This window comes from Chitinophaga agri (assembly GCF_010093065.1).
GTDB lineage: Bacteria > Bacteroidota > Bacteroidia > Chitinophagales > Chitinophagaceae > Chitinophaga > Chitinophaga agri.
The window spans coordinates 5017418-5075088 of the sequence record NZ_CP048113.1; the positions used below are offsets into that span (position 1 = coordinate 5017418).

Sequence of the window (57671 nt, forward strand, 5' to 3'; positions counted from 1 at the left end):
TAAAGTACCGGAGGAACTGTTTCTGGTTTTCACGGCCCATCTTGGCGCTCGCTATACCTTCTATCCATCCCTGAAGTCCTACACGGTTGCCCGTAAATATATAGTTGAGCCAGTTGCGTAACAGCTCATGATAGTCATCATCTGAGTGCTGCAGCATATACAGGGCCTCCCTGTAATTGCCGGAAGCAATGGTCGCAGCCTGTCGTGCTTTGGCTGCCGGTATCTTGGCCCGGTTCACCAGCGCGTCCACGATCACTTCCTTCGGGAGCGGATTCACTTTGATAAGATGTGTACGGGAGAGGATGGTGGCCAGTATCTGTTCCTGATTTTCCGCGATCAGCAGAAAAATGGTGTTAGCTGGCGGTTCCTCTATCAGCTTCAGGAGCCTGTTACCTTCGTTGCCGAGGTATTCAGGCATCCACATCAGCAGTATCTTATAAGTGCTTTCGAAGCTCTTCAGACTCAGTTTGCGGATGATGTCCTGGCATTCCATCGCCGTGATATTTCCCTGTTTGTTCTCAGCACCTATGAACTGTAACCAGTCATATGCATTCCCATAGGGATGCGTATCTACAAACTCGCGCCATTCAGACGCATAGTCAGAGCTGATCGGTTTATCGCCCGGTTTACGGGGGATGACCGGATAAGAGAAGTGAATATCAGGGTGAATGTACTTACCTGCTTTTACACATGCCAGACATTGCCCGCAGGCGCCATCAGGCTGTTTGTTCTCGCAGACCAGGTATTGCGCAAATGCAAGTCCCAGCGGTAATCCTCCGGTTCCCTCAGGTGCCAGTATAATATTAGCGTGACTGAGCCGGTTATTCTCCGTGGACCTGATTAACTGTTGTTGTATCCCTTCCTGACCTATGACATTCGAAAAAAGCATGGGCGCAAATTAGTATTTCTTTTCTATCGCGGCCGTTACTTCAGGGGAAAGCGGTTGTGTTTTAGGTGAGAATACGGCCACCAGATTACCTTTTTCATCCAGCAGGTATTTCTGAAAATTCCATTGTACTTCAGCTGGTTCGAAATGTTTGGCTTTACTTTCTGTGGCCAGCCATTTATAGATCGGGTGAATGTCGTCACCTTTTACGGAGATCTTTGCCGCCATCGGGAAGGTTACCGCATATTTCTTGGAGCAGAACTCTTTAATCTCTGCATTGGAGCCTGGTTCCTGCTGACCGAAGTTGTTGGCCGGGAAACCGATGATCACCAGGTTCTTTTCGTATTTCTTATAGAGTTTTTCTAATTCAGCGTACTGAGGGGTATTACCGCACATAGAAGCAGTGTTCACGATCAGGATCTTCTTTCCTTTGTAATCAGAGAAGTTGATCTTACCTCCATCTACAGATTCAACCTTGAAATCATATATAGCGCCTCCTTTCATAAATAAGAGCATTGATATTAATAGTGTCTTCAGCATCATCATATAAATAAATTTAATTGTAGTGTGATTATAAATGTGTGAGCAGATAAAATTAAGTAAAATATTGTATATAAGGTGTTAATGATAGACGGCAGCCCGTTTCTTTCAATGGCGGGAGTAAGCCAGTGTGCAAACACTTACACGGGCGCCTGCATTTATCAGCAACCGGCTGCAGGCTTCAATGGTCGCGCCGGTGGTGATCACATCATCTACCAGTAGTACATGCCTGTCTTTCAGGTCTGTGTCGTGCTGCAGCGAAAAGCTTGCGGATACATTTTCCCAGCGTAACAGCCTGCCCTTACTTGTTTGGGAAGAGGAGTGGTGATTACGGGTAAGGACATCGAATACAGGTTGCCGGGTAACGGCGTTAATGCCGCTGGCTAATACGGCCGCCTGATTATAACCACGTTGCCGCATTTTGGAAGGATGTATAGGTACAGGTACTACACAGTCGGTTTCGTATAGCCAATGGCTTTGCTGTAACGCAAGTCCCATCTGCCTTCCCAGATGCGCAGCAATATCTTCCCGTTGTTTGTATTTGAACTGATAAATGAGTTGTTGCAGGAGAGATCCTTTCCGGTAGTAACAGGTGGCCGTGGCATGTGCGACGGGCGTTCTTCCCATAAAGATCTTTTCCACCGGATTACCGGTAATATGCTGAAAGCCGGTAAAAGGCAATCGCCTGTGGCAACGCAGGCAAAGGATAGCTTCTGTTTGGGTTAACTCCATACTGCAACCTTCACAGGTATGCGGAAAGAACAAATGGAGTAGTGAGGATAACAGGCTTTTCATTATGATATGGATCAGGTTTACCCTGAAAATAATGAAAAGCCTGCATCCTGAAAATTAAAACAGTCCGCGGTAGACTTCATCTACTCTTCCTACCGGCACGACTTCTATATTAAACTTACTGATGTCCGTACCTTTCTTATTGTAGCGGCTGATGAATATCTTTTCAAAGCCCAGTTTCTCCGCTTCCGCCACACGTTGTTCTATTCGGTTCACAGCGCGGATCTCACCACTCAGGCCAACTTCCCCTGCGAAGCAAATTTTACTGCTGATCGGAATGTCTTCATAAGAGGAGAGAAGAGAACATAAAACAGCCAGGTCAATAGAAGGGTCTTCTACGCGTATACCACCGGCAATGTTCAGGAAGACATCTTTCACACCGAAGTGGAAGCCACCCCGTTTTTCCAGTACGGCGAGCAGCAGTTGCAATCTGCGCAGGTCAAACCCGGTAGCTGTACGTTGCGGTGTACCGTAAACGGATTGAGTAACGAGCGCCTGTACTTCCACCAGCATAGGGCGCAGTCCTTCTATTGTGGCAGCAATGGCCACACCACTCAGCTGATCTTCACGTTGTGAGATGAGTATTTCGGAAGGATTGGTGACCTGTCTTAAACCACCGCCTGTCATTTCATAAATACCCAGTTCCGCCGTAGAGCCGAAGCGGTTTTTAATGGTACGGAGGATGCGGTAAGCGTAGTGCTGATCGCCTTCAAACTGGAGAACAGTGTCAACCATATGTTCCAGTATTTTCGGACCGGCGATGGAGCCATCTTTGGTAATATGACCGATCAGGAATACAGGCGTGTGACTTTCTTTAGCAAAGCGTTGCAGTTCAGCAGTAGTTTCTCTGATCTGTGATACGCTGCCAGGTGCAGATTCAATAAAAGGAGATTGCAGCGTCTGAATAGAGTCAACGATAACGAGTTGCGGACGTAGTTTTTTTATCTCCTGGAAGATGGTCTGGGTAGATGTTTCAGTAAGGAGATAGAACAGGTCATTTTTTACCTGTAATCTGTCTGCCCGCATTTTTATCTGCTGAGCACTTTCTTCTCCACTTATATATAATGTAGTGATGTCTTTCAGTTGCAATGCATTCTGCAGGAAGAGCGTACTCTTACCGATACCGGGTTCACCACCTACGAGTACGAGAGAGCCGGGTACTATACCGCCACCTAATACACGGTTCAGTTCTACATCAGGTGTCAGTAATCGTTCTTCAGCAGTGGTACTGACTTCAGAGAGATTCACGATATTATCTGATCTGCCGTTTTCTTTCTCAGGTTGCCAGTTTGTATTACGTAGAGGGATATCTTTTTGTACTTTCTCTTCGACGAATGTATTCCATTGACCACAACTTGGACATTTACCAGCCCACTTGGCTGATTCATATCCACAATTCTGACAGAAGAAGGCAGTTTTAATTTTCATGCAACAAATTTAAAACGGAAATATCCGGTCTGGTGAAAACAAAAATAAAAACGGATGTAAAGATGATGTATAAAATCGTTGTTATAAAAGTGAAGTGTACAAAATGGATGTATTCAAAAAATGAGAAAATAAAAAGGATGAGTCAGTGAATTAAAAATGGAAGAAATGGATGTGTGAAACGTTAAAATTTTGTGGAAGTGATAGGTGTATAAAAACGGGTAAAAAAGAAAAGAGCCAACAGAAATTTCTGCTGACTCTTTCTACTTACTAACCCATTAAATTCACGTCTAAATTACTAAATGGCTACAGAATAAAAAAGTTTATTTAATTGATGTGAATAACTTTTGACGACTTTTCATAATGTGACAGATCTGCCACCATAGCACGTTTCAGCCGGCAAAGGCATCCAATTATACTTTCATTAAAAGGGCGTAAAAGGTTGATAAATAGGAATGATGCCGTCATAATTTATATATGAAAAACGGGTCATAAAAACATTAATTATATCTGTCATATCGGCGTATTTGAGGCATTAAATCTATGGCGAGCGACATATTGACAGTGTTAAATTTCCTCTTTGTCAGGTACAAGGAAGGTTATACCGGGCTAATTCTTAAGGAAATCCTAAATCCGGTTTTAAGGGGGTGTTTGGATGGTAATTTGATGAATAGTTACCAGTAATTTTGTACTGATTAAAACTACAATTCAATTATGACACCTGGTTTTTTTATCATATCACTCATTTTCTTAGGGATCAGCCTGTTAGTAAGCTGGCGACTGAAGAGTAAGTTTTCGGAATATAGTGCGATACCGACCGCATCCGGCCTGACCGGTAAGCAAATTGCGGAGAAGATGTTGAAAGACAATGGTATATATGATGTACAGGTGGTTTCGGTGGACGGATTTCTGTCCGATCACTATGACCCGGGCAATAAGACGGTAAATCTGAGTCCGGAAGTCTACTCCGGTGCCAATGTGGCTGCCGCAGCTGTAGCGGCCCATGAATGCGGACACGCAGTGCAGCATGCCAGGTCTTATCAGTGGCTGAATTTGCGCTCTAAGCTGGTTCCTGCCGTACAGTTCAGTTCGAACCTGGTGCAGTGGGTGCTAATCGGCGGTATTTTACTGATCAAGGTATTCCCGACCCTGTTGCTGGCGGGTGTGATCCTTTTCGCCGTAACCACCATATTTTCCCTGGTAACATTACCTGTTGAGTTTGATGCTTCCCGTAGGGCGCTTGCCTGGTTGGATAATACCAATCTTATGCGTAAGGAAGAACATGACAAAGCAAAAGATGCTTTGTGGTGGGCAGCAATGACTTATGTAGTGGCGGCGATTTCGTCTGTAGTGACTTTATTGCACTACCTGATGATCTATATGGGTGCAAGGAGCAGAGACTAAACATAATCATCTGTTAATCAATATGGAAGGTCGGAAAGTTTATTTTCCGGCCTTTTTTATGCCAACATGGCGTTGCATTTTCCGGGGTTTATCTGCTTTATTAGCTATTAATAAATATTAGTGAGGTAAGCTTTCACCTACGTTTCTCCTACGTCTTAAAACGTAGGAGAAACGTAGGTGAAAGCTTACCTGGAACTATACGATACTAAGGGTAAGCAGGTAAACGTGATTGCACCTGGGTGGAGGTAGGGGCTTTTTTAGTGGGAGTGGGGTAAGGATATAGGTGGAGGTATTGACTTATTGTATAAAGTACATATGCGTTATACGTTGATTTATAGTTTAAATTTCGTCCCTGCTAAATATCGGCGTCAGGTGTTAATAACTCTTAGTCAAAAATTTTATTGAAAATCAATTAATTGTAAAGGTGTTGTTCAAAAAAGAACCCAAATTGTATTGTTATTTGAAATAAGAGATTTAGCTTTGCACTCCCAATTTGTTTGGGATTATTATATCAAGACGTAGACACTTTATTATAATATAATATAATGAATACTTTAAGCTTCAAGACTAAATCGGCCAACGACGCTACAGTTACGCGTGAGTGGCACATTGTAGACGCCACTAACCTGACTTTAGGAAGGATGAGCGCGAAGATTGCGGCAATCTTAAGAGGCAAGAACAAGCCTTACTACACTCCTCACACTGATTGTGGTGATTTTATCATCGTTATCAATGCTGAGAAAATTCAGTTTACCGGTAATAAATGGAATGACAAAGAATATCTGACTTACTCTGGTTACCCAGGAGGTCAGAAAGGTGAAATAGCTAAAGACCTGGTTCGTCGCAGACCAGAACTGATCATAGAAAGGGCTGTAAAAGGTATGCTGCCTAAGAATCGCCTGGGTCGTGCTATGTACAAAAAACTGTTTGTATACGCAGGTGCTCAGCATCCTCATGCTGCACAGAAACCGAAAACTTTAACTTTCTAATTTTTCTCTGATACATGGAAAAGCAAAAAAACACTATAGGTCGTCGTAAAGAAGCCGTTGCCCGTGTTTATATCAGCAAGGGTACTGGTAACATTGTAGTAAACGACAAAGACTATAAAGAATACTTCACACTGGTTTACCTGCAGAATCAGGTGGAACTGTCCCTGAAGACTATCGACGCTACAGACAAATTTGATATAAAGGTAAATGCTGCTGGTGGTGGCATCAAAGGTCAGGCAGAGGCTATTAAGCTGGGTATCGCTCGTGCACTGTGCGAAGTGAATATCGAATACCGTCCGGCGCTGAAAGCTGCTGGTCTCCTGAAACGTGATCCAAGAGGCGTTGAACGTAAGAAACCAGGTAAAGCTAAAGCTAGAAGAAGCTTCCAGTTCTCTAAACGCTAATCGTGATGAATGCGTGCTACTATATGTGCTACGCAGATTATTAACATTGACCTTTTATAACAGAGCATAATAACATGGAAAATAATACCTCATTACAGCAGCAGTTACTGGAGGCAGGTGTACACTTCGGTCACCTGAAGAAAAAATGGAACCCGAAGATGCTGCCTTACATCTTCGCAGAAAAGAAAGGTATTCACATCATAGATCTGAATAAAACCGTTGATGGTTTACAGGAAGCAGCAGCTGCCCTGAAATCTATCGCAAAGAGCGGTAAAAAGATCATGTTCGTAGCTACTAAAAAGCAGGCGAAAGAAATCGTAGCTGAAGCGGCAAAACGCGTTAACATGCCTTACGTAACCGAAAGATGGTTAGGTGGTATGCTGACTAACTTCACTACTATCCGTAAGAGCGTTAAGAAGATGCAGAGCATCGAGAAAATGCTGACTGACGGTACTTTCGACAGCGTAACTAAGAAAGAGCGTCTGACTTTAACACGTGATAAAGAGAAAATGGAGAAAGTTCTGGGCGGTATCGCTCAGCTGGCTCGTGTTCCTGCTGCACTGTTCCTGGTTGATATCAGCCACGAGCATATCGCACTGGCAGAAGCTCGTCGCCTGGGTATCTCTACTTTCGGTATGGTAGATACAAACTCCGATCCTACTAAAGTAGATTTCGCAGTTCCTGCTAACGATGACGCTACTAAATCAATCGCTATCATCACCAACTATATCGCTGCAGCAATCGCAGAAGGTCTGGCTGAGAGAGCAAATGAGAAAACTGACGACGTAGTTGAAGAAGAAGAAGAAGATAACAAAGCCCTGAAGTTTGAACTCGAAGGCGGTGAAGACCGTGAAAGAGGCCGCAGACAAGGTGGTGGCGCCGGTCGTGGCCAGGGTGGCCAAGGCGGCGGTGGCAACCGTCCTGGTGGTCAGGGTGGCAACCGTCCAGGCGGTGGTGGTAACCGTCCAGGTGGCGGTGGCAACCGTCCAGGTGGTGGTGGTAACCGTCCAGGTGGCGGTGGCGGCGGACAGCGTCGTCCTGCTGGTTCCGGCGGTCCTAAACCAGGTGGCAACAGATAATCTCCGTTGGAAACAACATAAAGCAATTGCGAATCGTGGAACAGCCTTATTGCTCCATGGTTCGCAATTGGGCGTTAATACTTGATAAAGAATAAACATTAATCTATAATAAACTCATTATAAGTTATGGCAGCAACAATTACAGCAGCTGATGTTAACAAACTGCGTCAGCAAACTGGTGCAGGTATGATGGATTGCAGAAAAGCATTGGTTGAAAGTGATGGTGATTTCGAACAGGCAGTTGACTACCTGCGTAAGAAAGGACAGAAAGTAGCAGCCCTGCGTTCTGACCGTGAAACCAAAGAAGGTGTGATCATCGCTAAAACTAACGCAGACGGTACTTCCGGCGTAGTAGTAGCCCTGGGTTGTGAAACTGACTTCGTTGCTAAAAACGAAGACTTCGTGAAATTCGCACAGTCTATCGTTGACCTGGCACTGAGCAGCGGCGCTAACACCCTGGAAGAACTGGGTGCAGCTACCCTGGATGGTGCTACTGTTAACGATAAAGTTAACGATCAGGTTGCTAAGATCGGTGAGAAGATCACCCTGGCTAAATTTGAAAAGATCTCTGCAGCTTCTGTAACTGCCTATATCCACGGTAACTTCCGTATGGGTGTACTGGTAGGCTTCTCTGCACCTGTTGCTGAAGAAGTAGGTAAAGATATCGCTATGCAGATCGCGGCAATGAACCCAATCGCAGTTGACGCTGATGGCGTTTCTCCTGAGCTGATCGCCCGTGAGAAAGCTATCGCTATCGAGCAGATCGCTGCTGAAGGTAAAACCGGCGATATGGCTGAGAAGATCGCTATCGGTAAAGTGAACAAATTCTTCAAAGAAAATACACTGTTACCTCAGGCTTTCGTAAAAGACAACAACAAAACTGTTGCTGATTACCTGAAATCAGTAAGCGCTGATCTGAAAGTAACAGGATTCACAAGAATCGCATTAGGGTAATCTTATTACCTGCAAAAAAGGGAGAGAATCACAATTCTCTCCTTTTTTTTGCACTTTACAGAGAGAATGCATTGAGCCGGCAGGAACCGGCAGCCCGGCTATTTAATAACTAGTCTCCTGTTAATGACAGAGCTGCCTGTCAGGCCTTCAATACCCCGTTCGGCATTTTTTTATATATTCGGGGACTGTAAACTATTTACTAACTAACATTTTCATATCATTTTTCATAAGTCATGTTGCCAAAGTATAAGCGTATCTTACTCAAGTTGAGCGGTGAATCCCTGATGGGAGAAGGTAATTATGGTATAGATCACAGGGTGATCACGCAGTATGCGTACGATATCAAAGCTGTGACCGACCTGGGTGTTCAGGTAGCCGTAGTAATCGGAGGTGGTAACATTTACCGTGGTATGAACGAAGCTGAGACCGGTATTGAAAGAGCCCAGGGTGACTATATGGGTATGCTGGCGACAGTGATCAACGGTATGGCCATGCAGAGCGGTCTGGAGAAAGTTGGTTTATATACCCGCCTTCAGTCTGCTATTAAAATGGAACAGATCGCAGAACCTTACATCCGCCGCCGCGCTATCCGTCACCTGGAAAAAGGTCGTGTAGTGATCTTTGGAGCAGGTACTGGTAACCCTTATTTCACGACAGATACCGCTGCTTCCCTGCGCGCTATCGAAATACAGGCCGATGTGATCCTGAAAGGTACCCGTGTGGATGGTATTTATACTGCAGATCCTGAGAAAGATCCTACCGCTACCCGCTACGAATCTATCACTTTTACAGAGGTGTATCAGAAATCCCTGAATGTGATGGATATGACCGCATTCACACTTTGCCAGGAGAATAAACTGCCTATTATCGTATTTGATATGAATAAGGGTGGTAACCTGATGCAGGTGATCATGGGTAAGAATGTAGGTACGCTGGTAAAAGGATAAGCAGCTTTGTACCCGGAATGCAGTGAAGGAAGGAACGTGAAGGGGGGCAGGAAGGAAACAACTAACTAAGACAGCTTTTTCTATTCATATTGTCAGGAATCAGGGTTAAATACAGTGAGTGAGTAGTCATTCGCTGTATTTAATCCCTGATTCCTGATTTTTATTTCAGGAGCTTTTTAATGTCTTTGTAAGGCACAAATAAGGTCACCTGACCCATTGCATAAGGTCCGATCTCATAGGGGGTATAGCTGAAGGCAATACCTTTATCAGTCAGCAGGAAATTGTCATTAGGGGTGATCTCTTTTACAAGCAGCATATCTCCCAGGATCTTTCCTTCCTCCACTTTGTACACTTTACGGAAAGCCTTGGCCAGCTCAGGGATCAGTGCTTCTTTATATTCCGGTTTCAGAATGTCCTCCGGCTTTATGACCTTCTTCTTCTCGAGGTCCAGTACCTGATAGTGTGCCGCGTAATTACCATGTGCACCACCTGTGAATTCATAGGTGAAATATTCCAGCACCAGGTAAGGGTACTGATTCCATACTATCTTCATATCCGCATCCGCGCCCCAGCTGGCAGCAGGCGGAATGCCCTCTGATGTATCCAGGTCTCTCGCACTGACCTTGTAGGTGATCAGGAAAGAGTCAATATCCCTTTTCAGGAATTTCACCGGATCTTTGATAGCACGTCCACCGGTAATATTACTTCTTACAAAGTCAGCAGTCTCCTCATCGTTGCCGGCAGCGGGCCAAATGATGCTATTGGAAGCCTGTCCGACAGGGGTATTCGGATTGCCTGGTAAAAGCTGAACAGAATCGCTGGCAAACAGTACATCGAACGCAACGGCATTTTCAAGGCTTGATTTGAGCTCAAAATCATAAGAGGTACCCTTACCCCTCCATTTACCTTTAAAGCCTCCCAGGCTATCCAGTTTGCCCGAAAACAGCCTTTCTTCATCTCTGTCCGTGTTCTCGTACAAAAACACCTTCTCACCTTCAGGAGAGCCCCATACCATAATTGGCTCACCGATCTTATCATAAGTGTAGTAACCACGGAATATCCAGGGGCCGGCTTTTATCAGGTCCATGGTAACAGGTTCCTCACCGATCTTTCCTTTCAGATGCAGGTAATAATAAGGCGTATTAGTAGGATTGGCAACCTTTGCCTGTTGTGCGGGCTGTTTGGTTTTCGTACCGCAGGCCGCCAGCATAACACAGGTGATAGCGAATAATAGTATGGTTCTCATGCGATAAAATTAATAAATATTTGATTCGGTGAACAGGAGGTCATTTGAGATGCTGATAACGATCATGCGCCCGTGCCCGGTAGTTGCCTTGTTTTATAAGTATCTTTGTATCAGATAAAAAACCGGACCATGTTGAATAAAGAAGTAGCAGATCTGCGTAAGGACTATCGTCTTGCCTCACTTGATGAGCAGGATGTGGCGCAGGATCCCTTAGATCAGTTTGAACGCTGGTGGAAAGATGCCACCTCCGGAGAACTGGATGAACCAAATGCAATGACCCTGGCAACCAGCACCCCTGACGGATTTCCATCCGCACGTATCGTGCTGCTGAAGAGTTTTGATGAAGAGGGATTCACTTTCTTTACAAACTATGAAAGTCAGAAGGCGCGGGACATGGCCGCTAATCCCAATGTATCTCTGTTATTCTTCTGGCGCGAGCTGGAGAGACAGGTGCGTATATACGGAACTGTTAGTAAAACGTCTCCTGAGATCAGTGATGAATACTATAAAAGCAGACCATTGGGTAGCCGTGTAGGTGCGATAGCATCTCCGCAGAGCCGTGTGATCCCGGGTCGTAGTTTTCTGGAAGAGAACGTAAGAATGGTGGCAGAAAGATATGTACTGGAAGATCCGGAACGTCCGGCATACTGGGGCGGCTATGTGGTAAAGCCTGTTAAGATTGAATTCTGGCAGGGACGCAGCAGCCGTTTGCACGACAGGATACTGTATACGCTGGAAAACGGAAAATGGCTGATCGACAGATTAGCACCGTGAGAAATTAGGAATTAAGAATTAGGAATTAGGAATTTCAGCTGCGACAAATTCGTTTCGTCTGAATTAAGTCAGGAAAATAACAGCAGGGGTTTATTCCTGCGGCTCAATTCCTAATTCTTAACTCCTAATTCCTAATTAAGACTAAGCCTTTGCTTTAGCTTTAGCAGCAGCAGCTTTCTTTGGTTTTGCAGGTCTAGCCTTGCCGAAAGAACCGTTAGAAATCTTGCCTTTTTTGGTTTTGATATCACCTCTACCCATTGTAAACAGTTTGAAGTTTATAGTTTGATGTTTGTTCAACCGAGGATTACTCCCCGCTAATTAGGCCGCAAATTACGGAATAGCAGGGGTTAAATGCAAAAAAAAAGCAAGAAACAGTGCTGTTCCTTGCTTGAATAAGTTAAGCTAACAGATTAAAGCTTGTCGGACAGAGCCTTACCAGCTTTGAATTTAGCCACTTTCTTAGCTTTGATCTTGATGATCTGGCCAGTCTGTGGGTTTCTACCGTTACGAGCAGCACGTTTAGAAACAGAGAAAGTACCGAAACCTACTAAGGTTACTTTACCACCTTTTTTCAGGGTATCAGCAACAGCTTTAGTGAAAGAATCCAGCGCTTCGTTAGCTTGGGTTTTAGTGATACCGGCATCTTTAGCCAGTTTGTCGATTAATTCGGCTTTGTTCATAGCTAGTAAGATTTAACTAGTGAATAAAATGTTTGATGTGAGCAAATATAGCGCGTTTTATCAGATTACCAAATTTTTTGAATCTTTTTTAACTAAAAAATCATCGGCTGAAAACGCCTACTGGTAACGGTTACAGCAGATTGACACTTGTCAGGGCATCAACAGGATTGATACCTTAAATTGATGAAAACCGCTATGACAGCCCATTTGCTGTAGTATTTACTATAAACGCATCTACGGTCCAAGTATTGTACCAAAGTCTGAATCCCGTATGATCAGTGGATTTCCTGTGGATAAGTTTAACAACTATACTACCTGCATTACAGAGTTAAAAGCGACAAACTGATTGCCAAACAGATCATAGCTTGTCTGACGCAGTTTTGGCGCATGTTCCGCCAGGAAAGTCTGATAGTTTTCCAGTGTGTCTGTAAAGTACTGAGCTGAGTAAGTTGGACCATCTTCGTCATCCTGCTCAAGTAGCCTGCAGATGCGGTAATCATGGAAAAGTCCTGTTGCCATTATCGCAGGTATATGCTCTTCTTTCATCCATTGTAGCCACCTTTCGTTGATGAAGTGTGTTACTTTCGTCGTTACGTTATAAATAACCATGTGGGAAATGTCTTTACGATTCTAGTTGCAGATACACCGGACAGTGGTCTGAATGCTTTACTTCCTGCCAGATCTGAGCGTCTTTCAGCCTTGTTTGCAGTGGTGTTGTAACGCTGATATAATCGATACGCCAGCCCTTGTTGTTGTTCCTCGCATTTGCGCGGAAGCTCCACCAGCTGTATTGATGCGGTTCCGGATGGTAATGACGGAAGGTATCAATAAAGCCGTTCTCATATAGCTTATCCATCCAGGCCCGCTCCTGTGGCAGGAATCCCGAGGAATTCTTATTACCCACCGGATCATGAATATCCATAGGCTTGTGGCATATATTATAGTCACCACACACAACCAGGTTAGGGCGTGTAGCTCTCAATGCTTCCAGATAGCCATAAAACTCGTCCAGCCACTGGTATTTATAAGTCTGTCTTTCATCGCCACTGGTACCAGAAGGGATGTAGGTATTGATCAGTGTAATATCGCCGAAATCCAGGCGTATTACGCGTCCTTCTGCATCGCTCTGCATGAAGCCGTTACCATACTGCACGTTATCAGGTTTGATCTTCGTCAGTACAGCTACGCCACTATAGCCTTTTTTCTGTGCAGGATACCAGTAATGCTCATAGCCAAGCCCGTCAAACTGCTGGTAGTCTACATTGTCTTTATGCGCCTTGATCTCCTGCAGGCATATGATGTCGGCAGGATCTGTTTTCAGCCATTCGGTAAAACCTTTAGTCATGGCGGAGCGCAGCCCGTTTACATTATAGGAAACAATTCTCATCGTGTGGTCTGTCAGTAATCCCTGAAATGGGGAAAAGAGGTGATAAAAAAAGCCGGCAGTCCTCAGCGCTACCGGCTCTATCGAAATGATTACATATCGTATTCAAGTACGGGTCGAAGCCATTTTTCGGCTTCTTCTACCGACCATCCCTTACGTGCCGCATAGTCTTCTACCTGGTCTTTTTCGATCTTACCCAGGCCGAAGTATTTGGCTTCAGGATTCGCAAAGTACCAGCCGCTAACGCTGGATGCCGGATACATTGCGAGGGATTCTGTAAGTATAATACCTGTATTGGCAGTAGCCTCCAGCATATCAAACAGCTTGTATTTCTCGGTATGTTCAGGACAGGCAGGATAACCAGGCGCCGGACGGATACCTGCATATTCCTCACGGATCAGCTGATCATTGTCCAGCTGCTCATTGCTGTCATATCCCCAGAATTCTTTTCTCACGCGTTTATGCATGAGTTCTGCGAATGCCTCTACCAGTCTGTCTGCAAGGGCTTTCAGCATAATGCTGCTATAGTCGTCCAGTTCTTCCTTGAACTTCTCCAGCCACTTTTCAATATCGCCACCAGTCGTCACTGCAAATGCACCCATATAATCCTGTATACCTGATTCTACCGGTGCAATGAAGTCGGCCAGTGAGAAGTTAGGTTGTCCGGGCGCTTTTTTCAGCTGCTGACGAAGGCATTCCAGGCGGATAGTGCCCTGGCCCGGAGTAGGCGACTCTACCGAGATCGTATCATCAGCTGTTCTGACAGCCGGGAATAAGCCGATCACGCCATTAGCGGTCAGCCATTTTTCTTCCACAATACGCTTCAGCATTACCTTTGCATCTTCATACAAACGGGTAGCTTCTACTCCCACAATCTCATCTGTAAGGATCTGCGGGAATTTACCATGCAGTTCCCATGAAATGAAGAATGGCTGCCAGTCAATATATTCAGCTATCTCAGCCAGATCGTAGTTATGGAATGTCTTTACGCCCAGTTCTTTAGGAACTACTGGTTTATAGTTACTCCAGTCTGTGATCGCTTTATGCTTGCGGGCCTCTTCGATCGGAAGATATTGTTTAACCGGTTTTTTATTCCGGAAATTCTCATTCAGTTTCTGGTATTCCAGCTTCACATCGTCCAGGAAAGTCTTTTTCATGGCTTTACTCAGCAGGCTGCTGGTCACCGTTACACTACGGGAAGCATCCAGAACGTGAATGACGCCGTGTTCGTATTCCGGGGCGATTTTAACCGCTGTATGTGTACGGGAAGTAGTTGCACCGCCAATGATCAGCGGTACTTCGAAATTTTGACGTTTCATTTCCCTGGCGACATGCACCATTTCATCCAGGCTTGGAGTAATCAGGCCACTCAGACCAATGATGTCTACCTGTTCCTGACGGGCGGTCTGCAAGATCTTCTCGGCAGGTACCATTACACCCATGTCTATGATGTCATAGCCATTACAGCCGAGCACCACGCCCACAATGTTCTTACCGATGTCATGCACATCGCCTTTTACGGTCGCCAGCAGTATTTTACCTGCCGATTTCACTACACCACCGTTCAGTTCCACCATTCTTTGTTTTTCCTCTTCAATAAAGGGTGTCAGTACAGCTACTGATTTCTTCATTACGCGGGCACTTTTTACTACCTGCGGGAGGAACATCTTGCCACTGCCGAAGAGGTCACCTACTATGTTCATACCAGCCATCAGGGGGCCTTCGATCACGTCGAGCGGACGTGGATATTTCTGTCGCGCTTCTTCAGTATCAGCGTCGATATAGTCGGTAATACCGTTCACCAGCGCATGGCTCAGTCGTTCTTCTACTGTACCCTGGCGCCAGGTCTCATCTTTTTCGATCACCTTGCCTTTACTTTTCACCGTTTCCGCATAGGCGATCAGGCGCTCTGTTGCATCTGGTCTCCGGTTCAGGATCGCATCATCACACAGCTCACGCAATGTAGGCTCTATTTCATCATAGATCTGTAGCATACCTGCATTGACGATCCCCATGTTCATACCCTCCTTAATGGCGTGATAGAGGAATGCAGAGTGCATGGCTTCTCTTACAACGTCATTACCACGGAAGGAGAAGGAGATGTTACTTACCCCACCGCTGACACTGGTCAGGGGCATCAGTTCTTTAATGCGACGGGTAGCGTTGATGAAATCTACCGCATAGTTGTTGTGTTCTTCAATACCCGTAGCGATCGCAAAGATGTTTGGATCGAAGATGATATCCTGTGGATCAAAGCCTACCTGTTCCGTAAGGATCTTGTAGGAACGGTGACAGAAGGATACTTTCTTTTCTTCTGTATCAGCCTGACCATTTTCATCAAACGCCATTACGACTACGGCAGCACCAAAGGCTTTACAGATCTTTGCCTGTTCAATGAACTTGGCTTCGCCTTCCTTCAGACTGATAGAGTTTACAATACATTTACCCTGCAGGCATTTCAGGCCAGCTTCGATGATAGAGAACTTACTGGAGTCGATCATCACCGGAATCTTGGAGATATCGGGTTCTGATGCGAGCAGGTTGAGGAAGGTGGTCATGGCCTTTTCTCCATCGAGGAGGGCGTCGTCCATGTTCACATCTAGTACCTGCGCACCGTTTTCTACCTGTTGACGGGCTACTGAAAGGGCTTCTTCATAGAGACCTTCTCTGATCAGTCGCGCAAATTTCTTCGAGCCGGTTACGTTGGTACGTTCACCGACGTTAATGAAATTTGTCTCCGGTCTTACTACCAGTGGTTCCAGGCCGCTCAGGCGGAGGAAAGGTTGTATGGTACGGACAGTTGGAGCCTCTGTTTGTAATGTATCTGTTGAAGTGATTGTATCGCTCATTTGTGTTGCTGTAGTAAAAATTGTAGGAATACCCCGGTTAAATGTTACGCCAGATCAGCTGCCAGTGCTGGCAAACGCCTTGGAGACATTGTTTTTACATGTTCTGCAATGTGACGGATATGGTCTGGCGTAGTACCGCAACAGCCACCTACGATGTTCACAAAGCCTTCTTTTGCGAAGTCTTCGATGATATGGGCCGTCTGATCAGGTGTTTCGTCATATTCACCGAACGCGTTAGGCAGCCCGGCGTTGGGATAACAGCTTACATTGCACGCTGCGATCTGAGACAGTTCTTCGATATAAGGACGCATCTGGTTGCCTCCCAGTGCGCAGTTAAGACCTACTGAGAAGGGTTTCGCGTGCATGACAGAAATGTAGAAGGCTTCCAGGGTCTGGCCACTCAGTGTTCTGCCTGAAGCATCGGTAATAGTACCGGATATCATTACCGGCAGTTCCGGTTGGGCGATATCTCCAAAGTATTTTTTGATAGCAAATATGGCTGCTTTACTGTTCAGCGTATCAAAGATCGTCTCGATCAGCAGAATGTCTACGCCCCCTTCATGTAGCCCTTTCACCTGTTCGTAGTAGGCCGCTACTACTTCATCAAAGGAAACAGAGCGGAAGCCCGGATTGTTTACGTCAGGGGAGAGGGACAGTGTTTTATTCAACGGACCAATAGCACCGGCTACAAACCTTGGTTTGTCCGGATTCTTAGCTGTATACTCCTGTGCTGCTTTTTTGGCAATACCTGCGGATGCGATATTCATTTCAAACGCCAGTGACTGCATGTCGTAATCAGCCATGGCAATGGTGGTCGCACTGAAAGTATTGGTTTCGATGATATCGGCACCAGCTTCCAGGTATTCTTTGTGTATAGCTTCTATGATCTGAGGTTGTGTAATACTAAGCAGGTCATTATTGCCTTTTACATCGAGGTGGTAGTCCTTAAAACGTTCGCCCCTGTAGTCGGCTTCTTCCAGTTTATAGCGCTGGATCATGGTCCCCATCGCACCGTCAATAATCAGAATGCGCTCAGCCGCACATTGGGATAATGATTTCATAATTGTAATACGTTTATTAGTTACGGTTTAATAATATCCGTGGGTCGAACAATAAACAAATCTACCCGCGGAAACTAATAAACAAATGTACTTAATAATTACCTTATAAAATAAGGCTCCACGGGCATGACAGCCGTCTGACACTACTCCGGGGCGCCTGTTTATGCGCGTGATCCGGCATTTTATACCAATTTAAAACCATCCGGGGAAGCTTTGCAGCCATGGGACAGGGTTTCAAGGGTGTTTGAGGGATGGTTTTAATTGAAACAGGAGAAAAAATTTGTTTGGAGTTTATAAGTCTACTATATTTGTAGGGTAATAGGGAGCGACGCTTCTACAATGAGAATTACGATGCAAAAAGAGGTTCAACAATCATTAGGGCACGTTATAACCCTGAACATGCTTCATCAAAACAACAGTTGTCATCACCAGCGCTGTTGTTGCTAACCGGTAGCATACCACCATTAGCCGTTTAGTTTTAACCTGCATAAAATCATTATTGATATGAGTATTGCTGAGCATGTACACAGCCTGCAGCAGCATCTGGCGCAGTATGGACTGTACCCGGTGCCTGCGGATGGCGACCGTGGAGAAGCAGAGGTATTTAAGATCTGCTTTTTAAATAAGTATGAAATGCAACGCTGGCAGGCGCTGAGAGAAAGTGAAGCGCAAACTGCAAGTATTGGTGCATCTGCATTGATCAATAAAAACGAATGAACATCAGGCGGAAGCCTATGTATATACCAGACGGGGCGCGGAAGTATGGAGGTTTACCTGCTGAGGTCCGCCTGAGAAAACCAAACCAACCAGTACTTTTTTTCATAACGTGGAATTACAGGTTAAACACACACGGGTGTTGTTCAGCACTCGTAACTTTTAAAATAAAACGCTTAACATGGAACGGAAGACCATTCTATGTTAAGCGTTTTGTTTATCTGGCAGTTACTGGCTTATTTCTGCACGTAACTTTCCAGTGGCAGCCTGTTTGAAATAGATCTTGCCAGTGTCATCTCATCTGCATATTCCAGCTCTCCGCCAAAGGCGATACCACGTGCGATCGTAGTGATCTTAACCGGGAATTCCTTTAACTTCTTTGATAGATAATAGATGGTTGTGTCACCTTCTATTGTAGGACTGAGCGCCATGATGATCTCTTCTACTCCCTGTTGCTGTACTCGTTCTACCAGTGAATAAATATTCAGCTGGTCCGGTCCGACGCCATCAATAGGGGAGATGATCCCGCCCAATACATGATACACGCCATTGAACTGTTGCGTGTTCTCGATCGCCATCACATCCCGGATGTTCTCTACCACACACACCAGCGCCTTATTACGGGAGGGGCTGCTACATATACTGCATACCTCCTGGTCAGAAACGTTGTGGCATACTTTACAGAACTTGATCTGTTCCCGCATACGGGTCACGACGTCACCGAACAGTTTTACCTGCGCCGGGTCCTGCTTCAGGAGGTGCAATACCAGGCGTAACGCTGTTTTCTTGCCTATACCCGGCAGCCGCGCAAATTCATTAACTGCATTTTCTATCAGTGCGGAGGAAAATATCATACTGTAAAATTAACTCAATTGCGAATGATGCATTACGATTTGTTCATCCGGTGGGCCGGTATCGTAACGGTACTAAAAGCTGGCCTGGATCTTTACGCCCCAGTTGGCTTTTATATTTTCCTTTTTCGGCATACTGATCACCCGTTCCGGTTGCTTCTTGGGCGTGCCATAGTAAACGCCACGGTCCCATTTACCGTTGTTATTATCATCCAGTAATATCCATACTTCGTATTCTCCGGGGGTAATACGCTTTTGCACCCAGGAGTTACGTACGATCTTACCGGAGTACTTCACTTCTTTGTTTACAACGAGCTGTGCGACATAATGCATTGTATCACTGATCGCAGCCTTGGCGCTATCACTGAGGGTGAGTGTCAGCATGGCTTTTCCATAGTCAGATTCCTTCTTGGCGGCGAAATTGATCGTATCCGCTTTGGTCGGTTGTAAGCCGGTGGTATCTGCTACAGCTTCTTTAGGGATGATCAGCCGGTAGGGCTTACCTTCTTTCCAGTCATAGTGCACCAGCAGCTTGGTGCGGGTAGAATCGAAAGAAGTGGTAAAGGTGACTGGCGTGAACAGGGTATCCTGTGTGAGGCTGAATGCCGTACTATCCAGTGTTTTAATAGGTGCACTGAATGTAATCAGCAAAGGCTGACCCAGTTCCTGTTTATTATCTGTCAGATCAGGTGATATATTCAGATAGCGCTTTTTCTTCTTGTCTTTCTCTTTGTCCTTCTCCTTCTTCTCGGCATCCTCTTCAGCTACCGGTTGCTCTTCCGGAGCAAATTCATCAGGCTTCCTGAGTGTACTGTCCTGCTCTGTAAACAGCAGCATGGTGATATTACTCAGGTTCTTATCTGTCAGATGCAGCAAACTGTCACTGAAGGCGATCATCTCTTTGGGTTGGGTATACTGAAGATCTCTGTCTTCTTCTTTCAGCGCAAAGAGTTTATAGTCACCGGGAGCCATATTTCTGAACCAGAAAGCGCCATTTCCTTTGGAACGGGCAAAGTATACTGGTTTCTCCTTAGAGACAACAGAGTCGGTGTTATTGCGGTAGATCATGACAGAGACGTTGCTGTCCGGTTTACCTGTCTGTGCATCTATGATAAAACCCCGTACCTGGAGGGAATCCAGATAGTCGCCGGTGGAAATGACATATTGAAAATCCTGTATGGGATTATTCTCGTTGTTATCACGGATGGCATCACCAAAATTGAATGTGTAGGTTGTATTTTCCTGTAGCGTGTCCTTGATCTCCATGGTCACCGTCCTCAGTTTAAAGGTGACTGAAGGGGTACGTTTGAGGGTCGGAGACACGATCAGTTTCTCGAATACGTTGTCTACCTGCACAAACTCATTGAAAGTGAAGTACACTTTCTTACTCTTGAAATGAAGTGTGGAATCCGCGGGACTGATATCTACCAGCCTGGGCGCCAACGTGTCCTTCGGGCCGCCACTTGGAGGTACGATATTGGCACAGCCAGGAAACAGAAATATACAGGCGCTTATCACTATCAGCCAGTTAGCCCAGCAACGGAAATTATGAGTCATCATTTGAGTGTATTATTCCAAAAACCGGTTCCAAAGATCAAACTCCCATCAGTAATATCCAAATCTGCCGATAATAGGCCATTTCCGGCGGACGGCCAGGGCATTCTCAACTATCAGGCAGGGGGTGCTGCAGCCGGTCGGGCAGGTAGCTGATATCTGCCTCATCTGCATCACTGATGTCGTGCAGGGTTACATATAGCTTGTTCTCCTTTACAAAATTGCACCAGACACAGTCCTTTTTACCGCAACCGGTATAAAACTCCCTGTTCTGGATCCTGGTCCAGGCAGATACGATCTGGTCGGTTACCAGGTGTACGTCCTGGGGGGAGATCACCACTTTCTCCCGGTGATAATGCTTTTGCTTATTCGGTTCAATGAAGTCGAACTCTGTACTGACCACCTGCCAGTTCTTCTGCTGGTAGTTATCCAGGAGTATCTTATAGAAAACGGCCTGTCGCCAGTAGTCGCCTCCATGAGGATGCTGCTGGTCGGGACGCACGAATTTCTGGTATTCTTTGATGGTTTTTTCATAATCGCCGGTCTTGTAATCAACGACATTGACCAGGTTACCGTCAAATTCAAGTTTGTCGATCTTGCCTTTTAGAGGAACACCGCTGACCACTACATTACGAATATTTCTTTCTACGCTAACCACCTTATTCCAGTGTGGTAGCCATTTATCGTAGTAATGATCAAGAATCTCCCTACCATATTCCAGTCTTCTTGACAGGGACTCGCGGGTGAAGCTCTCCCTGTTACGCAGCATACTCCAGGTAAAATCCCTGATGAATGCTTCTTTGGATGGGAACTCATATCGTCCGCTGTCCTGCATTTTCTGAAAGAGTTTTTCCAGTGCATAGTGTACAGCAGATCCGAACGCTGTCGCTTCTGAACGGCCGGAGGGCACCCGGACGAGGTTTTTATAGTAGAAGCCCAGGGGGCAGTCCAGGTAGTTATTGAGTGCAGTTACACTCATGGTAAAACCAGCCAGGAGATTGTCAATGAAAGAAGCATCATCAGCAGCTATCTGTGGTGCTATGCCCCGGGTGTATTGCAATGATTCGAACCTGAATAACACTTCTGCCGGAATGGTCACCTTTTCTACTGTCAGCGGGTGCTGGTCCAGTATTTCAGTAATAAACAGACTAGGCTCCAGCGGTTTGCCATCTGTTTTATATTCAGGATAACTGATATAGAGGAATTGCTCTGCACGGGTCATGGCCACGTAGAACAGGCGCCGCAACTCCTGTTCATCAGTACTGGTGACGGTTGTGGTAAAGAGTGTATCAGGATAGGAGAAGCCGGTATTCCCCCTGGTATTTTCTTCCCAAAGATGTGCATTTGCGCCGGCAATGAACACATATTCAAACTCCAGTCCCTTAGCCCCATGGGCGGTCAGCAGGTTGATACCGGTCTCTTTACCTGAGATGTGTACAACCGGGATGATAATCCCACTATGCTCCATGAGTCGGACGGTATCCATAAAAGGCACCAGTGCCAGGTCTGGATTACGGTGCGTTTCTTCTTTGACAAAATCAAAGAGGGCCTGCAGGACCTTCATAAGCCAGGCCTTTTCAGGCGAGTGCATCACATGAGAGAGGATGCCGCATTCATTGATAATAGCTGCAAACAACTGTTGCAGGGGAAGATTATGAGCGTCTTTGATCAGCTTCTCCATGGTGTTGGAGAAGTCGGCCAGCGCCTGTTCAGGTGCTGGTGTGAACAGTGTCAGGTGTCTTGTCTGTGCCCATTCCTGCAGGTACTGCCGCATGGAAGATTTTTCCCTGTACCCTTTTTCCGCTGCGCGGATACTGATCTTAGCTATTTCTATGGCCGGAATGTCGTAAAAGTCATAGTGCAGTATGGAGAACAGGAGCTCGTCACCACTATAGGGTGTATCGATCTCCCTGGCAATGTAACGTAGTATAGTCAATACCTTACGGGCAAAGGGGATATCAAAGAGATTCAGGCTGCGTTTAGAGTAAAAAGGCAGTTGCTGCAGCCGGCAGTAGTGTACCAGTTCTTCCCCATATTTGTTTTCCCGGTAGATCACGGCAATGCTACCAGGTTTTACCCCACTATCCAGTAAGCCAGCGATATGTTGTGTAATACCGGCCATTTCATCACGCGGAGTATGATACCGCCTGATGACCGGGTAGGAAGGCGCCAGGTCGGTCCCTTTCACCGCAATCAGCTTTTTATTAAGGCCGTCAAGCTGATTGACCAGGCGTGATTTGCCATTATGGGCAATCAGTGACATGGCTACATCCAGAACGGGTTGTACGGAACGATAGTTATATGTTAGTACGATAGTATGTAACTGGCTGGCAAAGGTTTCGGCAAACAGTGCCATGTTCTCAATACTGGCGCCCTGGAAGCGGTAGATGGACTGATCATCATCACCCACTACGAAAATATTGGGGTTTTGCTGGTCACCAGTGAGCAGTTGCACAAGTTTGTTCTGTATGCCACTGGTATCCTGGTATTCATCAACAAGGATGTACTGGTATTTTTCCCGGTAGTCGGCCAGCAGATCCGGATGGTCTTCGAAAGCGCTGGTCACCCAGTTGATCATGTCATCAAAGTCATAACGGTTTGCAGCGAGCATTAACTCCGTATATACAGGAAACTGTTCGACAGCAGCCTGTAGCCGCACCATTTTTTCTTTTTCCCGGGCGATCTTATCCAGGCGGAGGTCTCCTTTGGAGTAAACACCAGCGGCCTTTTTGGCCATGAAGTCATCCCGAAAGGGCAGACTTTCCATGTAGCTGACGATAGCTGCCTTGACATACTCCACCGTCCAGCCCTCCTTTTTCATGGAGGAAAAAAGATGGGCCAGGTTTTGCATGTCATAGTATACATCGCCTCTGTAGCGTTTGAGCGGATTGTCTTTTGTGAAACCGTCAATCAGTTTTTTCAGCAGCTGTACTTTCTCCAGTTCTGAGACAGGGTCCAGCTTATGTTTGTCAAACAGGCCGAGATTATCCTGAATGACTTCATGGCAGAACGAATGGAAGGTATGAATATTGACACGGTAGGCATCAGGGCCGAGGAAGCTGGTGAGGCGTTTACGCATGGCAATGGTACCAGCATCGGTATACGTCAGGCAGAGAATGTGCTGCGGATGATAGCTGGTATCCTGCAGGATCTTTCCGATACGGGAGGCCAGTATCTGGGTTTTGCCCGTGCCAGGGCCGGCAATGACCATAACGGGGCCTTCGGTCTGGTCAACGGCCTGACGCTGCTGCCTGTTCAGGCGGGCATATATTTCCCTGAAATGATGTTGGTACTGATCTCTGGACATGACTATATTTGAAGCCGGCTTACCGGGTCGCACAAAACACAATATGAAGTTATGGCAAAAATCTATCGTTTACAGTATGAACAGGTATTAAATACCAGCATGGAAGAGGCCTGGACTTTCTTTTCCAGGGCAGAGAACCTCGAGAAGATCACACCGGCATACATGCGGTTTGACGTGACGTCTCCGGCTACAAATAAACCGGTATATGCAGGGCAGGTGATTACGTATATTATCCGTCCGGTACTGAGTATTCCCGTACGCTGGATGACGGAGATCACACACGTGGTGGAAGGGAAATACTTTATTGATGAGCAGCGGGACGGTCCGTACCGGTTATGGCATCATCAGCATCATTTTGAGGAGGTGCCGGGTGGCGTGAAGATGACAGATATTGTGCATTACTCAATGCCACTGGGTATATTAGGTAAGCTGGCCCATGCGCTCTTCGTGCAGCGGCAGCTGCGGGACATCTTCCGCTTCAGGAAAGAGGCGGTGGAGCGTTTATTCGAGAAGCGGTCATAGCAAGAATATGTTATAACAAGAAATTGACGTTTAATGATTAATAGTTTATCTTAGTTTTCTCTTAAACCTATAACATTTGCAGCAGGCAGCCGTCCACATAGACGATTATCTCATTACCGAACGCCTCATTGCCGGAGATCACCATGCGCAGGAATGGGTTTACGACCATTACAGTCCGGCGTTGTATAGCATTATTTTGCAGGTAGTGGGAGATACCCATAAGGCGGAGGATGTACTGACAAGACTGTTCGTTCAGATATTCAAGACTATTCGGACATACCGTGATTCCGGGAACACCACATTATTCGGATGGATGATGCGCATAGCGCGCGAAATGGCTGTATTAGAGGCCGTTGATACCAATGACAGTGATATGGGCAATGAAGTTGTAAAGGCAGATGGCAGCCTAATACAACGGTTTTCCAACAGATTACCCGCACAGGGGAGAACTATTTTTCATTTATGTTACTATAAGGGTTTACCAAAAGAGGCTGTTGCTCGTATATTAGGTATACAAACAGAAGAAGTGACCACCCAGCTAAGGGAGATCATGGTACAATTCAGAAAATTTTTAGGGGAATAATTGGATCTTAATCATTACATACAAAGCGGGATCATCGAAAGTTACGTACTCGGGATCGCCACGGCCAGTGAAATGGAAGAGCTGCAGCATATGCGCCGGCTTTATCCGTTACTGAATGCCGAAATTATGGCGGTGGAAAGACGTATCGAGAGAACAGCACTTGCAGAAGCAGTGTCGCCATCCCCCTATCTGAAAGAACGTATTTTCCAGCGCATTAACTGGCGGGATGATGTCCCTCCACCACCAGGAGGCGATCAGTCAAGATATACGTTTATCAACATCCAGTCAAAGGACGGGCAGCATATCACTGTGCATAAATGGTGGCGTCTGTTCTTTATTGTGACCTTTATACTCTCCAAGGTGTGTCTTTTCTTTGCGATCTATTTCTTCCTGAAATATCAACAGGCGCAGGAGCAAAAACAAGCCGAAGCATTGCGTACTGCAGGGCAGGTAGTGACGCCAAAATAATCCGATATTTGTGGTAACAAAGGTATATATACCTAACGTTGTTAAAATAAGCCGCTCATTATCAATCAGATGGGTGTTCAGGAGAGGCGTGTCGTGATTTTAATTTGGAAATGAATTAGGTTATTTTGACATTTGAAAGCTGAATGCAGCCGACACGTTTCACCTGGGAATAAGATTAACCGTTACCATTATCTAATAAGTTTTGCCTTTTGGATCTTCACGATTACATAGAAAGTGGCGTTATTGAAAGTTATCTGCTTGGACTCGCTTCAACTGAAGAAGTGCAGTTATTAGACCGTATGCGCAGTCTTTATCCTGAGCTGAATACAGAGATCGCCGCTACTGAGTATAAGCTGCAAAAGCTGATGCAGGAGGAGGGCGTTACGCCACCAGCAAAAGTGTGGAATAAGATAGCTGAAAGAATTGCGCCGCATAACCGGGAGGGATACTACTCGCGGACAGGTAAGCAGCAGGGTGGTGCGGACCCTTTGACGTATGTGTTACAGCCCCGTAACAATACTATTACCGTAAGCATCTGGTGGCGTTGTGGTTTTATTGCATTAGTCGTGATCGTAATGGCACTGCTGGCCAGTAGTATTTATTTTTATCAGCAGTTCCGTAATATGGAAGAGAGGCTCATGCGTTTATATCCTGCGGCGGTAGAACAACGATCTCCGGCCCATCAATAAGCGATTTGGTACGTTTCTTGTTTTTTCCCACCTTGCGTCCCGTAATGCCTTGCATTACTGACAATTTAAACATCAAAATATTTAGACATGAAACACCTTACACTAGCAGTATTATGCCTGGTAGCATCTGTATTTGCCATATCCTGTAAAACGCAGTCTGGCGCCGCAACAACCACAGAACAGAGCGCCAGTGAAGGCTCCGTGAAAGGCAACTGGGTTATAACTGATATTACATTTGACGGTATTCCAAGAGGCTCTAAAATAACTGTGTTTGATGAAGCATCGGTTAACTGCTTCAAAGGCAGCCAGTGGGTATTGCCATCCAACAACAATGGTTCCTACACCCTGTCTTCTACTGAAGATGGCTGTAATACTGCTACACAGGCTATCGTATGGTCTATCTACAAACAGGGTGGTGCTAACAGCTTCCAGTTCAAAAAGGTTGGATCAGGCGTTAAGGCAAAGAATGTGACTGAAGGTTACCGTGTAGATGTTGCTTCCCTGACCAATACCACGATGGTATGGAGAGCAGCAGTTAGCTTCGAAGGTAAGACTGGTTATATTGTATATACCCTGCAACGTTCCTAGTACGTAGCTGGTTATACGCTCTTATAAAGAAACGCTTAACAGATTACATAACGCATCGTTGTGTAGCCTGTTAAGCGTTTTTATTTCGTATGGTGATCAGCTATCGAAGTTACCATCCGTTTCCCCTGCCTGTTCCCCCGCATGCTGCCTGGCATAACGCATGAATAACTGAGCAAGTTTATCCTGCTGCCCCTGGAGATAGATGAAGTGGAACTTCCTGACGAGCCGGAAATTCTTCACCGGCAATATTTTAAATTCACCTGCTTCCAGTTCCCTTTTCACCGCCTGTAATGAGATGAATGCAGCACAGGGCGCATGATGCAGGTATGACTTGATACTTTCCGTACTGCCCATATACATGGCGATCTGCAGGTCCGTCAATTTCAGTTTCAGTCTTTTCAGTTCATCAGTGATCACCTCAAGCGTACCGGAACCCTGTTCACGCATCAGCAGCGGAATGGACTTCAGTTCATTCGCCCCCAGCGGCCCCTCTCCATAGTCATATTTCACATTGCCGATCAGTGCGATTTCATCTTTTGCAAACTCCACATACTTCAGCACCGGGTTTTTGGAACGTCCTTCTATAAGCCCCAGCTGGATTGTTTTATCCAGTAATGCCTGTTCCATCTGTTCTGTGTTGCCGGAAATGAGGGATGCAGTTACTTCCGGATAACGCTGATTGAAGCGGGCAAGAACGGGAGGAATAAAGTACTGCGCAATGGTTGTGCTGGCACCGAGGGAGAGCAATCCACCCTGTTCATGTTTGAGCTGATTGATCTCATATTCCAGGTGACGATAGCTGGTGAAGATATCATCTGCATGTTTGAGCATGATCTGCCCGGCACGGGTGATCTTGATCTTGTTGCCGATACGCTCAAAAAGGGCCATGCCGAGCTGTTGCTCTAATTCATGAATATGTTTGGTCACGGCCGGTTGGGAAATGAACAGTTCTTCTGCGGCCTTTGTGAAGCTAAGCCGTCTGGCCACTGTGTAAAATACTTTTAACCTGAAATCCAACATTGGCTAAATGTACGAAGAAAAAAAGCGGTTATCCTACCAGGGTAAGATAACCGCTTTTGAAAAATGTATAGTCGCTGACTATGACTTTTGTTCTGCCGGAGTTTTTTCTTTATTGTCTTTGAAACGCTTGTCAGGAGTGCCGTCCTTCTTGCGCGGACCTTCTGGCTTAGCGTCTTTGTTGTCTTTGTTTTCCTTGTTGTCTTTGAAACGTTTGTCAGGGGTACCATCTTTTTTCACCGGACCCTGTGGTTGTTGTTTACCATCTTTGTTTTCCTGATTTTCCCTGAAGCGTTTATCTGGAGTACCATCTTTTTTCATTGGTCTGCCAGTGCTATCTATAGCTGGCTTGTGTGCTTTCTGACCTGGTTTCTCCGCCCTGTGCTCTGCCTTTTGTTTTTCGGGAGTGCTGGTGGCAGGTTGCTGTGCAACTGCGATGGTAGCACCCATTAAGAATGCTAATACACCTGTAACAATCTTTTTCATCTTACATGTTTGGTTAGGTATTAGACTTAGAGATGAAAGAAATGTTTAATGAGTGGACGTAGGAAGTAATAATATTTATTTCAATGTATTAACGTAGTGATTTGCAAGTTCTTGAAACGTAGTTTCCGCAAGAGATTGCGTATTGCTACGCTTGACAATACCTCTTTCGTGGTAGTACCTTTGTATCACCTGACAAAGTATAGTTAACCTCAAAAGTTTGGTAACCCCATCACTTTATTTGATGGTTAAAGAGTGTGAATGTTGAGGAAACGCACAATTCGATTGTCTGACGAACATAAAAACCCCCTTTATTGATTCTGAGTCATCCTGTTAACCTTGAATTAAAAAGGCCCCGCGTAATGCGAGGCCTTTTCCTTTTTAGTTATTTGTGTCTACCCACATCCCATTCTCTTTGATCAGCGTGATGAGTTCATCCACAGCGACTTCACTATTGAGGCCCCGTTTCACCACTTCTTTACCTCTGTAGAGTGTGATCTTGCCAACACCACTGCCCACATATCCGAAGTCGGCATCAGCCATTTCTCCGGGACCATTCACAATACAACCCATGATAGCGATCTTAACGCCTTTCAGGTGATTGGTAACAGCTCTGATCTTGGCGGTCGTTTCCTGCAGGTCAAATAGTGTGCGGCCGCAGGACGGGCAGGAAATATATTCAGTCTTCGAGATACGGGTACGGGTGGCCTGTAAGATCCCGAAGGCGATATTGTTTAATAAAGCATGTCCGGGCGTATTTGCGCCGGTCGTTTCACTGATCAGCCACAGGCCATCTCCAAATCCGTCCAGCAGCAATGCACCTGTTTCTGTCGCATAGTGTATCAGGTGTTCATCGGCGCTATTGGCTTCAGCCATACATCTCAGTATGACCGGTTGTTGGATCTGACGTTCCAGCAAGGTGATGAAGGTGCGTCTTACTTCCGGCATGGCGTGCGTATTGGACGCATGCAGGCATAATACAATAGTATGGTCAGTCGCCATCTGGAGCAGTAATGCTTCCGGCAGTGCAATACCTGTGTTATGCTCTATGAAATTGATGACAGGGGATCTGTCAGTCGCCATCAGGTATTCTTCCGCAGAGAACAGCGGCATATATTTTCCCTTGTCAGCTGCATCTTTCCAGATCGTGTGTGGTACGATCACTTTGAGGGTACCTGGTAAAGCGAAAGTGAGCAGTTCACGGGAGAAGATATAATCGGCTGCCGCATCTGCAATATTCCATTTGTCAGTTTCCTCATTGTAACTATAACCAACAGGCAGCAGGTGTGCTGGTGTAATGCCTGTTTCAGTACCGAAATCAGCAATGACAACAGGGACCTGTTTCCCTCCTATATTATTTACTGCAATACTTTCCCGGCGTTTGTATTCGAAAGGTGAATAGGGCACCTGGGTCACGGCAGGAATGGGCTCGTGTGCTGAACGGGTATTATACCGTTTCACCAGGTCGCGGCATACGGGCAGTTCGAACTCCGGATCTTCGGTGAGTGATACGCGTACAGTATCACCGATACCATCTTCCAGCAGGGTACCAATGCCGACGGCTGATTTGATACGACCATCTTCACCATCACCTGCTTCTGTTACACCGAGGTGCAGCGGATAGCAATGACCCAGCTGATCCTGCATGGTGTGCACCAGCAGGCGGTAAGCCTGTACCATTACCTGTGGATTGCTGGATTTCATGCTCAGCACGATGTTCCTGAAGTGCAGGTCTTCCGCTATACGGAGAAATTCCATGGCACTTTCCACCATTCCCATCGGCGTATCGCCGTAGCGGCTCATGATACGATCGCTCAGGGATCCATGGTTTGTACCGATGCGCATGGCAGTGCCATGCTCCTGGCAAATTTTAACCAGTGGCGTAAACTGTTTGCGGATACGGTCTATTTCTTCCTCGTATTCGCTGTCTGTATATGTAAGTGTTTCGAATTTCTTCTTATCAACGTAGTTACCCGGGTTGATACGCACCTTTTCTACGATACGGGCAGCAATTTCAGCTGCATTAGGCGTGAAATGGATATCTGCTACCAGCGGAGTGGTATATCCTCTTTTGCGCAGCTCATTACGGATAGGTAGCAGGTTTTCTGCTTCCTTTTTGCTGGGGGCTGTGATACGTACCAGCTCGGCACCCGCTTCAATACAACGGATCGCCTGTTCCACAGTACCGATGGTATTCATGGTATCGGTGGTGGTCATGGTCTGAATACGTATCGGATTATTATTTCCGATCAGCAGGTCTCCAACCTTAACTTCCAAAGTGGCCAGCCTCTTATATTCTGTCAGTGAATTAGTATATAGCTGCATAAAAACAAGTCCAAATATGTAACAAAGGTAATGAACTGCTACTATTACCAGTCCTTATCTACAGGAACGACCTGGCCTTTGGCCTTCTTCATTTTGTCCTGCAGTTTATTTTCTTCCTGTCCCAAAGCCTGCAATAAGCGTTCCGCTTCCTGTTTGCTCATCTTGCTTGGCTGTGGTTCCGGTTTTTGGTCCTGTTCTTCTTTATTCTTGTTTTTATTCTCTTTGTCCTTGTTCGGATCCTGCTTATTCTGCTGCTGATCCTTATTTTGCTGGTCCTTATTTTGCTGGTCCTGCTGCTTTTTATCTTTATTCTTGTCCTTGTCTTTGTTATCCTTTTTGTCTTTATTGTCTCCGCCGCCGCCCTGCTGTTTCTTCAGCATAGCCTGCGCATAGGCCAGGTTGTAACGGGCCTGTTCGTCGGACGGGTTCAGTTTAAGCGCCTCTTTGTACGCCTTGATGCTTTCTTCCCATTTTTTACTTTCCATGAAGGTATTGCCGATATTATAGCTGGCGTCGGCCTTGCCCTCACGGGTAGGCGCTATTTTGAAGCTGTTGGCATACTGGGAGCGGGCATCGTCGTAGCGTTTCTGCTCATAAAGGGAGTTGCCGAGGTTGTAGCGTCCTTCGACGGACTGCTGGTTTACCTCCAGTGCCTTTTTATAATTGGCTTCCGCATCGGTGTACTGTTTGGCTTTATACAGTTCATTCCCCTTACGGATAAATTTATTGCCTGTCTGAGCGAAGGTGTCCTGGCAGCAGCAAAGGATAAGCCCCGCCATCAATGCCTGGTATGTGAATGTTAGTTTCGTCATGGTTTTTCTGTAGCGGTAACAACAACATCCGCGCGTTTGCGGCGTCTGATTTCAGGAATGAAAAATTCAGCTACAAGCAGTAACAGGCTTATTGCCAGGAAATACTGATAATAGCTGTTGTAGTCCGTAAAGATGTTTTCTCCAAATTCTTTCTGCTCCATGCTATCGATCTTCTGCGTCAGAGAATTGACCACTTCTTCTGTATTATTATCCAGGTGTTCATAGATGCCTTTGCCGGCAGCGGCGATAGACTTCAAGGCATCTTCATTGAGTTTGGAAATAACGATATTACCTTCTTTATCCTTTTTATTGGTACCTGTTTCCGGATCGGGAAGGGGAGAACCGGTAGGGGAACCAATACCGATAGTGTTGATGACAACGCCATCTTCAAAAGCTGCCCGGGCATTGGAGACAGCAGCTTCGTCATGGTCTTCACCATCGGAGATAATGATAAGCGACTTGTGTTTCCTCTCTTTCTTGTTAAAGCCTTCATTGGCCACCTTAATAGCCTGACCAATAGCGGTACCCTGGGTAGGGATCATTTCTGGCCCTACGGTAGTGAGGTACATTTTGGCGGCTGAGTAGTCAATGGTTAGCGGCATTTGCAGGTAGGCATTACCAGCGAAGACAACAAGACCAACTCGGTCGTTATCCAGCTTATCGACCAGTTTGGAAATGAGTTGTTTTGCCCTGGTGAGACGGTCTGGTTTCACATCACCCGCGAGCATACTTTTACTTACGTCGAGCGCGATGATGACGTCTACTCCCTTACGGGTGATCTTTTCCATGCGGCTTCCTTTCTGAATATTGGCAAGTCCTATCACACCGAAGAGGAATGCGAGGAATACCAGGAGGAACCTGAAGGTAAAACGGCGGCGGGAATAGCCGGTAAAGAGTTTCTCTACAAGTACTGGGTCGCCGAGTTTACGAACGGAACGTCGTTTCCACCAGGATATACTGAGGAATGCGAGTTGCAAAACCAGCAGTAATACCAGTGCCCATAAATATTCGCTGTGTTGAAAACGTAACATCATTCAATAAAGATTTCTGCTGCCGGTTTGATCGAAACCCGGCCATAGGGTTCAAATATAATTTTTTTAGTACGTTTTACAGTATTTAGGAATAGGGATTTGGGTTTTTTTTAACGCATATGCTACCAATCAGCTTCTAATCATTGATAAGTGTTACTCGCTTATAGAATGAGGTGTTATGGCTGGTGCAGGTATGACTGGCTGCAATGTCATGATGTTACCCTAAGGGAGCATAGAGAAAAGCATCAGGCTGTTGAATTGACCTATACCTGACACATGAGCTGGAAGTAGTCTGTTAATTGACAAAAGCAAATACTTGTCTTGACTCCTGGTTTATAATGGCTTTATTTAATTGACGGTGTCATATTAATGATATGGCATAAAAAAGACCATAGTTGCGCAGTGGTCTGTTCAACTATGGTCCTGTTAACTGGAGACTGACAATCCGTTGTACGGTTATCATCCGCGTTACCTGATAGGTTGTTATCAGTTTACCTGAAGGTAAGTCATTGATTGACAATGGCATCTATTTCATTCCCTTGAAGTAGCCTGCATCTGTCAGGATATTTCTGAGAATGTTCATACGCACGGTGCGCATGTCGATATCTTTATTTTCTGTTTCCAGGTTGAGGGCGAAGAAGGTAGGGTGGCCGTTTTCTTCGATCCAGCCAACGATCCAGCCGATTGCTTTTTTGCCAGCGAAGCCCATACCGGTTTTGTAGCTCAGTTCATATTCAGGCTTTTTTTCCATCAGCATGATCTGACGAACGTTCTGCATGGTCAGTTTATGGAAAGGCAGCTGATCAAAATATAATTTCTTGACGAAGCCCAGTTCTTCATCCGGAGAGATCTGCAGGGAGTTGTCCAGCCAGAAGGTATCGATCTTGCTGATCTTCATGTTACCGTACTTGATAGAGTCCAGCCATTTCTGCATCACAGGTTGGGTAATGCGGCGGGCTACTTCCTGGAAGTAGGGAACAGATGATACGCGGAAGGCCTGTTGCATGCTAAGGTCATGGTTCCATTCAGGATTTTCTCGGGTAACGCCATCCCAGGGAATAACGGTAGCGCTATCTTTCAGGACACCTGTTTCAAGGCCTACCAGGGAATTGAAGATCTTAAAGGTAGAAGCGGGGAGGAAGCGTTGCTGAGCACGTTCTACATTATATACTTTAAAGGTACCCTGGCTGTTGTTGAACAGCATGAAGCAACCTTCCACCTTATATTCGGCGAAGTATTTTTCCCAGCTTTTTTCGTTTTCAACATTATTCGGTGAGCAGGCATTCGCCAAAAAGGCGATCAGCAGCAGTATCCAGCCAGACTGTTTCATTATGCATTCTTGTTTAGTGGTGCAAAAGTAGATATTTAGTACTACAGGACGAAATGACAAGAGGATGCCAGCTGGCATCCTCCTGCATATCATATATAAAACATGTTATTTTATTACCCCGAGTTCCTTACCTACTTTAGTGAAAGCAGTAATGGCCTTGTCAAGGTGTTCCTGTTCGTGGGCAGCGCTCAACTGAACACGGATACGGGCCTGACCTTTCGGAACGACCGGGAAGAAGAAGCCAATTACGTAAATACCTTCTTTCAGCAGTTTGTCAGCAAATTGCTGGCTGAGCACCGCATCATACAGCATTACCGGAACGATCGGGTGGTCGCCCGGTTTGATATCGAAACCTGCTTCTGTCATTTTGGAACGGAAGTAACGGGTATTATACTCCAGTTTATCGCGCAGGGTAGTGGTAGCGCTCAGCATATCCAGTACGGAGATGGAAGCCCCTACGATGCTTGGTGCAACGGAGTTGGAGAACAGGTAAGGACGGCTACGCTGACGCAGCATGTCAATGATCTCTTTTTTACCACTGGTGAAACCGCCGGAGGCACCACCCAGGGCTTTACCCAGGGTACCAGTAATGATATCAATACGGCCCATTACGTTGCGGTATTCGTGGGTACCACGGCCGGTTTTGCCTAAGAAGCCGGAAGAGTGGCTTTCATCGATCATGACGATAGCGTCATATTTATCGGCCAGGTCACAGATCTTGTCCAGCTGGGCGATCGTACCGTCCATGCTGAATGATCCGTCTGTAACGATGATGCGGCTGCGCAGATGTGCGGACTCCTGGAGTTTAATTTCCAGGTCGGCCATATTATTATGCTCATAACGGTAGCGCTGTGCTTTACAGAGGCGCACACCGTCAATGATAGAGGCATGGTTCAGGGCGTCAGAGATGATTGCATCTTCTTCGCCGAAAAGAGGTTCGAATACGCCACCGTTTGCGTCGAAAGCGGCCGCATACAGGATGGTATCTTCTGTACCCAGGAAGGTGGCGATCTTCTGTTCCAGTTCACGGTGAATATCCTGTGTACCGCAGATGAAGCGTACGCTACTCATACCATATCCGTGGGTATCAATGGCATCTTTGGCCGCTTTTACCACATCAGGGTGGCTGGAAAGGCCCAGGTAGTTGTTCGCACAGAAGTTAACAACGGTATTACCGCCTACCTGTATTTCGGCGCCCTGTTCAGAAGTGATCACTCTTTCATTCTTAAAAAGTCCGGCGGAGCGTATTTCATCCAGTTCTTTTTGGATACGGGCAATGAATTTCTGGTTCATAAGTAGCAGATTTTTGTAACCTGGTCAAAGTTATAGGATTAAATGTATTACGAATCCCGCAGCTATGCCGGCATTTGTCATGGGTTACCAAAAAGTTTGACGAGGGTGTAACATTTGGGGACTGCTCTGCGTCATAGTAATGTCTGCGCCCTGGTCCCGTTTGTAGAGCCAGTGATGACGGGGGACCGGACAATGGCTGAATTTCCGCGCTACTGAAAAGGATGGCTGAGGCTATGCGGGAACTCACTGTCCGGGAGCGCGGGGCGTGTAGAACTGTAACGTACAGGTAAATAATGGGTTGGAACTGAGTAGCAGGATCGCGCATATAAAGTAATTGTCGGACATTAGCACTAAAATCCCGCAACACCCGGATGACGGAAAAGGAGTATAATCAATGCGTGAATCTGTACGCGGACAATCTCTTCCGGTTTATTGTTAAAAATTTAGACCATACTGAGGACGCTAGAGATGTGGTACAGAATGCGTTTGAAATATTGTGGAAGCACTGTAAAGATGTGCCTTTTGAGAAAGGTAAGTCATACCTTTTTACTGTGGCATACCACAATATGATAGACCATGTCCGTAAAGTGAAGCGAATTACGCTGGTGGATGAGTTTAAAGAAGAGACCAAGATTTCTGAACAAAGGATCCACGACGCAAGGAAAGTATTGGAAAAAGCATTGGACCGGCTGACTGATGTCCAGCGTTCCTTGATATTATTGAAAGATTACGAAGGATACAGTTATGAGGAGATAGGAGAGATCATGCAACTGAACCCGTCACAGGTAAAGGTTTATCTGCACAGGGCCAGGTTACATCTGAAACAGTACCTTATTAAGATGGAGAACGTGATCTAGAGAAGATCAGGGGAAACAAGTAATATTGCATTTTAATTATATGTCTTGATTTGGCAGTAAATATCAACATATCAAACTATGAGGAATTCCTGCTCAGCGCCATTGATGGTGAACTGACAGGAGAGGAGATGGTGGCACTTACCGTTTTCATGGACGAACATCCGGAAATACGTAGGGAAATGGAGCTGTTGGAGTCAACCAGGTTACAGCCAGATATGGATGTGAAGTTTGATGCGAAAGATATATTGTACCGTAAAGAAGATACCTTATCCGCGGACAATTACGAACGCTTCCTGCTCGATTATGTTGATAATGAATTAAATGCATCGGATAAAGCTGCGCTGGAAGTATTGGTCCGCCAGCATCCGCATATACAGAAGGAATTAAAACTTTTACAGGCCAGCCGGTTAATGCCCGATCTCTCTGTAACATTTGGAGATAAAACATCGCTGTACAGGAAGGAACGCACAAGGGTACGTCCATTGTGGTGGTGGAGTGCAGCGGCCGCAGTAGTAGCCGGTCTTTCATTCTGGCTTATTCCGGCCCAACGCACCGCTGAACCCGTACAGGTAGCCGTGAATCAGGGCACGGCTACCAATCGCGCAACACCTGCTCCGCAGGCAACCGTTCCGGCAACACCTGCTCCGGTGACGCTGCCATCAGTGGCAGATACAGACGTACCAGCGGTAGCCAGTCAGTCACAGGTCTCCGAAAAAACAGTACGGACACCTGTATCCAGGCCATCTGTTACACCAGCTGGGAACAATGGTCAGTCAGATGCTGCTGCCCTGGCCCGCAACAATGCTGACAGGACCGTAACCCGCCCGGCTTCGGTTACAAACGAATCTAAACAGGAAGAATCTGCTAATACTATACCTGATAACAGGGCCATCGCGCTGTCTAAGCTCCCACAACCGGTATCTACATCCGGTGAAGTGGTGCAACAGCTGCAGCAAAAGACTGATCAACAGGAAAGGATCCTGGCAGAAAATGCGGCTGCAATGACTGATAAGTCAGCCACAATGGCCAGTACGACGAAAGTGAACACTACAATGGCCACTTCCGGCGCCAGTACAGTTGCCGCCCCTGCCAATGTTAAAGGTGAACTGGTCGTAGCGGTGACCATGAACGGCGACAGCAAACTACTGAACGGGGTCGCTAACGTAGCCAGGTTCCTGTCCCGTAAAAAGAAATAATCAGAAAGAATGAATTTTTTTGATATGAAGTGTAAATGTTTACGCTATTTATTGTTACTGCTTATTGTAAGTGTTGGTGTACAAGCCCAGACGCCCGACAGCCTTGTTGAGACATTCCAGATAAAGGGAATGATCATCATGAAAGGAAAAGATGCAAAAGGCAAGCGCATCTTCAGGGTTTACAACGATACCGCTTACGCGCGAGAGCGATTAAAGAAGAACCTGCAAACCAGGTGGTTCGTAGTAGATGTTGGCTTCAACAACTACATCGACCGTAGCGATTACAGCGGAGCCGTAGCATTATCCTATTATGCAGCCCCTAACGGAATATCAGATAGTTATTCTAAATCCTATACCTATTCCGCAGCAGGCCTGAATACACTGGCGCCACGGGGGGGAAGCGCACCACTTACACCTTCGGAGTTCAAGCTGATTACCGGAAAGTCAATCAATGTTAACATTTGGCTGTTCCAGCAAAGGATGAACATCTACAAACACAAAGTGAATCTGATCTACGCCCTGGGAGTTGAAATGAACAACTACCGTTTTGCAAGAAATATCACTTATGTACCCGGATATCCGACTGAGATTATGCGGGATAATGTGAATTTCTCCAAGAACAAGCTGTTCGCCGAATACCTGAGCGTACCATTGATGCTGAACTTCAACAGTAACCCTGCCCGTCCGTCCAGAGCCTTTAAAATGGGTATGGGCGTAATGGGAGGTTATCTTGTGAAGGCACGTACCAAACAAATCAGTCGCGAAAGAGGGAAAGAGAAGAAAGTAGATGAGTTCAACCTGAATAAATGGAAATTAAGCCTTACTGGAGATATCGGGTATGGACCTCTCAAACTTTATGGTAATTTTGCGCTGACTCCGTTACATGATTATGGCCTGGAGCAGTATCCTTTCTCAATCGGGATACGTTTCAATAGCTTTTAACATTTTTTGGGGGATCAAAATCTTAGATGTATGCGTTCTTTTATTGCCTTTCTGGCCTGTACCGGATTTATTGTCTGGGCTCATTCATGTGACAAGAGAATTGTGGGGGTGAAGATCTATGCTAATAAATCGGGAGAGGACTTATTTAATGACGATCGTTATTCGTCCAATGACATGCTGTACAGACACCCTTACCTGTTTGCTAATGCACAGCAACCTGTAGCCCTGGATGCCCTGTTTGTTGATGTTCCGTACGAACATTCCCTGTATTTGTACTCACAAAGATAGGCCACTGCTCATCTTTAAGTTCCATTTAACATTACGCCCGGGGCACATCCGGACATTACCATTATATTTGGTAATGTTTATTTTATTTTCAAAAACCAATTCATGAACCTCATTAAAAAAGCAATCTGTCTATTGCTGCTAGCCTGTTCTATGTCTACAATGGCGGGCGCACAACAAAAGAAGTACGAATGGAAAGAGGGCACATCGGGAGGATATACTTACAAGTATATCGTAAATGATCCTATGAAGGCTCGCTTCTACACACTGAAAAACGGTCTTACTGTCATCCTTTCAGAAAACAAAAAAGACCCACGTATCCAGACCCTGATCGGTACACGCGCGGGTAGTAACAATGATCCGGCTGACCATACTGGGCTGGCGCATTACCTGGAACACCTGTTGTTCAAAGGTACCCAGCAGTACGGTTCCCTGGACTGGTCTAAGGAAAAACCTTACCTGGACCAGATCGAAGGCTTGTATGATACTTATAATCATACCACCGACGCCGGTGCCCGCAAAGCTGTCTATCACAAAATTGACAGCGTTTCAGGTCTGGCTGCAAAGTATGCCATCGCCAACGAGTACGACAAAATGATGTCAGGTATGGGTGCCCAGGGTACCAATGCACATACCTGGGTGGAAGAAACTATTTACGAAGAAGATATCCCTTCTAACGTTGTGGACAAATTCCTGGCTGTACAGGCAGAAAGATTTAAAGACCCGGTATTCCGCCTGTTCCATACAGAGCTGGAAGCGGTGTACGAAGAAAAGAACAGAGGTCTGGACAACGACGGCCGTAAATCTTACGAGCTGATGTTATCGTCCCTGTTCCCTACGCATAACTATGGTCAGCAAAGCACCATCGGCACAGTAGAGCACCTGAAAAATCCGAATCTGAAAGTGATCCGCGATTTCTATAACGCCTATTATGTGCCAGGTAACATGGCGATCGTCATGGCTGGTGATCTGGATGCTGACCAGGTTATCAAACAGATAGACAAAGCCTTCTCTTACATGCAGCCTAAGCCGGTAAAGGAGTATAAAGCGCCGGTGGAGAAACCGATGACTGCTCCTATTGTAAAAGAAGTATTTGGTCCTGATGCAGAGAACGTGATGATCGCGTTCCGTATGCCAGGTGCACTGGATGTGAAATCCACTGTATTACTGTCAGTGATCTCTGAAGTACTGAGTAACGGTAAAGCCGGTTTACTTGACCTTAATATCAATAAGCAGCAGAAAGTCCTGAAATCCGGTGCAAGCGTACTAGGGTGGAAAGACTACTCTGTATTTATGCTGAGCGGCAACGCCAAACAGGGACAGACACTGGAAGAAGTAAAAGATCTGCTACTCGGTCAGCTGGAAATCCTGAAGAAAGGTGAGTTTGACGAATCAATGGTGAAGGCTATTGTGAACAATGCTAAACTGGCTGAACTGACTGGCCTGGAAAGCAACAGCACACGTGCTAACGCTCTGATGGACGGCTTCATCAAGCACAGGGGAAAGAACTGGCAGACAGATGTCTCTTTCGTGGATGACATGGGTAAGGTGACCAAACAGCAGATTGTAGATTTTGCCAATAAATACCTAAATAACAACTATGTACTGCTGTACAAACGTAAAGGTGAAGACAAGAATATCCAGAAAGTAGAGAAACCTGCCATCACGCCTGTAGAGGTAAACCGTGAAGCCCAGTCTGCTTTCCTGAAACAGGTGAATGAAATGCCTGCTACCGGTATCAAGCCGCTGTGGCTGGACTATGATAAAGATATCCAGAAAGGTAAACTGGGTAATGCAGACGTGCTGTATGTGCAAAACAAAGACAATGGTCTTTTCCGTTTGTACTACCGTTTTGAAATGGGTAGCTGGAACAATAAACTGTATCCACTGGCAGCACAGTATCTGCAGTTCCTGGGAACTGACAAGTATACCACTGAGCAGATCAGTAAGGAGTTTTACAACATTGCCTGTAACTTTAACTTGTCAACAGGTACCGATGCGACCACTATCACGATCAGTGGTCTGCAGGAAAACTTTGATAAAGCGGTGGCACTGTTTGAGCACCTGCTGAAAAACTGCCAGCCAAATGAACAGGCACTCGCTGCGCTGAAAGGCCGTATCGGTAAGAGCCGTTCTGATGCTAAGCTGAATAAAGGTAACATCCTGAAAGGGCTGGCAAGCTTCGCTATGTACGGTGACAAGAATCCGTTTAATAATCAGCTGAGCCAGGGCGATCTCGATGGGGTGACTGCACAACAGCTGGTGGACATTTTGCATGATCTGCCTACCTATCAGCATACAGTGATCTACTATGGCCCGCAAACACTGGACGCTGCTATCGCTGATATCAGCAAGCAACACCAGGTGCCGGCATCTCCAAAAGCAATACCTGCTGCTGTGAAATTTGAAAAGATCTCTCAGGATAAAAACCGGGTACTGTTCACCAATTATGACATGGTACAGTCAGAAGTGAACTGGATCAGGAATGCGGGCACCTATAATGCAGAGAACACTGCACTGGTAAGCGTGTTCAACGGTTACTTCGGTGGCAACATGGGTTCTATCGTATTCCAGACTATCCGTGAGTCTAAAGCACTGGCTTATTCTACCTATGCATATTATGCAGCGCCTGAAAAGAAAGACGGTCGCTATTCTGTAGTAGCATACGTGGGCAGCCAGGCCGATAAAATGAACGATGCTGTGAACGGTATGAATGAGCTGCTGAATGATATGCCTCGTTCTGACAAAGGATTTCAAACAGCAAAACAGAGTCTGAAACAGGATATCGAAACTGAGCGTATTACGCAGGACGGTATCATTTTCAGTTATCTGGCAGCGAAGAAACTGGGACTGGATACTGACTACCGTAAAACGGTATACGCACAGATCGACGGTATCACCTACGATAATGTGAAACAGTTCCACGATCAGAACATTGCTAACAAGCCATATACATACTGTATCCTGGCTTCTGAAAAGAAAGTAAATGCTGACGATCTGAAGAAGTATGGCGACGTAAAAGTTGTTACACTGGAAGAGATTTTCGGTTACTAATGTTATAGCGGTTCAGCCGTCATAAAAAGAACCATCCGGGGTCCATTCAGCGCTCATCTGAATGGAAATTCCGGATGGTTCTTTATTTTTGCGGTCTAAATTTTTAGTGGCTGCAATAATGAATTGACAGTCAACGTTAACTAATCTGGAAAATCCCTGTGACAATGAATCGCTATTGCTTGTTGATGCTCCTGGTGCTGACTGTGACCGTATCAGGATTTACTTTTAAGAACGGTGACGAAGACCATTTATATACCGTTAAAATACACCCGGGGGATATTGATCCGAACAAGGTATTTCTGCTGATAGATAAGAGCGATTACCGGATGTATTTGTACGAAGATGTAAAGTTGAGAAAGATCTATAAAGTGGTCTTTGGCAATCCCGATCAGTCCGACAAACGTCAGGAGGGAGATCGTCTGACTCCTGAAGGTACTTTCCATATACTTAGTAAAAGATTAGATAAGTCCTGGAACCGTTTTATGTTGCTGGACTATCCCAATGAAGATTCCTGGAATAAATTCTATGATCTGCAGGACGCTGGTAAGTTGCCTAAAACAGCAACGCCTGGTGGCGGTATTGGTATCCATGGCGTGGAGTGGAATTCCGGTATCAGGGATAACTATGTTGAAGGTCGTATTAACTGGACATTGGGCTGTATCAGTATGAAGAACAACGATGTCAGTGAACTTTATGAAATTATCAAAGTAGGAACGCCTGTTGTGATAAGGAAATAATATTGGCTGTTATCGCAGCACACACACCCCTGTATTGCACATTGCAGTGCGCATATTTACCTTTATTGTAAGAAACGCATTTGAAGATCTTACATGCTATTCATGATTAAACACAGTGCCACTATAGTCTTTAACCCGGAGCATTGTAGTGATGGCAGGCAATAGTCTGTTATCATGAACTATCATAAAGGCGGGTATTGGTCTTGTGAAGCACACTTCATTCGGGTGGAGTGTGCTTTTTTTTGCTTGTTACTGAAGGAATGACTTTACAGCAGCCTTCCATTTTTCACCTTCATTTCTGCAGAATGACTGATGTCCTGATCGCTCAAAAGTGACCAGGCGTTTCTGACTGGTACCCAGTTGACGGAAAACAGTTTTAGTCTCCTGCTGTGTTACACGGTTATCATGTTTTCCCCAGCACATCAAAGCCGGCATCTTAATCTGTTTTCCATAATCTGCCGGATTATGACTGAATCCCCAGAAACCATTTTCGATACCTCCCCAGAAAGTCAGGATTTCAGATAGTGGAGACCCTGGCAGATGTACAGCACGCATCCTGCTTTTTACAGCGTCTGTCAGTGTTGCAAAAGGACATTCGAGTATCACTTTATCTGGTTGCAGATGATAGGTAGGAACTGCACGAAGAATAGCGGCCGCCCCCATGCTGACGCCCCAGAGGATAATGTGTTTTTCATCTTTTTGCTGTACGAAGTTGTAGGCCAGCAGGACATCTTCCGCTTCTTTGTAACCAACAGTGCAAACATTCCCCTCGCTATTGCCGTGTGCGCGGAAATCCATTAGCAATGTATTATAGCCCAGTTGGCGGAAATAGGCTGCCTCGGGAATAGGGCCGTCTTTGCCGCCGTTGTAACCATGGAACAGGATAACAGTACCCTTCGCATTCGCGAGGGGCATCCACCAGCCTTCAAGTTGGAGTCCATTGGATGTTTGCAGATGGATCGTTTCGTAGGGAACTTCAGGTTTATTACTGATCGTTGATTTAGAAAGCCGTACACCAAACAGTACCATCTTCGCTTTTTCTCCAGCGTTCATTTGTTCCGGGCGTTGGTGTTTATTATGAAATGTACCCGCGTCATAAAAGTGAGTGAATTTCCAGGCATGGAAGGCCGCTACAATATTCAGCAATAGGAAGAGTACAAGGATAATGCGAAGGGCGCGTTTGAGAAACTTCATGTAGTAAAAGTAAATAAAAAGCGGATGCTCCTAAAGGACATCCGCTTTTGTTATTTATGAGCAGTGCGATTAGTTGTAGCCTGCGTTTTGTGTCATGTTTGGATAGTTATTAAGATAGTTGGCGGGGATGGGCATCAGGTTATGATGATCTTTGTATCCTTTGCTACCCAGCACCTCTTTGGCCTGATTAGTCAGTACAAGGAATGCATAACGGAAACCTTCACGATATAATTCCTCTTTGTATAGCGTGCCGAGTTCAGCTATCGCTTCATCCATGTTCTTTGGATAAATAGCTGCTTTTTTGCTACGTGCACGAATAGCATTGATAACACTGGTAGAACCGTCAAGGTCATTCATCATTACCTTGCCATAACCACTTAACAGCAATGTTTCTGTGTAGCGGATTATCGGGCAGAAATTGACTTTGTTATTACCACGAACAAAATATGTTTTAAACGGCTCGTATAAATTTCTTGAAATGTTCCATATCACCTCACTATTAGCAGGGGAGTCAAATATGGCAGCGGGATCAGCCAGGGAGAAGCCTTTCGAACTGATGACAGCATTAGTATGCTCGATCAGTGCCTCTATGTCACTTTCCTGAAATGCCAGTCGTGCGAGTAACATATGTGCAGTATAACTAGTGATCTGCCATTGCTTTTCTGATGAATTTACAGCAGGAAGTGCGGGCAATGCATCGGTGAGTTCTTTTTTGATGTAGGCTCTGGTGTCCTGCAGTGATTTACGCGTTAGATCCGGATTGACAATTCTGCCATCAATGGTGGGGATACCACCAAAATACGTTTGGAGGGTCAGGTAGATATACGCACGTAAAGCTTTGATCTGGGCAGTTGTCTCCGGATATTTAACCTGCATTCTGTCAAGGCTGATCTGCAGTGTATTCAGGCGCGTGATATTGTAATACGATGATACCCAAACATTACTGATCTGGCTATTATAAGCATTAAAAGTAAAGTTGTCGAGCTCGCACCAGTCAGGCAGATTGCTACAGTCAGCATCGTCACTTAGCATGCCATCCAGTATATTAATTATTTGGGTGACTGAATTAATATTTGTGGCTGTATATGACAGTTCGGATTCTATTTCAGATAGAAGCTTATATAAAGTGCTTTCATAATTGGATTTGAATCCGATGATAACCGAGTGTTCAATCGATGCTCCTTCCTGGAGTGCCACACTGTCGAACGGAGCTTCAGCCACATCATTCCCATTGATTATCATGTCCATGTTCAAATCTTTGAAACGGAAGTCGCCGGGGTGCGCGCCTGCCTGAAACGGTGTTTCAGGAGCAGTTATTTCTTTTTCTGTCTGGAAAAGAGAGTCAGCCACCATTGTATGTCCTTTGCCATCGTCCCAGGTATTTGTTTTGTCACCGTCAAATGCAACAATGTAGTAGGTACCAGGAGCCGCTGATTTAAATTCGGCAACACCAAAGATGTTGACTTTGGCAGTATAGGCTGGTTTTTTATTCAGGTAGTCTTTGCGGGTGGAGAATAACTGGACAGTGGCCTGTTGTGATTCAGTGCCTTTGGGCATTCCGGGGTACCATTTTGCACCATCCCATACGGTGATACGCAATGACGAGGTGGCGGGCGCTACAGGTTCTTCTTTGTCTTTTTTACAGGCAAACAAGCCGCATAGCAATACAGGGAACAGTAATTTTTTCATGGGTAAAATTTTGTACGTCGTACAATGGTATGGTATATCAGGTTTAATTGATTACTACTTTATCACATGGGTTACGTCATCACATGACGTGTTGGGCATCTCGGTTTCCGTGGTGCAAGAATACAAAAAAAGGGCTGAAACATTCAGCCCTTTAGATAATATGAGTGTTAGTACGTGTTAAAATTTGTTAAAGTCTGCCTCTCTTGATCTCCTCTACAACAACAGGATCGAGCAGGGTAGAAATATCACCCAGGTTGTCCAGTTCTCCTTCAGCGATCTTACGGAGGATACGGCGCATGATCTTACCGGAACGTGTTTTTGGTAATCCACTTACAAACTGGATCTTATCCGGTTTGGCTATCGGGCCAATGATCCGGGAAACCGTTTGCAGGATATCTTTTTTGGTCAGTTCAGGATCATGCGTCTGTCTTTCGGTGATGACATATGCATAAATGCCTTGCCCTTTGATGTCGTGCGGATAACCCACTACAGCACTTTCGACTACGCCGGCGTGCATGTTAATGGCGTTTTCTACTTCAGCAGTACCGATACGGTGGCCGCTCACGTTGAGTACATCATCTACGCGGCCAGTGATGCGGTAGTAACCGTCTTCATCCCGGAGACAGCCGTCGCCGGTGAAGTAGAGGTTCTCGTAGGTGGCGAAGTAGGTGGTACGGCAACGTTCATGATCGCCATAGGTAGTACGCAGCATACCTGGCCATGGGAATTTTATACAGAGGTTGCCATTCACATTATTACCAGTTACTTCTTTACCTGTTTCATCCACCAGTATTGGTTGAATACCTGGCAGTGGGAGCGTGGCGTATCCTGGTTTCTCTTTGGTGATGCCGGCAATGGGTGTGATCATGATACCACCGGTTTCTGTTTGCCACCAGGTATCGACAATCGGACAGCGTCCTTTACCAATATGATCTTTGAACCAGTGCCATGCTTCTTCGTTGATAGGTTCACCAACGCTACCCAGTTTTCTGAGCGAGCTGAGATCTTTATGATTAACAGGCCCGAGACCGTATCCCATCAGGCTGCGGATAGCGGTAGGTGCTGTATAAAGAATATTTACCCGGAATTTGTCTACGATAGACCATAAGCGGCCTGCATCAGGATAGGTAGGTACCCCTTCAAACATCAGGGTGGTAGCGCCTGCACTGAGTGGACCATATATAATATAGCTATGACCAGTGATCCAGCCTACGTCAGCGGTACAGAAGTACACTTCACCCGGCTGATACTGGAAGGTATTGACAAAAGTGTAGTTGGCATATACCATGTAACCACCAACGGTGTGTACAACACCTTTAGGTTTACCCGTAGAGCCGGAAGTATACAGGATGAAGAGCATGTCTTCTGCATCCATTTCCTCAGCAGGGCAGGGCGGGTTACCCATGGTTTCGACTTGTTTGATCTCATCTTCCCACCACAGGTCGCGACCTTTGATCATGCTGACAGGCGTGCGGGTACGCGTACACACGATCACTTTTTTGACGGAAGGGCATCCGATCAGGGCGTCATCAATTACTGATTTGAGCGGAATATCTTTGTTACCACGGAACGCACCATCGCACGTAATGACAAGGCTGGCCTGTGCATCCTGGATCCTGTCGGCGATAGATTGCGCACTGAAGCCACCAAAAACAACAGAGTGGATGGCACCGATACGGGCGCAGGCAAGTACTGCGATGGCCAGTTCGGGGATCATACCCATATATATACAAACGCGGTCTCCTTTTTTTACGCCATTATTCTTCAGCACATTGGCGAACTGACATACTTTATTATAAAGGTCACGGTAAGTAATAACGCGATGGCGTTCTTCAGGATCGTTAGGTTCCCATATGATGGCAGGCGTGTTGCCAAGCGTGCCGAGGTGACGGTCGAGGCAGTTTTCGGTAATATTGAGTTTCCCGCCTGTGAACCATTTTACATCCGGATCTTTGAAGTTCCAATCCAGTACCTTATCCCATTTACGTCGCCAGTAGAAGTGATCTGCCACGTTTGCCCAAAAGCCTTCCGGGTCGATTACGCTCTGCTGGTACTGCTGTTGATAATCCTCTAAACTCTTGATCTGATACGGATAAGCCATAGCTGCAATCAGTTTTTATTGTTCAATGTAAATAACGTGTTAGCAATCTGCAGCTTAAATTTAGTAAAAATGGGCAATAGTCAATAACAAACCTGTATATGTCCTGAATAGTGAAAGATGGGGCCAGGGATTGAGTTTTTCAGCTGGTCCGGGAGGGGCCCGGGTTAGCATCTAAAGCGCGCATAGGTCATGAGTGTACAGGTGTTTAATTAGTTTTTAGCTGGTTTTTTCCTGTATTTCTCGCAGTATTCCCAGAAACCCTGGAACACTTCATCGAGGACGGCAATGATCTTTTCTTTTTCTGCATTGCTCAGATTGGGAGTAACTCTTTCTTTCTCAAGACCGCCTACTTTGACCGCGTTTCGCATTTTACGGTAGAAAGTAGGAATACTCCAGGAACATTCTTCGCAAACACGCTCACGGAAATAGATCGGAAGATTGATCATTCTGGAATGCACATCCTGTAACAAATTGATTGGTTGGGTTGTGGAAGGCATTGTTTTTTTCATGTTGAAAGTTTTTGATTTAATATGATAATGATTAATTGAGAGCGTCTTACTACTATAATAATAATGATTGCGATGTAAGCAAATCTATTTATAAAAAATTTATTATAGCCATTTTTATAGAAATATTTTTTCAAGTGGTGGGGTGTTCACAATCAATTGTTAAATAAACTGTTATGTACGTTTGTCGCACCCGTGTTGCACCATATTTCATTGCTTTACATTGAAACACAATGTATACTGAATTGTTATTCGGAAAAAGTGTTTTTATTGATATTATCACACTGATAACTATATTGTCTATATGAATTTTCAATTATGACAATGAAATGGAAATAATTATTATATTGTATGAATTACACACCAGCGCAAACCACTGTCAGTAAAATATAGAATACATGTCCAGGTTAATCCACATGGGCCAGCGCCTGAAACAAATATTAAAGCAGAAGAAAGTTAAAATAGTCGACTTCGCAGATATGGCTGGTTTCACTAACCAGATTGCACATTATCATCTGCGCAAGAGTGATATGAAGCGTAGCACCCTTGAAAAATTCTGTGAGATCATCGGTATTACACCGGAAGAATTCTACGAATGGAACAGTGTTCCCTCCGCCAATGGAGAAAAAAGTACGGAAACGGCTGTGCTGCATCATGGCGAACGGCTAATGGAGCTCATAGGAGAGCGGGGGCTCAACAAGACCCGGTTAGCAAAACGTCTGGGAATGAGCCGGCGAACAATGTACAACCTGTTCGAGAAAGATGTCTTTGGTACCGAAGAACTTGACAGGGTAGTCAGGGCTCTGGAAATGACGGCAACAGGCTTCCTGCATCCGGGCGTACTGGAAGATGCCCGTCAGGCGGAAAACGATGAAATGCTGGCGTTAAGAGAAAAGTACTACAAGTTGTTAGAGGAGCACAACATGTTACTGAAAAGCTATTCATCCCTGAAAGAAGGTCTTGAAACTGCTAAAAAGGACATCTTACAGTTACGTAAACAGGCACGTTCCAAAAAAGGCTGATATAGCAGAAGAGCACTAACTAACGACACACCATAACAATATTCCACAATTGTTCAACCCATACCTTCCGGACCTTGATCCCAAGGGTTTTAATGAATAATAAAATTGTTATAGTTTTACGTGTATTACTATTATGATAACATGTTTATCATAAATACTTCTTTTAATGAATTATCTGCCGAATGCATTTGATCCCCCTGTGTGGTACCTTGTAATGCCCGTCTCCGGTGCTACGGGAGAAGTATTTACCAGGAAAAGGTATGCTGATATGGTGGCAGCTAAGCTGAACAGCGATCAGCATAATGCACTCATAAGAGTGGAGGATTATACATTCCTGCCCTCGGCCATTCACCTCATGATACGCGAAGGCGCACTCTCTCTCGATCTATGGTGGCAGCCGTTTATGAATGCTGTGCTGAAAGATGTCAATCACCTGCAGCCGGAAGAGCAACTGTCCTGGGGGCAGTTTACTTCCGAACGCATTACTGATGCGGATGCTTTCGAGCACAGGTCCTATGAGCTGCTGTTCCTTCCAGTATGGAAAGGACTGGCCACAGATCCCGAAGGGTACGCCTATAATAGTGTCAATAACAAGGCGAAGATCGACCTATAGTAATATACCGGCTACTTCCTGCCAGGTGTCAACCCGCCTGAAATCAGTCACATGTACATTGTGTGGTGCGGTGAACATCAGTCCCTGTCCCTTGAAAGGCTGCAGGTTCTTCACATGATCGTCAATCATATAATCTGCCTGGACAATCGACTTTGAACCACAGAATACGATATTTTGCCAGGAAATAAATGGAAAGTGCTCGCCCAGCCACTCCAGTTTCTCTCCCAGTGAAGGCGGAAACTCCATCGCTGCTGATACAATAAATACCTCATGTTTGTCCTGTAACGCCCGGATCACTTCCTGGCTATCCTTAATTACTGGTTTGGTTCTGAAGAAGCCCGGCTCAAATAGAAAGCTTCTCATTACTTCCCTATCGTGTGGAAAACCTGTCGCTTCCGGTAAACCGTATAGGGTGGCTTTGTCTACCTCTACGCCATAGCGTTGCGTATACCAGTCGATCATCTGCTGCGTGGTATCTGCCATAACGCCGTCCATGTCTATCGCAATTCTTGCCATATTATGCTGTTTTTTGCAAAGTTATGCATTATAACACGAATATGTAACAATTTCCTGCAATAATTCTCGTATTTTTGCTGGAAATTGCGAGAATATGCTAAAAGAAGAGCGCTTTGATTATATACTCAGGAAGTTGCAGACGGACCATAAAGTATTGCACACTGAACTGAGTAATGATCTGCAGGTATCAGAAGATACCGTAAGGCGCGATCTTGAGACGCTGGCCCAGAACGGGCTCCTGATCAAGGTCAGAGGTGGCGCTATCCCTCACTCGCCGCATCCGTATACATTTAATGAGCGTATCAATATACATGAGGACGATAAGAAGGCTATTGCCGCTAAGGCGTTGTCTTTCCTTCATAATGGGCAAACCATTATTATGGATGGTGGTACCTCTACCTATGCGCTCGTAAAATTGTTCCCGCCCTCTCTGCAACTTACCGTAGTGACTCCCAGTATTCCCATTGCCATGCAACTAATGGAACATCCTGGTGTGGAAGTGATCCTCACCGGCGGCCGCATCTTTAAAAGTTCGCAGGTTACTGCCGGCATCGATACTATTCGCATGATAGAAAAGCTACGGGCTGATATCTGTTTTATGGGCGTATGCAGTTTGCACACTGAAGTAGGTGTGACGGGGCCAGACATGGACGAAGCCGCCGTGAAAAATGTAATGGTGCAGTCGGCTAACCGGGTGATAGCCCTGGTAACAGGCGATAAAATGGGTACAGCAGAACCTTACAAGGTTTGTAGTATAACGGCAATGGACACAATTATAACAGATGAAGCCGGATTATCTCTGGCAGCACCTTACCGACAGCTTGGAATAAATGTTATCTGACAGGAACAGTGAACTTTCGTATTTCAAAGTATTAATGTAGTAGCATGTTACAGGGCTTGACAGTCAATTATTTTAACAAGAAGCACGCACGCATAGCCGTGAGCGCTTTATTTTTTCTGACGGGATTCTGCTTCGGCAGCTGGGCTTCGAGGATCGCCGCTATCCAGGAGACGCTGCACCTTTCGGAGGGTGTACTCGGCGCTATGTTGCTGGCTCCGCCGATCGGTTCTCTCTTATCTATGCCAGTAGCCGGTATGCTGGTAAGTAAGTATGGTAGCCGTACCGTCGTAATGATAGCAGGGATACTCTACGTCTGCGTATTACCTGTGCTGGGGCTGACAGGCAATGCCTGGCAGTTGTTTTCCTGCCTTTTGGTATTTGGATTCTTTGGTAACCTGGCCAATATCGCTGTAAATACACAGGCTGTTCTGGTTGAAGCGATGTACCAGACCCCTATCATGGCATCGTTCCATGGATTATGGAGTCTGGGAGGTTTTGCAGCTGGTGCTATCGGCGGACAAATGTCGCGCGCTGGCATAGTGCCTTATCAGCACTTTTTATGTATCACAGCCATCGGCATCCTGATCGTATGTGTGGCTATCCGTTTTGTGGTAGCGCATGATGCACCAGCCTCCGGAGAGAAAGTGCCTATGTTTGTATGGCCTGACAAGGCATTGATGATCCTGGGCGTTATTGCATTCTGTTCCATGATCTGTGAAGGTGCAATGTTCGACTGGAGTGCGGTATACTTCAAGAAGGTGATCGGTGCTCCGCTGGAGACTGCGGGTAACGGCCTGACTGCCTTCATGACTACGATGGCTGCTTTCCGCTTTGTGGCGGACTGGCTGATGCCCCGGCTTGGATTCAAACGTATGCTGCAGCTAAGTGGTACGCTGACGGCACTGGGGTTGTCCGTCGCCGTATTATTCCCTGGGTTCAATACCGGTATGATCGGGTTCTTGCTGGTAGGTGCAGGGGTATCGTCCGTAGTGCCACTGGTATACAGCGCTGCCGGCCGTAGTAAGACCTTATCTCCGGGTATGGCGCTGGCGGCAGTATCCACCATTGGTTATCTCGGTTTCCTTGCGGGCCCACCGTTGATCGGGCTTGTGGCGCAGGCGACCAGCCTACGCATATCCTTCTTCATCATCGCCCTGATGGGAACCTGTATTGCAGTGATGAGTACCAGGGTGAAGGAGTAATATAATATTGAGGAGTGTTTTAGAAAAATAGAGGGGCTGATCATCATGATCAGCCCCTCGGCATATTATGAAATAAAGAGATGATTATTTTTTTACTAATTCCACCTGGTAGGTTGTATTGGCTGTGTTCACGATGGTGATCATCTGCGGCGTCATTTCCAGGATCTTTACCGAATAGGAATAGAAGTTCGCGTACTCCAGGCCATTGTTGTCTACTACTATGGTCAGGATCTTAGTTTCCGGATTGAAAGACCAACCGCCTTTTTCAAGTTTCGTTTGTGTCTGCGTACCATAGGTGAGTTTATCACAGGTAGAATTATCCAGTACTACACGGGAGGCCGTCGCAGAGAAGAGTTCACTAAATTCATTCTGATCGGTGAACATCATGTCATACTTGGTCACTCCGGTAATGGCGGCAATGTCTTCAAAACACTCAATCCCGCTGTTAATGCAGTATTTTAACTTGCCTCCTTCGCAGGTGAAGCTGGTACGGGACGTATCTGGTATATAATAGTTCTGCCATTTACCATTGACGTCGGTCTTCCTGTTGACTTTCCATGACCCAACGAAATCCTGGTAATCAGCAATACTATTCTGGCTGTGTATGCGTACCAGGGACTTTACATGATTACTCACATGACCCAGGGAGTCATATGCCGCATAGGTAAGAGACAGCGTGTCGCCTACAATATAAGCGGGCAGTTTAATGATGATAGAAGAATCTACATAGTCTCCCTGGCGGCCTAATGAGGAGGGAAAGCCGGTCGCCTCTCTGTAAAACCCACGGTTAGACGAGTAGTCTACTTTGAAATAGGCGCCACTGCCGTTGATAGACACATAATACCCTTTTACAGTAGACTCATAGTAATCGAAGTTAGGATTGATAACGATGTAACGGCCACTGATCGCGTTGACGAGATTTTTGTCTTCGACCAATGTTGGTGTACCACTTACATCAGTTGCGGCAGGTATACTGCCTTTGGAATAAATGCCGAAAGCGACTTTCACTTTCGTGGCCAGCATTGTTCTGTCTCCAAGGTGTACGGTGTCGATTTTTTCTGGTTGTTCGTCGTCCCCACCAGTGTTATTGTCACTTTTCTTACAAGCGTGAAAAGCGACTGCACAGGACAGTGCGCCGATTAATAAAAGCTTTTTCATTTGGTATCAGGGTTTGTTAGATTCTAAGGATCAAATAGTTCAGTGTTATATTTAAAAGTAGTGACCGATCAGGCCTCTCTTCAGCATTGTGTTGATATCATTTGTTTGTATTGTCCCTATACGCTTATAACTTGTTTATCATATTACAAAAGAGGCATATTATATACGCATTTTGCTTTATTTGAGATTTTCAATTGAATAAATAACCTGACGTTCTTCTAACGTGCTAATATATAACTATTTATACCTGTCTAGATCCGTTTTACGAACTTTATGTCATATAAAAGTATGTGTTTTTTCCGGAATGTGATAATGGTAAATACTTCTTTAATATGCCGGTTTTCGTGGTTATCCGTTACCGGTTTATAAACGCAGGAACCGGGTATTGGGGAAAGTTGGTTTCAGATGCCGGACATTCGCAGTAACTAATATGTTTAATAATATTATTCGTCTTGCTAAGCGCTTATTAATAAAGGATTTAAAACTTTGTTTTCCTCAGCGCGTTAAATTTAATTACCACAATAAACTTTGAAACCCTTAATTTTGCACGATTTTTTTGTTCCGAGAATGGTATAAAATCAGTTAGGTTTTAAATTTTCAATTAGTAATACGCAAATGCCGAAAGATTCCTCTATCAAATCTGTTCTTATTATTGGTTCTGGTCCTATTATTATTGGCCAGGCTTGTGAATTTGACTATTCTGGCTCCCAGGCAGCACGCTCGCTGCGTGAGGAAGGTATCAGGGTAGTATTGATCAATTCCAACCCGGCTACTATCATGACTGACCCTATGATGGCCGACAAGGTGTACCTGTTGCCGCTGACAGTAGAAAGTATAGAACAGATACTGGAGGAGCAGCAGATTGACGCCGTACTGCCTACCATGGGTGGACAAACAGCCCTCAACCTTTGTAAAGAAGTTGACGAGCTGGGTATATGGCAGAAATACAATGTCCGTCTGATAGGTGTAGATATCAAAGCCATCGATAAGGCTGAAGACCGTGAACAGTTCCGTCAGTGGATGATCCGACTGGGAGTACCAGTTGCTCCTGCTAAGACAGCAAACTCTTTCCTGGAAGGAAAGGAATTTGCTCAGGAGATCGGGTTCCCGCTGGTTATCCGTCCTTCCTTCACCCTGGGTGGTACCGGTGGTGGTTTCGTACACTCCAAAGATGACCTGGATGAAGCGTTACAACGCGGTCTGCAGGCGTCTCCGATCCATGAAGTACTGGTTGAGAAAGCGGTACTGGGTTGGAAAGAGTTCGAACTGGAGCTGCTGCGTGATGCTAACGACAACGTCGTGATCATCTGTACCGTAGAAAACTTCGACCCAATGGGTGTACACACAGGAGATTCCATCACGGTGGCCCCTGCCATGACCCTGAGCGATACCGCTTTCCAGGACATGCGTAACAAGGCACAGATGATGATGCGTGACCTGGGTAACTTCGCCGGTGGTTGTAACGTACAGTTCTCCCTGAATCCGGAAACTGAAGAACTGATCGCTATCGAGATCAACCCTCGTGTGAGCCGCTCTTCTGCACTGGCTTCCAAAGCAACCGGTTATCCGATCGCTAAGATCGCAGCCAAACTGGCTATCGGTTATACCCTGGATGAACTGGAAAACCAGATCACCAGAACCACTTCCGCATTTTTTGAACCAGCGCTGGACTATGTCATCGTAAAGATGCCTCGCTGGAACTTCGATAAATTTAAAGGTGCAGATCAGACCCTGGGTCTTCAGATGAAGTCCGTAGGTGAGGTAATGTCCATCGGACGTACTTTCACTGAGGCGATCCAGAAAGCCTGTCAGAGTCTGGAAAACGATGCACTGGGCCTCGGTTATTACGGTAAGTCCGCTATGAAGAGCGATCAGCTGCTGGAAAGACTGAAGACGCCAACCTGGGATCGTGTATTCCGTATCAAAGACGCCCTGATGGAAGGTGTTTCGGTGAAACATATCCACCAGATGACCTATATCGATAAATGGTTCCTGAACCAGATCAACGATATCGTGCAGATGGAAAAAGCACTGGCTGAACATGATCTGGATTCCGTACCAAAAGAAATGCTGAGCGATGCCAAGAAGATGGGCTTCTCAGACATGCAGCTGGTACATCTGTTCGGTAACTGCGAGGAGAGCGAAGTATACGAAAAACGTAAATCTCTCGGTATTACCCGTACCTATAAAATGGTAGATACCTGCAGTGCTGAGTTTGAAGCGGTAACTCCTTACTTCTACTCTACATTCGATACTGTAAACGAAAGCAAACCTTCTGATAAGAAGAAAGTGATCGTACTCGGTTCCGGTCCTAACCGTATCGGCCAGGGTATCGAATTTGACTACTGCTGTACACACGGCTTACAGGCTATCCAGGAATGCGGCTACGACGCGATCATGGTGAACTGTAACCCTGAGACAGTTTCTACTGACTTCGATATGGCCAACAAGCTGTACTTCGAACCAGTGTTCTGGGAACATCTGTGGGAGATCATCGAACTGGAAAAACCTGAAGGTGTTATCGTGCAGCTGGGTGGTCAGACAGCACTGAAGCTGGCTAGACGTCTGGAAGAAAAAGGTATTAAGATCATCGGTACATCCTTCGATAACATGGATATCGCCGAAGACCGTGGCCGTTTCTCCGACCTGCTGAAAGAACTGAGCATTCCTTTCCCTAAATATGGCACCGCTTACAATACCGACGATGCGATCGAAGTAGCGAAAGAAGTAGGTTATCCTGTACTGGTTCGTCCTTCCTACGTACTCGGTGGTCAGCGTATGCGTATCGTGATCAACGAAGAAGAACTGGAATCATCTGTACTGAGCCTGCTGAAGCATCTGCCAGGTAACAAGATCCTGATCGATCACTTCCTGGATCGTTGTCAGGAGGCAGAGATTGATGGCATCTTCGACGGAGAGAACTTCCATGTAATGGGTGTGATGGAGCATATCGAGCCTGCTGGTATCCACAGTGGCGACAGTAACGCGGTACTGCCAGCGTTTAACCTGAGCCCGATGGAAGTAACCACCATGGAATACTATGCAGAGAAGATCGCCCGTGCACTGGATATCCGTGGCCTGATCAACATCCAGTTCGCTATCAAAAACGGACAGGTATATGTGATCGAAGCAAACCCACGTGCTTCCCGTACTACGCCATTCATCGCGAAAGCATACCAGGTTCCTTACCTGAACATTGCTACCAAAGTGATGCTGGGTGCTAATAAACTGACCGATTTCACTATCGAAAAGAAACTGGACGGTTTTGCGATCAAAGAACCAGTATTCTCCTTTAACAAATTCCCAGGGGTGAACAAAGAACTCGGCCCTGAAATGAAATCTACCGGTGAAGCGATCCGTTTCATCAAAGATCTCCGGGACCCTTATTTCAGGACACTGTACAAAGAGAAGAGCATGTACCTGAGCAACAAGTAAGATCGACAGGAATACGGCCCTGAATGGCCGGATCCTTACAATAAAAGAGAAGGGTGTATCAAAGTGATTTGATACACCCTTCCTCGTTATAGTTTCCTGCTGCCGTTATTATCTATTCTGCACGTACCGGACCGGCAGGTTTCTTTACAGCAGGCGCATCTTTCAGCTCTTTCATCAGCAGTTCCACTGCCTTTTCCAGCTGTGGATCTTTCCCTGCAATCACTTCCTGCGGCGTCATTTCTACTTCCACATCCGGCGCCACCCCCTTATTTTCAATGATCCACTGGCCATCCTTGCTGAATATACCCAGCCGGGGTGCTGTCATGAAACCTCCATCCATCAGTTGTGGGTAGTTATATATCCCTACCAGGATACCCATGGTGGTCGTTCCCACCAGTGGTCCCAGTTTCTTCTCACGGAACATGAAAGGCATCAGGTCTCCACCCGAACCTGCATAGCCATTAGTGATCATGGCTTTGGGGCCAAATATCGCGTTACCCGGGGTGGTCATCGGTAAGCCTTCGCGGGTGCCCCAGTAATTCAGTAGGTCCCGGTTCAGCAGGTCAATAACATAGTCAGCAGCTGAGCCGCCACCATTGAAACGTTCGTCTATCACAACGCCTTTTTTATCAAGCTGGGAGAAATAATAACGGTTGAAGTAAGTATACCCTTCTCCGCCGGTGTTTGGCATGTACACGTAAGCCAGTTTACCGTTACTCAGCTGATCCACTTTTTTACGGTTTCCTTCTACCCAGTCCATCGCTCGGAGGCCGCCTTCCCAGTTGATCGGTACAACCGTATATTCCTTCGCACCATTGGGGGCAGGCTGTTGGTTGACCAGTATGCGTACCTGTTTGCCGGCAAGGCCCTTAAACAGGCTGTAGATCTCTGTATTGCTGTCTAATGGTACCCCGTTTACAGCGATCAGGTAATCGCCTTCTTTTACTTTGATACCTGGTTGTGTCAGCGGTGCCTGGAAGTTGGGGTTCCAGTTCAGGCCGGAGTAGATCTTTTTAAACCGGTAGCGACCATTTTCGATGCTGTAATCGGCGCCCAGTAATCCAACGGATTCACGTATCGGGTTCGGCGCATCTCCGGCGCCTACATAGTTATGACCAATCACCAGTTCACCCATCATTTCATTAAACAGGTAGTTGAGGTCTTCCCGATGTCCTACGTGAGGAAGGAAGCGTTGGTATTTCTTTTTGACAGCTTTCCAGTTTGCGCCATGCATATTTTCTACATAGAAGAAATCTCTTTCTATGCGCCATAGTTCGTCAAACATCTGTGCCCATTCAGCTGCAGGATCTACCTGTGTACGGATGTTGCTAAGGTTGAGTGT

General features: G+C 45.9%; 52 protein-coding genes (2 of these 52 running past the window's edge). 24 read left to right on the top strand and 28 right to left on the bottom strand.

Annotation, left to right across the window (positions count from 1 at the left end; translation table 11 throughout):
• The 4 genes from GWR21_RS19960 to radA all read right to left on the bottom strand — a co-directional run.
• A protein-coding gene (locus GWR21_RS19960) for a DNA polymerase III subunit (RefSeq protein WP_162333454.1) crosses the window boundary here: on the bottom strand, positions 1–889 show its 5' portion. Its footprint begins 251 nt before the window's first position; only the first 889 of its 1140 coding nucleotides appear in the window; it begins with the start codon at positions 887–889; its stop codon lies beyond the left edge, outside the window.
• 9 nt (positions 890–898) lie between these two features.
• On the bottom strand, positions 899–1432 hold the full coding sequence (locus tag GWR21_RS19965) for a glutathione peroxidase (protein WP_162333455.1): 534 nt from the start codon (positions 1430–1432) through the stop codon (positions 899–901).
• Between the two features lie 102 nt (positions 1433–1534).
• Entirely contained in the window at positions 1535–2221 is a 687-nt protein-coding gene (locus tag GWR21_RS19970; RefSeq protein ID WP_162333456.1) for a ComF family protein, read from the bottom strand.
• A gap of 54 nt (positions 2222–2275) precedes the next feature.
• Positions 2276–3646 (bottom strand): DNA repair protein RadA, encoded by a 1371-nt coding sequence (radA, locus tag GWR21_RS19975; protein WP_162333457.1) that lies wholly within the window; start codon positions 3644–3646, stop codon positions 2276–2278.
• Between the two features lie 711 nt (positions 3647–4357).
• Here radA and GWR21_RS19980 point away from each other — a divergent pair.
• From GWR21_RS19980 to pyrH, 6 genes are all read left to right on the top strand, one after another.
• On the top strand, positions 4358–5047 hold the full coding sequence (locus GWR21_RS19980) for a zinc metallopeptidase (protein WP_162333458.1): 690 nt from the start codon (positions 4358–4360) through the stop codon (positions 5045–5047).
• Between the two features lie 545 nt (positions 5048–5592).
• Complete coding sequence (gene rplM, locus GWR21_RS19985) at positions 5593–6036, top strand: 50S ribosomal protein L13 (RefSeq protein WP_162333459.1); 444 nt, start codon at positions 5593–5595, stop codon at positions 6034–6036.
• 14 nt (positions 6037–6050) lie between these two features.
• Positions 6051–6440 carry a 30S ribosomal protein S9 gene (gene rpsI, locus GWR21_RS19990; RefSeq protein ID WP_012788555.1) on the top strand — a complete coding sequence of 130 codons (390 nt, stop codon included), beginning with the start codon at positions 6051–6053 and terminating at the stop codon, positions 6438–6440.
• Between the two features lie 74 nt (positions 6441–6514).
• Positions 6515–7519 (top strand): 30S ribosomal protein S2, encoded by a 1005-nt coding sequence (gene rpsB / locus GWR21_RS19995; protein ID WP_162333460.1) that lies wholly within the window; start codon positions 6515–6517, stop codon positions 7517–7519.
• Positions 7520–7645: 126 nt separating this feature from the next.
• Entirely contained in the window at positions 7646–8473 is an 828-nt protein-coding gene (gene tsf / locus GWR21_RS20000; RefSeq protein WP_162333461.1) for a translation elongation factor Ts, read from the top strand.
• A 233-nt stretch (positions 8474–8706) separates the two neighbouring features.
• On the top strand, positions 8707–9420 hold the full coding sequence (gene pyrH / locus GWR21_RS20005) for a UMP kinase (protein ID WP_162333462.1): 714 nt from the start codon (positions 8707–8709) through the stop codon (positions 9418–9420).
• 160 nt (positions 9421–9580) lie between these two features.
• Here the strand turns inward: pyrH and GWR21_RS20010 are convergent, their stop codons facing one another.
• Positions 9581–10666, bottom strand: a complete 1086-nt coding sequence (locus tag GWR21_RS20010) for a DUF3298 and DUF4163 domain-containing protein (RefSeq protein WP_162333463.1) — start codon at positions 10664–10666, stop codon at positions 9581–9583.
• 129 nt (positions 10667–10795) lie between these two features.
• Here GWR21_RS20010 and pdxH point away from each other — a divergent pair, with 129 nt between their 5' ends.
• The gene (pdxH, locus tag GWR21_RS20015) at positions 10796–11440 is read left to right on the top strand and encodes a pyridoxamine 5'-phosphate oxidase (RefSeq protein ID WP_202928966.1); all 645 of its coding nucleotides are present in this window, start codon (positions 10796–10798) and stop codon (positions 11438–11440) included.
• A 141-nt stretch (positions 11441–11581) separates the two neighbouring features.
• Here the strand turns inward: pdxH and GWR21_RS20020 are convergent, their stop codons facing one another.
• The 6 genes from GWR21_RS20020 to GWR21_RS20045 all read right to left on the bottom strand — a co-directional run bounded on the left by GWR21_RS20020 (position 11582) and on the right by GWR21_RS20045 (position 17414).
• Positions 11582–11698 carry a 30S ribosomal protein THX gene (locus tag GWR21_RS20020; RefSeq protein ID WP_162333464.1) on the bottom strand — a complete coding sequence of 39 codons (117 nt, stop codon included), beginning with the start codon at positions 11696–11698 and terminating at the stop codon, positions 11582–11584.
• A 152-nt stretch (positions 11699–11850) separates the two neighbouring features.
• Entirely contained in the window at positions 11851–12120 is a 270-nt protein-coding gene (locus GWR21_RS20025; protein WP_012788562.1) for an HU family DNA-binding protein, read from the bottom strand.
• A 306-nt stretch (positions 12121–12426) separates the two neighbouring features.
• On the bottom strand, positions 12427–12729 hold the full coding sequence (locus GWR21_RS20030; protein WP_162333465.1) for a DUF4286 family protein: 303 nt from the start codon (positions 12727–12729) through the stop codon (positions 12427–12429).
• Positions 12730–12742: 13 nt separating this feature from the next.
• Positions 12743–13507: an exodeoxyribonuclease III gene (locus GWR21_RS20035; RefSeq protein WP_162333466.1), complete on the bottom strand. Its 765-nt coding sequence runs from the start codon at positions 13505–13507 to the stop codon at positions 12743–12745.
• A gap of 89 nt (positions 13508–13596) precedes the next feature.
• A complete protein-coding gene (metH, locus tag GWR21_RS20040; RefSeq protein WP_162333467.1) occupies positions 13597–16353 on the bottom strand; it encodes a methionine synthase in 2757 nt (918 codons plus the stop codon).
• 44 nt (positions 16354–16397) lie between these two features.
• Positions 16398–17414, bottom strand: coding sequence for a homocysteine S-methyltransferase family protein (locus GWR21_RS20045; RefSeq protein ID WP_162333468.1), 1017 nt, complete (start codon positions 17412–17414; stop codon positions 16398–16400).
• Between the two features lie 504 nt (positions 17415–17918).
• Here GWR21_RS20045 and GWR21_RS20050 point away from each other — a divergent pair.
• Positions 17919–18131, top strand: coding sequence for a peptidoglycan-binding domain-containing protein (locus tag GWR21_RS20050; RefSeq protein ID WP_162333469.1), 213 nt, complete (start codon positions 17919–17921; stop codon positions 18129–18131).
• A gap of 233 nt (positions 18132–18364) precedes the next feature.
• On the opposite strand, the gene recR is transcribed toward GWR21_RS20050, so the two are convergent.
• The 3 genes from recR to GWR21_RS20065 form a co-directional block, all read right to left on the bottom strand.
• The gene (gene recR, locus GWR21_RS20055) at positions 18365–18982 is read right to left on the bottom strand and encodes a recombination mediator RecR (RefSeq protein ID WP_162333470.1); all 618 of its coding nucleotides are present in this window, start codon (positions 18980–18982) and stop codon (positions 18365–18367) included.
• Between the two features lie 72 nt (positions 18983–19054).
• On the bottom strand, positions 19055–20539 hold the full coding sequence (locus GWR21_RS20060; protein ID WP_162333471.1) for an Ig-like domain-containing protein: 1485 nt from the start codon (positions 20537–20539) through the stop codon (positions 19055–19057).
• Between the two features lie 103 nt (positions 20540–20642).
• Complete coding sequence (locus GWR21_RS20065; protein ID WP_162333472.1) at positions 20643–23840, bottom strand: ATP-dependent helicase; 3198 nt, start codon at positions 23838–23840, stop codon at positions 20643–20645.
• 51 nt (positions 23841–23891) lie between these two features.
• Between GWR21_RS20065 and GWR21_RS20070 the strand changes: the two genes are divergently transcribed.
• From GWR21_RS20070 to GWR21_RS20090, 5 genes are all read left to right on the top strand, one after another.
• The gene (locus tag GWR21_RS20070; RefSeq protein ID WP_162333473.1) at positions 23892–24362 is read left to right on the top strand and encodes an SRPBCC family protein; all 471 of its coding nucleotides are present in this window, start codon (positions 23892–23894) and stop codon (positions 24360–24362) included.
• A gap of 76 nt (positions 24363–24438) precedes the next feature.
• Positions 24439–24945 carry an RNA polymerase sigma factor gene (locus GWR21_RS20075; RefSeq protein ID WP_162333474.1) on the top strand — a complete coding sequence of 169 codons (507 nt, stop codon included), beginning with the start codon at positions 24439–24441 and terminating at the stop codon, positions 24943–24945.
• Positions 24946–25413: a hypothetical protein gene (locus tag GWR21_RS20080; RefSeq protein WP_162333475.1), complete on the top strand. Its 468-nt coding sequence runs from the start codon at positions 24946–24948 to the stop codon at positions 25411–25413.
• A gap of 209 nt (positions 25414–25622) precedes the next feature.
• Positions 25623–26102: a hypothetical protein gene (locus tag GWR21_RS20085; protein ID WP_162333476.1), complete on the top strand. Its 480-nt coding sequence runs from the start codon at positions 25623–25625 to the stop codon at positions 26100–26102.
• Positions 26103–26189: 87 nt separating this feature from the next.
• The gene (locus tag GWR21_RS20090; protein ID WP_162333477.1) at positions 26190–26690 is read left to right on the top strand and encodes a lipocalin family protein; all 501 of its coding nucleotides are present in this window, start codon (positions 26190–26192) and stop codon (positions 26688–26690) included.
• A 96-nt stretch (positions 26691–26786) separates the two neighbouring features.
• Here GWR21_RS20090 and GWR21_RS20095 read toward each other — a convergent pair whose 3' ends face one another.
• From GWR21_RS20095 to kbl, 7 genes are all read right to left on the bottom strand, one after another.
• Complete coding sequence (locus tag GWR21_RS20095) at positions 26787–27710, bottom strand: LysR substrate-binding domain-containing protein (RefSeq protein WP_162333478.1); 924 nt, start codon at positions 27708–27710, stop codon at positions 26787–26789.
• Positions 27711–27788: 78 nt separating this feature from the next.
• Complete coding sequence (locus GWR21_RS20100) at positions 27789–28193, bottom strand: hypothetical protein (protein ID WP_202928967.1); 405 nt, start codon at positions 28191–28193, stop codon at positions 27789–27791.
• A 378-nt stretch (positions 28194–28571) separates the two neighbouring features.
• Complete coding sequence (ispG, locus tag GWR21_RS20105) at positions 28572–30467, bottom strand: (E)-4-hydroxy-3-methylbut-2-enyl-diphosphate synthase (protein ID WP_238429906.1); 1896 nt, start codon at positions 30465–30467, stop codon at positions 28572–28574.
• 92 nt (positions 30468–30559) lie between these two features.
• Complete coding sequence (locus GWR21_RS20110; protein WP_202928968.1) at positions 30560–31327, bottom strand: tetratricopeptide repeat protein; 768 nt, start codon at positions 31325–31327, stop codon at positions 30560–30562.
• Positions 31324–32361 (bottom strand): VWA domain-containing protein, encoded by a 1038-nt coding sequence (locus GWR21_RS20115; RefSeq protein WP_162333480.1) that lies wholly within the window; start codon positions 32359–32361, stop codon positions 31324–31326. Before GWR21_RS20115 ends, GWR21_RS20110 begins: the two co-directional genes overlap by 4 nt.
• A gap of 523 nt (positions 32362–32884) precedes the next feature.
• Entirely contained in the window at positions 32885–33688 is an 804-nt protein-coding gene (gene blaOXA, locus GWR21_RS20120) for a class D beta-lactamase (protein WP_162333481.1), read from the bottom strand.
• Between the two features lie 105 nt (positions 33689–33793).
• Positions 33794–34981, bottom strand: a complete 1188-nt coding sequence (kbl, locus tag GWR21_RS20125) for a glycine C-acetyltransferase (RefSeq protein WP_162333482.1) — start codon at positions 34979–34981, stop codon at positions 33794–33796.
• Positions 34982–35352: 371 nt separating this feature from the next.
• On the opposite strand from kbl, the gene GWR21_RS20130 reads away from it, so the two are divergent.
• From GWR21_RS20130 to GWR21_RS20155, 6 genes are all read left to right on the top strand, one after another.
• Positions 35353–35838, top strand: a complete 486-nt coding sequence (locus tag GWR21_RS20130) for an RNA polymerase sigma factor (RefSeq protein WP_162333483.1) — start codon at positions 35353–35355, stop codon at positions 35836–35838.
• 50 nt (positions 35839–35888) lie between these two features.
• Positions 35889–37034, top strand: a complete 1146-nt coding sequence (locus GWR21_RS20135; RefSeq protein ID WP_162333484.1) for a RodZ family helix-turn-helix domain-containing protein — start codon at positions 35889–35891, stop codon at positions 37032–37034.
• Positions 37035–37058: 24 nt separating this feature from the next.
• The gene (locus GWR21_RS20140; RefSeq protein ID WP_162333485.1) at positions 37059–37976 is read left to right on the top strand and encodes an outer membrane beta-barrel protein; all 918 of its coding nucleotides are present in this window, start codon (positions 37059–37061) and stop codon (positions 37974–37976) included.
• Positions 37977–38006: 30 nt separating this feature from the next.
• Entirely contained in the window at positions 38007–38264 is a 258-nt protein-coding gene (locus GWR21_RS20145; protein ID WP_162333486.1) for a hypothetical protein, read from the top strand.
• Positions 38265–38366: 102 nt separating this feature from the next.
• Positions 38367–41315 (top strand): M16 family metallopeptidase, encoded by a 2949-nt coding sequence (locus tag GWR21_RS20150; RefSeq protein WP_162333487.1) that lies wholly within the window; start codon positions 38367–38369, stop codon positions 41313–41315.
• A gap of 164 nt (positions 41316–41479) precedes the next feature.
• The gene (locus GWR21_RS20155) at positions 41480–42052 is read left to right on the top strand and encodes a L,D-transpeptidase family protein (RefSeq protein ID WP_162333488.1); all 573 of its coding nucleotides are present in this window, start codon (positions 41480–41482) and stop codon (positions 42050–42052) included.
• 249 nt (positions 42053–42301) lie between these two features.
• Here the strand turns inward: GWR21_RS20155 and GWR21_RS20160 are convergent, their stop codons facing one another.
• The 4 genes from GWR21_RS20160 to GWR21_RS20175 all read right to left on the bottom strand — a co-directional run bounded on the left by GWR21_RS20160 (position 42302) and on the right by GWR21_RS20175 (position 47545).
• On the bottom strand, positions 42302–43246 hold the full coding sequence (locus GWR21_RS20160; RefSeq protein WP_162333489.1) for an alpha/beta hydrolase: 945 nt from the start codon (positions 43244–43246) through the stop codon (positions 42302–42304).
• Between the two features lie 69 nt (positions 43247–43315).
• Entirely contained in the window at positions 43316–44935 is a 1620-nt protein-coding gene (locus tag GWR21_RS20165) for a RagB/SusD family nutrient uptake outer membrane protein (RefSeq protein ID WP_162333490.1), read from the bottom strand.
• Positions 44936–45122: 187 nt separating this feature from the next.
• Positions 45123–47036 carry an acetate--CoA ligase gene (gene acs, locus GWR21_RS20170; RefSeq protein WP_162333491.1) on the bottom strand — a complete coding sequence of 638 codons (1914 nt, stop codon included), beginning with the start codon at positions 47034–47036 and terminating at the stop codon, positions 45123–45125.
• Positions 47037–47245: 209 nt separating this feature from the next.
• Positions 47246–47545 (bottom strand): hypothetical protein, encoded by a 300-nt coding sequence (locus GWR21_RS20175; RefSeq protein WP_162333492.1) that lies wholly within the window; start codon positions 47543–47545, stop codon positions 47246–47248.
• 395 nt (positions 47546–47940) lie between these two features.
• Between GWR21_RS20175 and GWR21_RS20180 the strand changes: the two genes are divergently transcribed.
• The gene (locus GWR21_RS20180) at positions 47941–48564 is read left to right on the top strand and encodes a helix-turn-helix transcriptional regulator (protein ID WP_162333493.1); all 624 of its coding nucleotides are present in this window, start codon (positions 47941–47943) and stop codon (positions 48562–48564) included.
• A 166-nt stretch (positions 48565–48730) separates the two neighbouring features.
• Complete coding sequence (locus tag GWR21_RS20185; protein WP_162333494.1) at positions 48731–49177, top strand: hypothetical protein; 447 nt, start codon at positions 48731–48733, stop codon at positions 49175–49177.
• On the opposite strand, the gene GWR21_RS20190 is transcribed toward GWR21_RS20185, so the two are convergent.
• Positions 49172–49693, bottom strand: coding sequence for a 5' nucleotidase, NT5C type (locus tag GWR21_RS20190; protein ID WP_162333495.1), 522 nt, complete (start codon positions 49691–49693; stop codon positions 49172–49174). The two genes, GWR21_RS20185 and GWR21_RS20190, sit on opposite strands and share 6 nt — an antisense overlap.
• A 94-nt stretch (positions 49694–49787) precedes the next feature.
• Between GWR21_RS20190 and GWR21_RS20195 the strand changes: the two genes are divergently transcribed.
• Positions 49788–50534 (top strand): DeoR/GlpR family DNA-binding transcription regulator, encoded by a 747-nt coding sequence (locus tag GWR21_RS20195; RefSeq protein WP_162333496.1) that lies wholly within the window; start codon positions 49788–49790, stop codon positions 50532–50534.
• A gap of 44 nt (positions 50535–50578) precedes the next feature.
• Positions 50579–51736, top strand: a complete 1158-nt coding sequence (locus tag GWR21_RS20200) for an MFS transporter (protein ID WP_162333497.1) — start codon at positions 50579–50581, stop codon at positions 51734–51736.
• 84 nt (positions 51737–51820) lie between these two features.
• On the opposite strand, the gene GWR21_RS20205 is transcribed toward GWR21_RS20200, so the two are convergent.
• Positions 51821–52894, bottom strand: coding sequence for a hypothetical protein (locus GWR21_RS20205; RefSeq protein ID WP_162333498.1), 1074 nt, complete (start codon positions 52892–52894; stop codon positions 51821–51823).
• A 615-nt stretch (positions 52895–53509) separates the two neighbouring features.
• Here GWR21_RS20205 and carB point away from each other — a divergent pair.
• Positions 53510–56329 (top strand): carbamoyl-phosphate synthase large subunit, encoded by a 2820-nt coding sequence (carB, locus tag GWR21_RS20210; protein WP_162333499.1) that lies wholly within the window; start codon positions 53510–53512, stop codon positions 56327–56329.
• A 112-nt stretch (positions 56330–56441) separates the two neighbouring features.
• Here carB and GWR21_RS20215 read toward each other — a convergent pair whose 3' ends face one another.
• A protein-coding gene (locus GWR21_RS20215) for a S41 family peptidase (protein ID WP_238429908.1) crosses the window boundary here: on the bottom strand, positions 56442–57671 show its end. The gene runs 2115 nt beyond the window's last position; 1230 of the gene's 3345 nt are visible here — the last part of the coding sequence; the start codon falls outside the window, past its right edge; it ends in the stop codon at positions 56442–56444.

Bases quoted from the DNA above. Each gene is read 5' to 3' on its own strand.
- GWR21_RS20165 (WP_162333490.1), bottom strand. From the start codon at position 44,935: ATGAAAAAATTACTGTTCCCTGTATTGCTATGCGGCTTGTTTGCCTGT.
- tsf (WP_162333461.1), top strand. From the start codon at position 7,646: ATGGCAGCAACAATTACAGCAGCTGATGTTAACAAACTGCGTCAGCAA.
- GWR21_RS20110 (WP_202928968.1), bottom strand. From the start codon at position 31,327: ATGACGAAACTAACATTCACATACCAGGCATTGATGGCGGGGCTTATC.
- rplM (WP_162333459.1), top strand. From the start codon at position 5,593: ATGAATACTTTAAGCTTCAAGACTAAATCGGCCAACGACGCTACAGTT.
- acs (WP_162333491.1), bottom strand. From the start codon at position 47,036: ATGGCTTATCCGTATCAGATCAAGAGTTTAGAGGATTATCAACAGCAG.
- GWR21_RS20115 (WP_162333480.1), bottom strand. From the start codon at position 32,361: ATGATGTTACGTTTTCAACACAGCGAATATTTATGGGCACTGGTATTA.
- GWR21_RS20050 (WP_162333469.1), top strand. From the start codon at position 17,919: ATGAGTATTGCTGAGCATGTACACAGCCTGCAGCAGCATCTGGCGCAG.
- GWR21_RS20195 (WP_162333496.1), top strand. From the start codon at position 49,788: ATGCTAAAAGAAGAGCGCTTTGATTATATACTCAGGAAGTTGCAGACG.
- GWR21_RS20035 (WP_162333466.1), bottom strand. From the start codon at position 13,507: ATGAGAATTGTTTCCTATAATGTAAACGGGCTGCGCTCCGCCATGACT.
- GWR21_RS20100 (WP_202928967.1), bottom strand. From the start codon at position 28,193: ATGAAAAAGATTGTTACAGGTGTATTAGCATTCTTAATGGGTGCTACC.
- rpsB (WP_162333460.1), top strand. From the start codon at position 6,515: ATGGAAAATAATACCTCATTACAGCAGCAGTTACTGGAGGCAGGTGTA.
- GWR21_RS19970 (WP_162333456.1), bottom strand. From the start codon at position 2,221: ATGAAAAGCCTGTTATCCTCACTACTCCATTTGTTCTTTCCGCATACC.
- GWR21_RS20175 (WP_162333492.1), bottom strand. From the start codon at position 47,545: ATGAAAAAAACAATGCCTTCCACAACCCAACCAATCAATTTGTTACAG.
- carB (WP_162333499.1), top strand. From the start codon at position 53,510: ATGCCGAAAGATTCCTCTATCAAATCTGTTCTTATTATTGGTTCTGGT.
- GWR21_RS20095 (WP_162333478.1), bottom strand. From the start codon at position 27,710: ATGTTGGATTTCAGGTTAAAAGTATTTTACACAGTGGCCAGACGGCTT.
- metH (WP_162333467.1), bottom strand. From the start codon at position 16,353: ATGAGCGATACAATCACTTCAACAGATACATTACAAACAGAGGCTCCA.
- GWR21_RS20150 (WP_162333487.1), top strand. From the start codon at position 38,367: ATGAACCTCATTAAAAAAGCAATCTGTCTATTGCTGCTAGCCTGTTCT.
- GWR21_RS20205 (WP_162333498.1), bottom strand. From the start codon at position 52,894: ATGAAAAAGCTTTTATTAATCGGCGCACTGTCCTGTGCAGTCGCTTTT.
- GWR21_RS20065 (WP_162333472.1), bottom strand. From the start codon at position 23,840: ATGTCCAGAGATCAGTACCAACATCATTTCAGGGAAATATATGCCCGC.
- GWR21_RS20070 (WP_162333473.1), top strand. From the start codon at position 23,892: ATGGCAAAAATCTATCGTTTACAGTATGAACAGGTATTAAATACCAGC.
- GWR21_RS20160 (WP_162333489.1), bottom strand. From the start codon at position 43,246: ATGAAGTTTCTCAAACGCGCCCTTCGCATTATCCTTGTACTCTTCCTA.
- blaOXA (WP_162333481.1), bottom strand. From the start codon at position 33,688: ATGAAACAGTCTGGCTGGATACTGCTGCTGATCGCCTTTTTGGCGAAT.
- GWR21_RS20090 (WP_162333477.1), top strand. From the start codon at position 26,190: ATGAAACACCTTACACTAGCAGTATTATGCCTGGTAGCATCTGTATTT.
- GWR21_RS20145 (WP_162333486.1), top strand. From the start codon at position 38,007: ATGCGTTCTTTTATTGCCTTTCTGGCCTGTACCGGATTTATTGTCTGG.
- pdxH (WP_202928966.1), top strand. From the start codon at position 10,796: ATGTTGAATAAAGAAGTAGCAGATCTGCGTAAGGACTATCGTCTTGCC.
- rpsI (WP_012788555.1), top strand. From the start codon at position 6,051: ATGGAAAAGCAAAAAAACACTATAGGTCGTCGTAAAGAAGCCGTTGCC.
- GWR21_RS19965 (WP_162333455.1), bottom strand. From the start codon at position 1,432: ATGATGATGCTGAAGACACTATTAATATCAATGCTCTTATTTATGAAA.
- GWR21_RS19980 (WP_162333458.1), top strand. From the start codon at position 4,358: ATGACACCTGGTTTTTTTATCATATCACTCATTTTCTTAGGGATCAGC.
- GWR21_RS20140 (WP_162333485.1), top strand. From the start codon at position 37,059: ATGAAGTGTAAATGTTTACGCTATTTATTGTTACTGCTTATTGTAAGT.
- GWR21_RS20130 (WP_162333483.1), top strand. From the start codon at position 35,353: ATGACGGAAAAGGAGTATAATCAATGCGTGAATCTGTACGCGGACAAT.
- GWR21_RS20030 (WP_162333465.1), bottom strand. From the start codon at position 12,729: ATGGTTATTTATAACGTAACGACGAAAGTAACACACTTCATCAACGAA.
- recR (WP_162333470.1), bottom strand. From the start codon at position 18,982: ATGATATTTTCCTCCGCACTGATAGAAAATGCAGTTAATGAATTTGCG.
- GWR21_RS20025 (WP_012788562.1), bottom strand. From the start codon at position 12,120: ATGAACAAAGCCGAATTAATCGACAAACTGGCTAAAGATGCCGGTATC.
- GWR21_RS20155 (WP_162333488.1), top strand. From the start codon at position 41,480: ATGAATCGCTATTGCTTGTTGATGCTCCTGGTGCTGACTGTGACCGTA.
- GWR21_RS20045 (WP_162333468.1), bottom strand. From the start codon at position 17,414: ATGAAATCATTATCCCAATGTGCGGCTGAGCGCATTCTGATTATTGAC.
- GWR21_RS20010 (WP_162333463.1), bottom strand. From the start codon at position 10,666: ATGAGAACCATACTATTATTCGCTATCACCTGTGTTATGCTGGCGGCC.
- radA (WP_162333457.1), bottom strand. From the start codon at position 3,646: ATGAAAATTAAAACTGCCTTCTTCTGTCAGAATTGTGGATATGAATCA.
- GWR21_RS20200 (WP_162333497.1), top strand. From the start codon at position 50,579: ATGTTACAGGGCTTGACAGTCAATTATTTTAACAAGAAGCACGCACGC.
- kbl (WP_162333482.1), bottom strand. From the start codon at position 34,981: ATGAACCAGAAATTCATTGCCCGTATCCAAAAAGAACTGGATGAAATA.
- GWR21_RS20020 (WP_162333464.1), bottom strand. From the start codon at position 11,698: ATGGGTAGAGGTGATATCAAAACCAAAAAAGGCAAGATTTCTAACGGT.
- GWR21_RS20180 (WP_162333493.1), top strand. From the start codon at position 47,941: ATGTCCAGGTTAATCCACATGGGCCAGCGCCTGAAACAAATATTAAAG.
- GWR21_RS20190 (WP_162333495.1), bottom strand. From the start codon at position 49,693: ATGGCAAGAATTGCGATAGACATGGACGGCGTTATGGCAGATACCACG.
- GWR21_RS20185 (WP_162333494.1), top strand. From the start codon at position 48,731: ATGAATTATCTGCCGAATGCATTTGATCCCCCTGTGTGGTACCTTGTA.
- pyrH (WP_162333462.1), top strand. From the start codon at position 8,707: ATGTTGCCAAAGTATAAGCGTATCTTACTCAAGTTGAGCGGTGAATCC.
- GWR21_RS20060 (WP_162333471.1), bottom strand. From the start codon at position 20,539: ATGATGACTCATAATTTCCGTTGCTGGGCTAACTGGCTGATAGTGATA.